Genomic DNA, 57,671 nt, shown 5'->3' on the forward strand with positions numbered 1-57,671 from the left:
GTTACCCCCGGTTTGACATTAAACCGTTGAGAATAAAAAGGTATCTGCTTTTCAAGTTCATCCGTGAAATATTTGCGCTCCGGCCGGGGGCCGACAAGGCTCATGTTTCCGATCAAAACATCCCAAAGCTGGGGAAATTCATCAATCCTGAATTTTCTGATAACCTTTCCAACTTTTGTAATCCGGGTATCATTATTCTGAGCCCAAACAGGCCCTGTTGATTTTTCCGCATTTTTCAGCATAGAACGAAATTTATGCATCATATATTCTTTTTTATCCAGACCCACCCTGTCCTGGGAAAAAAAAACAGGACCCTTTGAATCAAGTTTAATTAGAATAGCAGCAAGAACAAGCAATGGTGAAAAAAAAATAAGCAGTATCAATGACAGGATTATATCTTCAATCCTTTTTAAAATTATTTTAAGCTTTGATTTTCTGAACCCGTCTGAAAAAATCAGCCAGGACGGATTAATCTGGGTCACCAAAACCTTGCCGGTCAGCATTTCGTAAAATGTACTGCCTTCAATCACTTTTATGCCGCTGGTTCTGCACTTGATAAGTTCATCAATCGGGAATGAAGTCCTTTTTTCCTTTAATGCGACAACCACTTTATTAATACCCATTTCAGAAGCAATCCGGTAAAGATTTCCTATCTCATTTTGAACATTTACCGTATCAGGAAGATCAATCAAATACCTCTCGTTTTTTGACTCCGGAATCATTATTGAAACCGTGTACCCACAATCAAGTGTATTAAAAATTTTTTTAAATATATCAGTTGCAAGCCTGCTGGAGCCTAAAATCATTATGTATTCATTAAAAACACCCTTGTTTAAAATTTGAATATATAAAAACCGCCAGCCAATAATAAAGATCAAAAGGAAAAAAATGCTTAAAATAAAAACTTTTTGATCAACAATTGCCAAAGGAAATATATAATAGATAAAAGCCAAGGCGATAGACGTTATTCCGAGCGCCTGTAGAAGACGGATACTCGTTTCAGTCAGACTGGAAGACACATCAAAATCATACAAATCGTTATAGTAAAGGCAAACCTGGCAAATAAATGTAATTAATAATATTCTTAACACGATCAAGAGATTAAATGGATACGAAAATGAAGAAGTCAAAAGGATCGTTGACAGCAGTATAGATCCAAAAATGACAAACCCTTCCAAAATGGAAAAAATAATGTTTCGTATAGGAAAATACTGTTTTAATACTCTTAGCATTTTTTTAAGAAATCCCCAATTATTTTACATGTCCATATTTATGATTTCCATATCCATATTTATAATACCCATATCCGTACCCTGGTCTCTTTTCAGCAAAATTATGAACAACGCCGATAATTTTTTCTTTACCATAAATGCTAATAATATCCTGAACATCTTTCATCCGTGTTTTTCCATGACGAATTATCACGATAATACCATCCACATATCTCGCAAGGGCATTTCCTTCAGATGTGATATAAGGCGGCGGCGTATCAATAATGATATAGCGATCACTGTATCTCAATTTAACCTCATGTATGAGTCGCCTCATATGCTCAGAAGATAACAATTCAGAAGGATTCCGGGGAACGGTTCCACCTGGTAGAATCGTCAGCTTGTTGATAAACGTTTTTAAAAGTAAGGATGACAATGTTATTGCTGTTGACAGGTGATCACTTAAGCCCTTGGTATCGGGCAGGCCGAACAATTTATGGATTGTTGGTGAACGAAGGTCACAATCCATTAAAAGGACATGCTCGTCAATGCTTTGAGCAATGCTGATCGAAAGATTTGCAGCGACAAATGACTTGCCCTCGTCGGGAGAAGGGCTGGTGATCATTATGCTCCGGGGAGGTGTCCCATTTTCCGGAAAGAGAATATTGTTTTTTAAAAGCCTGAATTGTTCTGATTCAATCGAATGGGGAATATGAACCGTAACAAGTGTCGGATCAATATTTTCCGGTATCTCCTCGTAAGGCTCAGCCATGGATATATCACTGTTGGAAACATAAAAATCATTTTTTGGCTCTTCAGAAACATATTCTGTCTCCAAATCAGTTATCAGGCCACGCTCTTCCGATCTTTTTTTTTCAAATGCGCTATAAATTTTACCCAAACCCGTCACTCCCGCATTAAAAATTTAAATTAGATTTTATAAAATCAATTGTCCGATCAAGACCTTTAAAATTGAGTATTACAAAAAAAGACAAAAATAGTGTTGCATAAATTGTAACGCAGGCAAACGCAACCATTTCAACTTTTGTTTTTATTTTATGACCCGGTTTTTTCAAAATTGGGATAGCCGCAAGGATTGTTAAGCCAAGATTTTTTTCGATCTGTTCCTCTCTTCTGATAGAAGTATTAAACGCTTCAAGAAGGAAAATAACACCAAAACCAGTACCAATACCTGAGGCGACAGACAGGAGAAATAACATTGCTACACTAGGCGATATGGGTTTTTCAGGAAGTCTTGCATGATCAATTATCCTGAACTGCTCACCTTTTTGTTTCTTTTCCATGTTGACTGAAAGCTCTGCCTCGAGCCTTCTATCCAGAAGAGAATTAAAAACACTTTGTATACTGGCATAATCCCTTTGTAACGATTGAAGTTCCAGTTCTCTTTTAGGCGTATCTTCAACTCTTTTTTCATATACTTTCATCTGCTGTTCTATTTTAAATATATCAGACTGAATCTTTCTAATTTCATTTTTAATCTGTTTGAGCTGCATTTCCTGCTGTATTGCAGCAAAATTTGGCATTCCGGTTTCCAAATCTTGCTCATCAACAATGTCTTCTATGGCTCCAGTTTCGCCTTCAGAATCTCCAGTCTCCAGTACTTTTTTTTCTTCTTTAATCGTTTTCTCCAACTTCTCAATTATTTTCTTAACTTTTGCCACATCAGGATGTTTTTCCGTATATTTTAATAGAAGATTATCATATTGTTCCTTTGCCAAGGAAAGCTTTTGTTCATTTTCTGATCCTTCAAAAGCTCCTTCTTCAAAATCGAAAGAAGAAAACTTATCATCAAAACTTTGAGATGCCATTTCCTTGGATTGTGCGATTTGAGTTTCAAGAATATTTAATGAATTACGTGTAATTGTCAGTAATTCTTGTTTGCTTTTCAACTGATCCTGGAGCCGGTCAAGGGTTCGCAGGTTAGCGTTAAGTTCATCCGGAAGTCCCCCAATATATTTTGTCCTGTAATCCGCCACTTTTTTTTCACGGTCTTCAAGTTTTTTCCGGGTTTTTTGAAGTTCAGCATCAAGAAATTCACTAGTGCCCACAGCTTGTGCTTCCCTGACCTTTAAATTTTCATCCATAAAAAAACTGGCCAGCGTATTTGCAACTTGCATAACCCTTTGAGGGTCATTGCCTTTAAAAGCAATTGAAAACGCTTCAGCCCCATAGCGGGCTCTTTCAATCTTTACCTGAACCCGTTTTCTCATAATGGCAATTTTATCTTCAAGGTACATCTTTTCCTCATCTTCAAACAAGCCGAATTGGTAGATAATTTTCTCAAGATTGCTCCGGCTTAAGATCTGTTGGGAAATGGTGCTTAGTCTCTGGCTGATGCTTGAAGTAACAACTGATTTAATATAATTTGCCGGAACCCTTTGGGGCTGTACGAGAATCAGTGTAGAGGCTTCATAGGTTTTATCAATAGTAAAGGTTATAAAAAGGCCTAAAGTGAGTGTTATGCAAATCGGTATAATGATAAACCATCTTCTCCTGATGATTATTTCCAGTATCTGATCAGGTTTAATGGGTAGTTGAGGCTGAAAAGAATCTGCCATAATATTTTCCTGTTTTTCTTGTAATTTAATTGTATTTACACAAAGCTTTAAAGCAAACAAAGTGCCAGACAAAAAATTTAACAGTAAAATCTATTTAATATTGAAAACAAATCTTTATTAAAGCCGAAAAAGAAAAAAACATTAACTATTGATTCCGTGATAAAAATTTGTTTAAAGAAAATATGTGAAAAAAATTACATAATTTTACGAAAAAAATGTAACAATAATAGAGATAAATATACCCTGTAACAGAACCGGTTCATAGAGAATATTTTCCTTATTTAATTTGGGATTTTGTGTTAACTTATATGATTCGTATCGAAAAATCAACAATTGAAAACTTTAATTTAGGATTTTATGGTTTCATTATGGAAGAACCAAAGACAATATATCTAAAAGATTATAAACCCGCTGAATTTATCGTAGATCGTGTTGACCTGACTTTTGACATCAAAGATAATCAGACAAAAGTCACCTCTATTTTAAATATCCATAAAAATTTTGATATTGCCGATAAAAACACGTCACTTGTTTTTGATAAAGGCGATTTTGAAATTTCTTCGGTTATTGCAAACGGAATGTTGTTACTGCCGGAAGAATACGAATCCGGTGGCGGCTATTTCAAGCTTGCCCGAACACCGGATATTTTTGATCTGGAAATTATTTCTATTTTAAAACCTGAAGAAAATACAAGCCTTGAAGGATTATATAAATCTGGGGATATCTTCTGCACACAGTGTGAAGCCCAGGGATTCAGAAAGATAACCCCTTTTCCTGACCGTCCTGACATTATGGCTGTGTATTCCTGCACTATTATTGCGGACAAAACCCAATACCCTGTACTGCTATCCAACGGCAACTTGGTTGATTCCGGAGATCTTGACAACAACCGGCACTTTGTCCGGTGGGAAGACCCGTTTAAAAAGCCAAGTTACCTGTTTGCACTTGTTGCAGGCGATCTTGAACATATCCACGATCAGTTTACCACCAAATCCGGGCGAAATGTTGATCTTAAAATTTATTCAGAACGAGAAAATATAGACAAGTGCTATCATGCCATGAAATCTCTCAAGCAGGCCATGGAATGGGATGAAAAGCGATTTGGTCTTGAATATGATCTGGATCTGTATCAGATTGTGGCGATCAATGATTTTAACGCAGGTGCTATGGAAAACAAAGGATTAAATATTTTTAATTCCAAATATGTTCTTGCCAACCCGGAAACCGCAACAGATGAGGATTTTCTTAATATTCAAGGCGTTATAGGCCATGAATACTTTCATAACTGGACCGGGAACCGGGTCACCTTGAAAAACTGGTTTCAATTAAGCTTAAAAGAAGGGCTGACTGTGTTCCGAGATCAGGAATTTTCATCCGACTTAAATTCAAGGGGAGTTAAACGAATTTCATGCGTCAGGAATTTAAGAGGGTCCCAATTCCCGGAAGATGCCGGCCCCATGACCCATCCTGTAAGACCTGATTCCTATATAAAAATGGATAATTTTTATACCATGACAGTGTATGAAAAAGGCTCGGAACTTATCAGGATGATTCATCAATTGATAGGAGAAAAAAAGTTCAGAAAAGCAATTGATCTGTACTTTGAAAAATTTGACGGGATGGCCGTCACCATAGAAGATTTTATTGGCGTGATGGAAGAAGCCGGAGGGTTGGATCTTAACCAGTTTAAATTATGGTATTTTCAATCCGGCACACCCACGGTAAAAGTGGAGCGATCCTATAATCCTGATTTAAAGCAGCTTGCAATAACCTTTGAGCAGCACATTGCACCGGACAGAAATCAATCGAAAAAAAAGCCTTTGCATATTCCTGTTAAGTTCGCAATTATTGATAATAAGGGGAATGATATCACTCCTGAAAGCAAATCCCTGTTAGAGCTGACATCCGGCAGACAAACTTTTGTATTTGGTAATATCCCTGAAAACAGCCTTCCGTCACTGTTCAGACAATTTTCTGCACCGGTGAAAATTAAAACGGATTTTACGAATGAAGAGCTTGCTTTTCTCATGGCCAATGATCCTGATGAATTTAACAGATGGGATGCTGCTCAAACGCTTTTTGTCAATGAACTCAAACGGATTATTACCGCGATTCAGGCTGACAAGGAACTGTCCGTTTCCCCAAATCTGATCAAGGCTTTTAAAAAAGCCTTGCTGAATCAGCATACGGATCATGCATTTTTAGCAAAAGCGCTTTCTTTGCCTATGGAAACCGAAATCAAAAATCATTTTGATCTGGTTGATGTCCATGCCATTCATAGGGGCAGATTGTTTTTAAAACAACAAATAGCAAAACAACTGAAACAGCATTTTATGGATTTGATTGATTATTGCTCCAAATCAGATCCTTTGAGCCTGTCTCATGGGGCAATGGCGGATCGAAGCTTGAAAAATTTATCCTTGTCATACTTAGGCTGCTTAAAAGAAACAGATACAACACAGCTGGTTTTACGCCATTATGCAACAGCTAAAAACATGACGGATGAAATCGCAGCATTTAAAATTCTTTCCGAGATCCATCCGGATATAAAACAAACCGCTGTTAAAAATTTTTATTCCAAATGGCAGCATGACAAGCTTGTGTTGGATAAATGGTTTGCGGTTCAGGCAGGATCATCTCTGCCCAATACCTTGAACATCGTAAAATCCCTTATCAAACATCCTGATTTTTCAATAAAAAATCCCAATAAGGTCAGATCATTAATATATATGTTTGCCATGCAGAACCATATCAATTTTCATCAAAAAAATGGAGACGGATACCGGTTTATTGCGGATCAAATTATTGCCCTGGATAAAATTAATCACCAGATAGCTGCCAGATTGTCTTCGTGCTTTAATCAAATGAAAAGATATGACAACGCCAGAAAAATTATCATAAAAAAAGAGCTGGAACGAATTCTTTGTGTTCCAACTCTTTCAAAAAATGTTTATGAAATTGTATCCAGGGCACTTGAGTAACCCCAATGTCCTATTGGCACAATAAAGACTGAAAGTAGTGAGTTGTGAGAAAAGCAGAGCTGGCAATTTGCACACTACTCATATCTCACTACCTTTTTGTTTACAAACGCCAGAAATTGATTCCCATTTTTTTTGCTTCTTGTGGATCAAACACTGATTTTACATCAATCAAGCAGCCGTCCGGAAGAAGCATCTTTTTCAACTCTGAAAGATTTTTTTTCAAATATTCTTTATGGGGTACTGCAAGGATAAGAGCGGAGAGTTCGTTGAGCTCATCCCATTCGCATTGATTTATATTATAATATGCCAGGGCCTCTTTGGGATCTGAAATTGCATCATGAACCAGGACATTGGTTCCATATAAACAAAGTTCTTCAATGATATCAACTACCCTGGTATTTCTCAGGTCCGGACAGTCTTCCTTAAAGGTAAGCCCCAGAACCCCTATTTTTGAATCCTTGACATTCAATCCCTGGTTGATCATCATTTTAATAGTTTTTTCAACCACAAACCGTCCCATATTGTCATTAATTCTTCGACCCGATAAAATGACCTGTGGATGATAGCCTTCGGATTCCGCCTTAAAGGTCAGATAGTAGGGATCAACCCCAATGCAGTGACCGCCCACAAGCCCTGGCTTGAAAGGAAGAAAATTCCATTTGGAACCGGCCGCTTCCAATACGTTTTTTGTATCAATACCAAATTTATCAAAAATAAGAGCCAGTTCATTCATTAATGCAATATTCAAATCTCTTTGCGTATTTTCAATTACCTTGGCAGCCTCAGCTTCTTTTATGGTTTGAGTTCTGTGAACCCCTGCATCAATAATGGTTTCATAAAGCATTGCCACCCGATCACAGGTTTCTTCATCATCTCCTGAAACAACTTTTACAATCTTTGGCAAGGTGTGTTCCTTGTCTCCCGGATTAATCCGTTCTGGAGAATATCCCACATGAAAATCCTTTTTCCACTCGTATCCGGATACTTTTTCCAGTATAGGAACGCAGATCTCTTCTGTAACACCAGGATAAACAGTGGATTCAAAGATAACAACAGCACCTTTTTTCATATATTTTCCAGCAGTCTGAGATGAACTTTCCATGTACTTCAAATCGGGACGTCGTGCAGTATCTATGGGAGTTGGAACTGCAACAATGATATAATCCGCATCTGAAATTTTGGATGGATCAGATGTCGGAAAAAAATATGCTGCTTTTTCAAACTCGTCCTTTGACACTTCACCTGTGGGATCTTCAAATTTTTTGCAGTTTTCAATAATACTTTCTTTTAGATCAAGACCGATTGTGTGAAATTTTGCAGCAAAATGAACTGCCAGTGGTAATCCAACATAACCCAGACCAATAACCGCAATTTTTGTGTTTTTATCCATTAAAAGCGTTCTCCCAATATCGTTTCATATAAAAGTCTTCAAAAATCAAAACAAAAATTTCATATTTTGTTATTGACAAACCAAAGAGACCAGATTGTTGTAAAAAAATAGCCAGGTCTGCCTTTGGCATTTATTTATAGGCATTTATTTATAGGCATTTATTTATAATAGTCTGTATACCATTTAACAAAATTTTGTATACCCTCTTCTATGGAAGTTGAGGGTTTAAAGCCGGTATCTTTTATCAAATCATTTACATCTGCATAGGTTGCAGGCACATCACCGGCCTGTAACGGCAAATACTCTTTAACGGCTTTTTTGCCAATGGCAGTTTCAATGGCTTCAACAAATTCCATCAGGGCAACCGGTTGATTATTACCTATATTATACAATTTATAGGGCACACAACTGCTGGATGGATTGGGTGTGTCGGAACTCCAGTCAGGATCAGCCTTGGGAACATTATGCATTACCCTGACAACACCCTCTACAATATCATCAATATAGGTAAAATCCCTTTGCATATCCCCGTTATTGAAAACCTTGATGGGTTCATTTTTTAAGATAGCCTTTGTAAAAAGGAAAAGGGCCATATCCGGCCGTCCCCATGGACCGTATACCGTGAAAAATCTAAGTCCGGTTGTGGGAAGGTTGTATAAATAGCTATAAGTATGGGCCATTAATTCATTGGCTTTTTTCGATGCAGCATACAGGCTGATGGGATGATCCACATTATGCCGGACGGAAAACGGCATGTGGGTATTAAGGCCATAGACAGAACTGCTTGAAGCATAAACCAGATGCTTTACCCCGGAATGCCGGCACCCTTCAAGGATATTGCCAAAACCCACAAGGTTGCTGTCGATATAAGATCCCGGATTTTCAATGCTGTAGCGGACCCCGGCCTGGGCTGCAAGATTTACAACATAGTCAAATTGATAAGTTTCAAATAAAATTTTTATTTTTTCTCTGTCAGCAAGGTCACCAAGAATAAATTTAAATTTTGAATCTTTTTCAATAATAGATAACCTGTTTTTTTTAAGATTCACATCATAGTAATCATTTAAATTATCAATACCATAAACGCGGTGCCCCTCTTTGAGCAGACGACAACTCAAATTAAATCCGATAAAACCTGCCACACCTGTTACAAGAATTTTCATAATATTCCTTACCTGATCGTTATTTTGATTTATAAAACGGATAAAATATTTTGATTTTTTAACACAGACAACAGATAAAAAACAATGAGAATCATCATTTTTCTAAGCCATAGGACGGTTAGACGCAAAAATCCGTTGACATGCTCACTGGCATGAAGCCTTGGCAAAGCGGAATATCTAATGATTTAATTTTAAATTATTTTTCAGGCACCTTCATGAAAAATATCATTTAAGCTGCAGTAATTATGGCAAATCAGAATAAATAGGTGAGCTGCACCACTTGCTGATTCTTTCCCAGCCGTATCTGTCTTCCCAGCCTCTTCTACGGCCTTTTGGCTTTGCTCTCTTTTCCCGGCCGGGATACCCCGGCCCCATATCTAATATGCGCCTGTCAACCGGGGATCTGCGATCCACGGGAGAACGTTTCGTGTAAACACTTTTTGCATGATCCATTATATTCTCCTTAAAGCCTTAAATTAAAAATTCAAACTATGCGGAGGGCGGCAAAATGATTGCAAAACGAGTTCTAAATGACAAGTACAATGGGTAAGAATATCAAAGGATTCACATCAGGTTAACAATACAACTGCATAGTCTTTATATTATATAAAATTGTCAAAAATTGTCAAAAGATTTTTACGGAAAAATTAACCTTTCAAGAATAAGCCCATAAAAAATTTTTAATTTTGACGAAAACATCCATCCCAAATGATTTGAACAATAATTACAGCTGCAGATTTGCCAGGAAAACCCCGTGAACCATGAGAACTCATCAGAAGACATTGAGCTTGGCCTGCACCCACCGGCATGAGAAAAACAGCCAATCTCAAACACATAACCGTGAGGATTGGCAAATACATGACTAAACGAACCATTGACTATTATTTGTTTTAAAGGATCTGTGATATAATGATTACAGTATGCACAGACAATAATTTCCTCTTTTTGTGATAATATTTTGCTCTCTTCACCAGATACCCTGTGAGGCGACTGTTTGCAAATCACTTCCATACAAATATCTTTATTTTCATATAAAAAGTTCTTTTAAACCTAATCTTGACTTTTATTTTTGGTTGCAGGCAAATCCGGATGAAAGAACAAATCTGCCCTTGGCAGTTATTTAAATCATTGCCCTTCTTTATCAAGATAATAAAGGGTTGCACCAACCGGTGCAAACGATAAAAATACAATATTCAACCAGGGGATCAGAAAAAGAAGACCAAACCCCACATGAAACAATAGATTCTTTTTTAAAAATCCAAACCGGGTTTTAAATGGAACCATACGTCTGGCAGGAATCAAGTCTGTATTGTCCCATGCCAGAAAAACAGTGGCGGCAATGGATGACATAAAGATTATAACAGGACCCAAAGGTGTTAACAAACCGGTCACCATGATTATCAGGGTAATCAAAACCGGGATAATCGCCCTGGGTATTTCCTGTTTTATAAGGTGTACAAAGAAACCAAACCACGACTCAGGTTCAAAATGTGCCTCTTTTCCCATAACAATTTTTTCTGTTATTCTGGACATATAATCCATGATAAACACACAGAACAACAATTGTGATATCAAGTATGCCATCACCATGGAAATGGCAGCCAAAAAAACGGATAATATCCATGAAACTGCTTTCCATAGATATATCAGCCAGCCGGATTCCGGCATTTTCCATAGCATCATTAAAATCTCATTATGCCAATATAAAACAAGACCGGACAAAAGAACCGTTAACAAAAAAACGACAAAAAATCGCAACACCCCAAGCATCAATAGCTTTGGTGTTTTTAAAGCCAGCGCCACCCCTTTGATATTATATTTTATACCATAATATAAATTCATGTTAAAATTTCTTTCCTTTGCTCATTGTTATGGAATACTTACATGTGTACTATATAAATAGTATTTTTTCAACGTTAAGACCGTCAAAATTCATGAACATACTATCTAAAAATTATCCGAATCAGGGATACATTTGATTACATATGAAATATTTTTTGAAAACTCTTTATATGAAATGTTTTTTTGTTCTTTGATCACATTACCTTTAATTCCAAAAGTTGTTTTATAACAGTTAAAAAAATCCAAATCGTTTAATGTTTCGCTTTTTTTCAGATCATTTCCTATAAAAACAGTTTGCCAGACAATCTTTGTATCTCTTGTAATATGAGCATCTTTTAACAGGTTCATTACATTCTCGCTGATATGAATTCCATCCTGCACACCGGTACTTTCAAGTCGTGATGCCGTATTTACAGCTTTACCTATAGCGGTTACAATTCTTCTTTTTTGGCTACCCAAAGGACCGATCAAAGCAGTCCCCATTTCCATTCCGGCTCTAAAGCTGATATTCGTTTGCGCTTCATCCAATATTTTTTTTACCCTGCCTGACTTATCCATGTCATGCCGGCCTGTTTTCAGCAAATGTATTTCATTAAAAATCGAGGTAATGGCAAAGATGATCAGCATTATTCTTTCATGTGTTCCCATGGGAAAACCAGCTTTTTCATCATCAAAAGGTGATGCGTTTTGCAGAAAAACAGAATCACCAATAAAATTATCCACCCTGCAGGAATAACGATTTGCATTATCGGCGGCAATCTGGTGACAAAGGTTTAATATAAAAAAATAATCCAGGGGATTTATTATTTTCTTCCTCAAGGTGGCTGATCCTATCATATCAATAAACGCATAAACACCATCTGTTATACTGACAGCTTCCATATTGAGCTGATTTTCGTTGACCGCACCCACGGCCTTCAGATAATTTTTCTGCTCATTCAATTCAATTTCTTTATTTTTTAATCGCAATGCGGTCTTTCTAAGCGTTTTTTCTTTACGCCATATGATATGGGCCGCCTGCCTGCCTCTGGCTAACCCGATATATGCAATTGATGCCATTTCAATTGCGGAAATCAACATATTTAATCGTTTTTTTAATTGTAATTTATTTATGAATCCGTCTTTATTTTTTTGCAGCAGATTCTCATCAATCATATTAAAAACAATGGCACCATAATCCGGTATATAAGCACAAATAAAATTTTGTGACTTAAACTGATTGACAATGGCAGTATTCATTTTCAAATCAGACAAGGATTTAAACACATCCCCATCATAAGAAAGAATAGACACCTTTGAAAAATTTTCTTTAGCATCATTTAATACTTCAAACCTTAATGCTTCCGGGCTGGTATCAATAATGAGGATTTTAATGCCCTTTTCATAAAAATCTTGATGTTTTCTAAGAACAAAAGAAATAATACCGTCAGTTTCTTTTGTTTCACCGAATTGAGTCTCCTTATACAGTCTGACAGGTGATAATCCTTTATATTTTACGATCCAGGTGCCAAAATATTTTAAAACCACCCCCTTAAATCCCTTTCCGTCAAACTTATGCATCACCCCCCTGTCCCATTGATCAGGAGGCAAAAATTTCGAGTAGGTCTTGTTGGTACCAAACAAAAGGCCTGCCTGGCTGGCCTGCATTAATTTCAAAGAAAAGGACAAAAGAAGACCCAGGGGATTTTTCTTCTTAAAAACAATTCGTTCAAATTTTTCCATATCAGACGATTCGGGTTTCATTTTTAGCGTACGGGCTTAAAAAGATTTCAGTGCTGTTGTTATCACAATCTGTTTTATAAAAAAGATTTTGAAACAAGGAAATTTCTTTTGTTTTAAAAGAAATCAGTGATCCGATAAAAAAAACATGATAAATGCGATAAATATTATCTGATACAATCTGCTGCAATTTATCTTTGTGTCGTTCCATCATCAGTATCCAATCATTTAATGTCCTCACATAATGAGTTCTGAAATTTTCTGCATTCAGCAGCTCAAACCCGGAAGACGATGCCAGATCCAATAAATCCTGTTCAAGCATTAATTCACCTCCCGGAAACATATATTTGTCCATAAATGAATTTTCAAATCCTTTTTTCCTCCTATTATTGGTGGTAATGGTATGCTGCATAAAAAGGCCGCCTTTTTTAAGACTATTATAAACTGTTTTAAAAAAAACGGACATATTGGATTTTCCCACATGTTCAGACATCCCCACACATGAAATTTTATCAAATATCTGACTGCCAAGATCCCGGTAGTTTAAAATTTTTATATTTATTTTATGGGACAGGCCTTCTTTTTCTATCCAGTTTTCAGCATATTTTTTCTGCTTGGAACTCAAGGTAATTCCGCTTACATTCACACCATAATGTTTTGCTGCATAAACAGCAAAGTTTCCCCATCCACAACCGATATCAAGAAGTTTATCTCCCTTTTTAAGTCTCAATTTCCTACAGATAATATCCATTTTTTCATTTTGAGCATCATCCATTGTTGCTCTTTCACTTGTATAATATCCACAAGTGTATCCCATTGTTTTGCCTAAAAACAATCGATAAAAATCACTGGAAACATTATAATGGTATTCAATATTTTCCTTTTCCTTTTTCTTTGCTTTTACAAAAAAACTGGAAAAAAATGTAACTATACTTTTTCGTTGATCAGTGTTGAGTAATTTATCACAGACAAGTTCATAAAGTTCTTTTATGCTGCCGGATATATCAAAATATCCTTTTACATATGCCTCTCCGAGAGAAAATGCATCCGGGCAAATAAGGGCGTTAAAAAATTTTTGGTCTTTAATAAAAATTTTGTGTTTTATCCCATGAGGTGCTGTTGAATATTTATTCCCTTTTGTATCAATAATTTCAAGGGGAATCTTTTCCTGATTGAGCGTTTGGATAAACTTTTTTAAGAAAAAAGACTCTTTTTTGATGAAAAATTTCATAATTTCGCCTTTCATAGAAGTTTGAGATTTTAAAAAAAACTTTTTATAAAAGATTCAAAAATTTAACTCGATTATATTAAATATCATAAAAAGATAAAGGCTTATCTTAAAAAAATAACAAATTTTATATTAGAATAATGAGTATTAATATTCTCACAACGCATCAAGTTAATACGCTGTTATGACTGATGATCGCTCAGGATATCGCTTTGAGGATATTCCTGGTTTCTAAAAGTGCTTTGGAAATATTATTCCTTTTTCTTCCCAACTGAATTCGAATGCTGTCTTTTTTGACAAATTCATAACGAACCATACCCTTTAAAGCTGTATTTAATTCATCCAGAGGTCTTTTCATATGTTTTTCAGAAAAGGCAAGGGTTAATATGTTGGGTGAAATATCAAGCCTCTGAACACCTGCCTTTATACAATAAACCCTCAGCATGATTTTTAAGAGCATATTTTCAGCTTCTTTGGGCAGTTTCCCATACCGGTCTGTCAGTTCTTTTTTCATATCTGAGATATCTGAAACCATGGTAATCCTTGATAACCGCCTGTATACGGTTAACCGCTGTTCAACAGACTCTATGTAATCATCCGGGAACCCCGATGACATGGACGCATTGATTTCAGGCTCTAAAGGTTCAATGTTGTCTTCCCCTTTCAGATCATGAACAGCCTGATCCAGCAATTTTAAAAACATGTCATACCCAACGGCCGCTATATGTCCTGATTGAGATGCACCAAGGGCCGTTCCAGCACCACGTATCTGCAGATCTTTCATCGCGATTTGAAATCCTGAACCCAAATCTTTGTATTCCATCAAGGCTGCCAACCTTTTCTTTGCATCCTTTGTCAATCTGCTCTCATCTGAAACAAACAGATAGGCATAGGCCTGATGATCCCCTCTTCCGATTCTTCCTCTTAACTGATATATCTGAGAAAGTCCGAAGTGTTCGGCTTTGTTGATAATCATGGTATTGGCCGAAGGAATATCAAGACCGGATTCAATAATGGTTGTGCATACGAGAACATCAATTTCAAGATTCACAAACTTGAGCATCACCTTTTCAAGTTCGGTTTCCGAAAGCCTTCCGTGAGCTACGGCAATCCTGGCTTCAGGAACAAGTTTTTCCAGATTTTGTGAGACCTTGAAAATAGTCTTGATGTTATTATGCACAAAAAATATCTGGCCGTTTCTTGACAATTCTCTTTTAACGGCATCCTTAACAATTGGATCTTCATATTTTGAAATATAGGATATGATCGGCTGCCTGTCTGCAGGGGGAGTTGTGATCACGCTAATATCCCTCATTCCGGTCAAAGACATATGAAGGGTCCTGGGAATGGGTGTAGCGGTCAAGGCAAGGACATCCACGGAACTGCGCTTTTTTTTCAATGCTTCTTTATGCTTTACGCCAAACCGCTGTTCCTCATCAATCACCAAAAGTCCCAGGGATTTAAAATCAATGTCTTTTTGCAGCAGCCTGTGGGTTCCAATAACAATATCCACAAGACCGGAACGAATTGCCTTGATTATTCTTGCCTGCTCTTTTCGAGTTCGAAACCTTGACAGGCATTCAATATGAACAGGATATTGGGCAAACCGCTCCCTGAATGTTGACAGATGCTGTTCTGCCAATATGGTGGTGGGCACCACAACCGCCACTTGTTTAGCATCGTTTACCGCTTTAAACGCTGCCCGGATGGCAACTTCTGTTTTGCCGTACCCCACATCTCCGCAAACCAGCCGGTCCATTGGAATCTCGGACTCCATATCCAAATGCACATCATCAATAGCCTTTAACTGGTCACGGGTCTCTTCATAAGGAAACGCAGCTTCAAAATCATTGTAATAATTATCAGGCCTGGAAAATGAAAATCCGTTATTCACTTTTCTTTTTGCATACAGATTTAAAAGATCAGCAGCCAGTTTTTCAACTTCTTCCTTGGCTTTGGCTTTTGATTTTATCCAGGCTTTGGAACCGATTTTATCCAGAACCGGCGTATACCCGTCCACGCCAATATATTTGCCAATCATTTCAATACGATCAACCGGCAAATATAGCTTATCTTTATCCTGGTAAAGAATGAGAATAAAATCCTGAGAGATACCATTTACGCTTAAACTGCATAATCCCTCGTATTGTCCGACTCCATGCTCAATATGGACAACAATATCTCCATTTTTCAACTCTTCCGGCGTGATAAACTGGGTTTTCAAATCTTGTCTGACCGGCTTTTGCCTGCGAATTCTTTTTTTGCCGAAAATTTCATTTTCAGTTACAAGTGCCAGATCTTCGTGTTTCAGGACAAATCCTGAGGATACATTTCCGAACAAATAATAAATCCCTGGTTTTTGTTTCATTGCCAGGGGAAATGCTTGACACGGTTCGGGTTTTATTCCATAGGGTTGCAATAGCGAAAGCAACCGTTTGGATTGTGACTCTTGACTGAGAACACAAAAAACTTTTCTGTAATTTTCAATATGATCGTTAAACCAGTCTACCAGGGGCCTTAAAGGATTATCTTTGGTACCTTCCCTTTTCAGCATTGAACAAATCTCTGTATTATCCTGGTAATCAAATGAGAATGTTGTTTGACGGGCTTCATTTAAAGGCATAACGGCAGGATCAAACAGCTTAAATGATGTATGCTTTTTTGACTGAATAAGAGACTTTATTTTATCCCATTTCAAGTAAATGGAATCAGGTTCAACACAAAGCCTGCTCTCGGATGCAGTTGTTTTGTAATTGAAAAATGCTTTACTTTCAAAATCCATTGCGCAAAATTCAAGTTCGTCAGGAACATCAAGCAGTAAACGACTGTTTTCAGGAATATAATCAAAAAACGTATCTAAATCATCATAAATAATGGACAGCATGCTTTCAATACCAGGAAATCTTCCAAATTCCCTGGTTTCATTCACATACCCTCTGACTTTTGGTGCATCAAGACCTGCAATATTTCCGGCCTGCCTGAGACGTGCAAGGATATGGGGCAAATTTTCTTTGCTGACGACAGCTTCGGTTGCCGGGATAATGACGGTCTCATAAATTTCTTTAACCCCTCTTTGGGTAAATGGAGAAAAATAGCGGATGGATTCTACCAAATCCCCGAAAAATTCAATTCGAACCGGATATTTTTCTCCCGGAGAAAACACATCCAGAATACCGCCCCGGACGGAATATTCTCCAGGATCTTCCACAAGAGAGGTTTTGGTATAGCCACCGGACTCAAGTTTTAAAATCAATTCATCCCTGTCAATTTCTTCATTGGCAATCACCAATTCTGCAAATTCATTCAGGCTTTTTTTAGGAATCAGCTTTTGCAAAATTGTTTCCACAACCGTTACTATAATTAACGGATGAAAAACCGAATCCATGATTTTTGACAACGCTGCAAGCCGGTTTGTAGATGTTTCTCTATGGTAGGCCAGGGATTTAAACGGCAGGATATGATATCCTGGAAAAAAAACAATATGGTCTTTTTTATCCGGCAAAAAAAAATTCAGTTCATCTAAAAAGCCCAGCGCCTTTTTTGTATCACTTAAAATAACAACAATTGAATCATTTGAGTCATTAAACAATTGAGATATCAAACAAGCCTTATGAGATCCGTCTGTCGGAATGATAACCACATTATTGTCCGTGGCTTGAATTTCTTTGATTATATGATTTGACATCTTTGCCATAACCGATTGGACGGTATACCGTTTTCCTTTAGCCTTAAGGTCACACGTTAACCTAAAAGTAACGCACAACCTGAAGGTCACTCGTAAACTGAAGGTCACACATAAAAATTATGGTCTTGATTTAAAAGAAGTTTTAAAAAGAATCAAGAACAAATCAAGAAAAATTATTTAAACTTGTTTGCCAGATCGTTATCTATCACATAAATACATGCCTCATTGGCCCCTTTGGTTGAATATCCGAATTTTCTGGACATATTGTCCAAAAGGAACTTCACATCTTTTTTAATTCTTTTGTCATGAGCTTTATATTTATCCGTATCAAAATCTTTGATGGCATTCCTGAAATTTTCATTTTCAATAAAAGGCTCAAGCACCCTTTTTTTAAGGTTGTGAACATATCGGTCATATAAAGACTCAAACAGCCTGGTTTCCGTAATATTTTTTCCCTCTATCATGATCTCCTGGGTCAGGGTTCGGGTTGTGTATTCTTTTAACACATCATTTCGGATCTCCTGTCTTCGCTTCTTATCCATATCTTCAGAAAGAAGCCTGTTTTCAATGCTTTCAAGAAAGGCTTCAGTTACATGGATCTCCTCTTTTGTAAAAATACATTTTACAACCGAGTCAAACTCATTGGTCACAGCAGAAATATAATTTTTAATATCTTTGGCAATCTGTTCTTCATTGTAATAGTACAAGGATTCTTTGACCTGCTGAAGAACGCTGTAATCATACATTCTTAATAAAGATTCAAGAAATTGATGGGGAATCATTCTTTTTACCTGATCATTGAGCTTATTGAAAAATGTACACAAATCCGGCATATTAATCAAACGGTCTTCTTTGGCATATTTTGAATAAAACCGATCAAAAATTTTAATGGAATCACGACCGGACAGCCCTTCTTTTCCATATATTTCCGATTCAGCAATAATTTTTTTAAGCATCTTGTTATCAAGGGATTTAATATCATCCTCTTTGAGCCACTTTGGGATGTTACCGGAAAACAATTCCATTTTTAACAGCATCAGCTGTTCATCACAAAAATTTTTATATTTTAACGGATCTTTTATCCATTCAGCCAATGCCAGTGATTTTTTACCAATTCTTGTGCAGATAATAATCCTGGCAAAATTATCAAGTACCATGGGCAGAAAGCTGCCTTCAATATGCCTGCCAAAAATATTATTATAAATTTTAACTTCAGTTTTCACATCAAGAACATAAGGAATATCAATATATTGGATCCTGTCTTCAAATGACGGGAAATCACGAATACTTCGTTTATCCTCAGGATTCATCAAGGCAAAAAACAATGAATCCACTCTTTCTTCAATATCTTCAACTTTATGAAGCCCTTCAGAGATGATATTATGAAGTTCAACCATTCGATCAATATTATGGGATTTAATATCCATGAGCGCATAAATCCCGTTATTGATTTTCGCAAACCTTGAATACAGGTAATTGATAACATTGCTGTCCTGAAAAAGGCTGTTGATCCTGTTTTGAAGCATCTCGTTTGAAAGCGTATTCATTTTCAAAGGCCTGTCACCTGGATTAAAAACACTTATGCCGTTTCCAAGACGACGGTTAAAATAGTAAGGTCTGGCATACAGCATTTTAAACACTTCCGAAGGATTTCCCAATCGTTCCAGCAAAGAATGATAAATCGAAGAACAAATGGTGCAAACTTCTTCTTTAAAAACCCATTCATACTCTTTTTCCGTGAAAAGGCGCCATTTGAATTCATCATTTTTAATGAGTTCATCCAGAACTATCCGCCTTTGTTCTTTGGGTATGGCCAGAAAAGGATTATCATGTGAAATACAGGGTACTTCAATATAGTCGGCATTTTTAGGGATAAATATTTTTTCATTGGAATCCCGTTTCGATCCTGTATCTTCTCCTTTTTCAACATATTGAATCAGTTTTTCAAAGGCTGATATGGACAAAGATTTGTCTTTGTCCTGAAGTTTTTTTATATCCAGGCGCCATACAATTTCATACCTGAGGCCTTCTTCCGTATTGGCATACATTTCAAACTTTTTTAATAAATTATTTAAAAATGTACTTTTTCCGCAACCATGGGGTCCATAAAAGATATATATCCTGTTCTGCTGGGCCCCGTGCCGTAAATACTCCATTTGTTTCATAAATCGGTTGGCAAACAACATGTCCGTGAAATAGGGATTTTCAGAATCTTCAACAAACAGCCGTGAACAATCATAATTTGTAAAGGTCAGCTTATCAACATCCCTTGAGATGGTGTCTTCTGATTCATCAACATAGCACTTGATCATGTCATGGAAGGCCTGAAAAATATTTCTTAAAATATGAGAAGGCTTGGCATTTAAAATGTTTAAAAATTCTTCAAACGGAACAGGCTTCAGCCGTTGGTAATCTGTTATATTTTTATCAAGCAGATCAAGGGTTTGGTCCACAGATGTTTTTTTTGAAGCGTTTATTTCCATATCAAATTATAACTCCCGTTTATGAAGTTTACGGTTTTCCATCACATACACCATTCTTTTCCATTTGATAGGTTCCGTTTTTTTTTCGTCTGGTTGATGAGAAGTAGGATCATAATAATTGGCATAGCCTGCAGCAGGCTGTCCTGATTTAATAGGTTCGCTGGTCTCAAGGTGTACAGGTCCACCCCATAAATATTCTATGCCGACCATTGTATTTTCAATAAAATCCTGTTTTAACGGTTTATTTTCAAATTTATGATTCAAATACAATATTCCATCTTTTGTGCCTGCTCTATCAACAAATATCTCAGGAGGGTGATACAGCGTATCAATGATCATATCCTTGTAATCTTCAGCCTTTTTGGATTTAATATAGTATTTCCAGGACATTCTGGACTGATCAAACCGCTTACCAGCAACGAAAAGGTTATGCTTGGTAACAAATTCCTGATCAATATAGGTATTGATGAACGTAAAATCATTAAAATTTTCACGAACTTTTAATATAAATTCAACTCCTGAATCATTTCTCTTGTTATATTTTTTCTTTTCAAATTCATCTTTTAAAAACATATAATCAAACGAATAGCATCCCCTGTCTTCCATCTCTTCAATATGTTGAAACAATCTCATCCCCAGAGCATAGGGATTTAATCCGACCTTTGGCATGGCGGTTACATTTGCATTTACTTTGGCATAGTCGATTTCATGGCCGCAGATCCTGTCATCTCTCATAAAAAGATATTCATGCCAGTAGCTTGCCCACCCCTCGTTCATGATTTTTGTTCTAATCTGCGGTTGAAAATATAAAGAGGTGTTTTTAACAATTTGAACCACGGATTTAATCCATTGATTTTCATCTTCTTTTAAAAACGATGAATGTCGAAGAATATATTCAACTATATCAAGTTCAGGTTTTAATTTAACGGTCAATTCTTTTTTATATAATTCATCAAATTCAGGATATTGGCTGACAACCTGATCAAAAAATTCTTCATTGATGTTGTCTGTGGCATTAAATCGTGTGATCTCTTTTAAATATTCATGGGTAGAAACCTTTTTATTTTTTTGTAAAAAAATATCAAAATAAAAATCTATTTTACTCAATTTATGTTGGGTTCCATTCATGATCGTATGGTTGAGTTCCTTTTGATACCCTACCAGATTATCAATACCGCGTGAAAATTCAATGGCATAATCAACCCATCTGCCCTTTTCAGATCTGAGCTGGGCAATCAGACGTTTATCCGCCAATGCCTGACCTGTTAAATCAACATCCCATGTGTTTTTATAGAAAAGATTATTTTGAAAAAAATCAATATGCCCGAGAACATGATAAAAAATCATCACATTGAGCCAGTCCGGGTTATTATCATTATAAAATGAAATGGCAGGTCTGGTATTGATGACCGTTTCATATGGATTTGAAGGGTAAGCTTCATACCTCCCCTTTCCGGACAACACCCTCACATCATGCACCCAGTAGTCATAAAGCGTGGGTATCATGACCTTGGGACTGAGTTCAATCATATCGCGATTGGTCACAATATATTCAAGGGTTTCATCATCAAACTTCAACCCTTGATCCCGGGCCCTTAATTTACATTCTTCCATTATGCCTTTGACATGTTGGCTGACAAGTTCCATTGTTATCTCACTTTCAGGTTAAGTGCCAATCAAAAACCATCCGTTTTACCGATTATTGTGTTGATCTGAAATGTTAATCCCCAATGAACAAAAGGGGTATTTTCAAAAAAATTTCAGGTTTTAGTTCAGACACCAGGCAACCCCTTTCTTTTATGAAATAAGCCGTTTTATACCTTGAATTATTCTGGAATCATCCGAATTTTCATCCATTACATCCAGCTTGATCAAGGTACTGTGTTTGGTGAGCAAATTGGATGCTTTTAAATATTTTTCCACCTCAGTCTGCTTTGACCCGACATAAGAATGTTCTACAATGGAAATCCCGATCCTTGAAACATAATTCATCATTTTTTCAATTTCGACAATGGTCTGTTTTCCTTCCTTATCCCAGTCATCTCCGTCTGTACCGTGAAAAACATAAATATTATAATCCCGGGCCAAGTTCTCCCTTTCTACAATATCATTCACCATTTTAAATGCTGTAAACACCTTTGTACCGCCAGCAACTTTATAGGAATAATACTTATAAAAATCCGACACCTCTTTGGCTTCCGTATCGTGAAGGATAAAACGGGTTTCCACCTGTTTTTCGTATTGGTACAACAGCCAGGAATACAGCATCACATGCTGGGAAACAACGGTCTGGGTAACTTTACCCCCCATTGATCCAGAATAGTCCCTCAAAAAAAACACAAGGGCCTGGGACTCATAATCTTTCTCCCTGGATAAAATTCTGTAAATCATGTCCTGTGGTGAGATTATAAATTTTGTAGGATCGATATTTGCCACATCCGGGATATTTCCCAGGGTAATATTGGTTTCAACTATCCTCTTTAATGTTGCTTTTTTATCCAGAATCTGACCTACTCCCCTGTTCTTGTCGGTCAGATCATAGACATATCGTGCCAGAGTTCTTTTCTTCCCTTTGTCTTTTAAATTAGGCAGCTGGAAATCCTGGGATAAAACCTTGCCAAGCTCATATGCGTTGGATTCAAGTTCATGCTCACTACCCTTTCCTTCTCCTGGCCCTTCTCCTGAACCTTCTTCTCCATCTTCTCCTTCTTCAGGACGGACCGGTTGTTCTCCAATGATATCTCCTTCTTCACCCTCACCTGTTCCGCCGGTGGGTTCACCTTCTCCTGGTTCCTGATTCAGGTTTATTTCATCATGAACAAATTTTTCTTCAACCGTTGTCGGGACAATGATGATCTTATCTTTTCCACCTGTCCCAGGCTTGACAATTCTTCCAATACGGATTTTTCGTTTAAACCCGTCTTCTTCTCTTCTTTTGTCTTTTTCAAGAAGTTCATCAAGGGTTATCATCAGTATTTACCTCCTCCCCTGTCTATTTATCATCCTCTTGACTGCAGAAATATTCAATGGTTTTCTGGGCACAAGTTCTGCAATACCCAAGTTTTTCATTCATGGTATAAATCATTCTATCATAAAGTTTTTGATTTTCTTCGTTGGTTCTGTTGGCAAGAGCGCCAATTAATGAACCGGCACCGGCAATATCTGATTTAAGCCTTACATCTGTAATTGCCTTGACCAGTTCCAGGTTGTCCATAAAATCATAGTTTGCATCCACAGACAGTTTCTGTCCATAAATCTTTCTAATAGAATTTCTAAAAGATGCTCTTTGCTCTTCGGTTTTCAAACCAAGCCGCTCTTCAACATTTTTAATATATCTTTCATCTATTTTAAGAGCTTTTAGTTCGCCGGTCTGGGGATCTTTATACTTCCACATCATATCAGGACCAAGATATTCCGCATCAACACCAATGATCATATTTACATAGTTCATCACATCTTTTTTTATTGCCAGCGGTTCATCCATGTAGGCATTGAACATCTCTGTCATAATTCTTTCACGGTACAGCCCTCTTGCAATTTTCAAATCCTCCTTGAACTTTGCACGGTCGGCAGGTTCCTGAACATAATCCAGTACCGTTCTTTCAAGAGCATTGAAAATATCCAGAGCAAACATACATTGGCCTTCATTGGTTTCAGAACTTTCCAACAAAAGCTGTACAGCCCGGCCAAGATTTCGCTGTCCAAGGCCTTTTTGCCCAAATCTTTTGGTGATATCCGTATCCTGGTTTAAAGAATCAATCAGCTCAGCAAGGGTTTTAAGGCTTTTTTCTCCGGCGATCTCTCCTGCTGCCAGCTTCATAATTTCCACTGGAGTTAACTTGTCTGATCTGGGCAATCTAGTCAGGACAACACCAATGGATGCTGCATAATTTAAATTCGGGTCATGATGCAGTATTTTTGAATCAAGGGACCGTTTTGTATCAGTACCAATGGCATACTCTGTCAAGGTTTTCTGAATTTTGTAATCCGTATTATGGGCCACATAACAGATTCTGCAACGGTCGACAATAGGCGCTTCTTCTCTTTCGGAAAGAAACGAATCAAATTCGGAATTATTACTGGTGGCAATAATCAACGTATCAATGGGCCATTTAAATCCGTCCATTTCAATCATCCGGTTTTGGATTACCCCGAGATACACCTGTACCAGATCTTTCTTGTTTTTATAAATTTCATCGCTGAAATGAATGCCGCCGCCTGCGACCCTTGCCAGTGCTCCTCTTCTTAAATCGAACCGATATGGATTATTGGAATCGGAAATATGAAGCAGTCTTTGAATGGATTCTTCCCCCATAAGGTCCACGGCAGATGAGGTAATCTTATCCTTGGCCGGATATTTACCTGTAATCGTTCCAAGGCTTTCAATCAAGGGGACCGGCGTAATTTCAACAAATGACAACATCTTGTTAATATCATTGTCACAATGTTCCCGGATCTGATTTAGGATATAAGCAGAACAGGCTCCCAAAGGACGATATTTATCATACAGGTCATCTATCTGACCGTCAGTAAATTTAAATTTCTTTGCAAAAAGCTCTTTTGACTCGTCCTTTATCTCGCTCAGACTCATGGCCAGGATCATAGGGTCTTCATAGGTCTGGGATTCAATAAAATTAATTTTACCATACCCACCAATCTGATCCAGATTAATATACCTGAATGTATACTTCCTATTTTGAGGAATACTTAAAAATTCCCTGTATCTTGCACAAAGATATTCCACAAAAAAAGTCTTACCATTGCCGGGTTCGCCCACCAGAACAAAGGCCATCTCCCTTGATGATCCGCCTTCCGAGGCATCCTTCACAAATGAAACAAAACTGTTTATTTCATCATACATCCCTACCAGATGCTTTTTCCCCTGACTGAATATATCAAACTGATAAGTTGATTTCCCTTTTACTGTAATTTTTTGAATACCCGCATCAAGGATCATTCTGGAAACACCCTGAAAAGCATCTTCAAATACTCGTTTTCCTTTTTTAACTGCATCAACGTGACTGATTAAAGTTTTCGGATCTGTTTTGCCGACCATTTTACCCTCCCCTGGGCAGCAAGGAGGCTTATGCTGCCATTCAAATTGATTGGAATTTCTTTTTACTTTCTGCCAATGGCAGACAAATAATACTTGGGTAGATATTTATTAACGCTTACCAATATAAATCAAGCAACGCATACTTTATTTTATGATTGTTTTAATCTTATCAAGATAAAAAAACAGAGTCAAATGATTTACTCAATATCACATTACTTTTTATTTTACAGCTATTCGCAACTGTAACAAGTAAAAAATATTTACACTGTTTTTCATTTTTATTCCCCCCCAAAAAAAATAAATCCTCTATCGGACAAGTATACATGCTTTTTAAAAACCTAAAAGCAGTTTTTTTAAATTTTTCTTTTTCACAAGACTTTATTTATTCAAAAAAATTCAATAAACTTAAGCAGGTTGTCGATTCAACCATAGTCAACTAATATTAGTAACAATGAGGATAAAATGACACAAAAAAGATTATTATCAGTTAGTGGCATCATTAACGAACTGAACATAGGTAAAGTTACAACAAAATTTTTACTGAAACGGTTCGGCAAATGGATGCCTTATGACCTCATTGACGGACAGCCTTTTTATCCCATTGAAACGATTAAAAAACTCTTTATGATACAAGAAATGCTGGAAATGGGGATGCTTCCCAGCGATATTGAAAAAAAACTGGTCTCAGCATTTAATTCGGATGACTCTCCCTCCCCTTTTGAAAACCAGCCTCAACAAGAAGATATCCGCTTGAGCATGGACGGATTGACTCTTTTGAAATCCGTTTTCAGTGATATTGGCGAACAACAGAAAAGAATTGCCATAGCCCATGAAAAAAGAGCTGAAGCTGAAGAAAAAAAAGCCGATGCAATGAATAATATTGCCAATGCATTGCAGGAAATAAAAACACTTCTTGAAAACGACCCCGCTATTCAACGGATTATTCATCAGGCAAGCGCTGTCATTACAAGCGATGATCCTGACGACACAGACAAAAAAGCCCCCCCCATTGAAATGGATGATCTGTCATTACTATTGGATGAGGCCGAAGAACAAGATGACCTGTCATTGTTGCTGGATGATACAAAAGAACTCAATGATCAGATGGATGATCTATCAACACTGATTGATGAAGTCGCCTGTCCGGCAAACGAATCTGACCAACTGGATGATTTATCATTACTCCTTGATAAAGTTTCCTCAGAAGAGGATATCAAGACAGATAAGACTTTGGCGCTTGATGATCTGTCCGCCTTAATTGATCAAAACAGCAGTTCAATTAAAACAGAAGCCTCTGTTGAACAACCTGTTGAGCTGGATGATCTTTTAAAACTAATTGATGACCCTCCATACAAATCCCTACCGCCTTCCCAAGACCTGGATGATCTTTCATTATTAATAGAACAAGACCCTGTTTTAAAAAAAGAGACAAATAATACCGTGCAAGATAAAGACTTGAAAATGGATGATTTATCAACACTTCTTGATGATCAGACTAATAATGAACCCCCTTCTTTTGGCAACGAAGAGTCAGAAAATACCCCTGTCATAAAAATTGATATCACACCAGAAGAAAATCTGGAAAGATATAAGGCTGCCGTCATGAAAGTCATAATAGGACTGGAAGCAGACGGTTTAGATGTTGAAGCAGCAACAAACCGACTGAACAAAAATAGAATCAGAACATTGTCCGGAAATCCCAAATGGAATCAAAAAGCAATTTCACAAATCTACAAATTCATCAGATCTGCAAAATAATTTTTTATTATTTTGCACCTGCTTGTCTTGCAAAACCTGTATCAACGAATTTTTCAAGATCAATCAGACTGGTCATGATCTTCATCTCGTCCATCATGTATTTCTGGATTGTATCAAGGTCATCAATAATCGGAAACAGCTCACCTGTCAATATACGATCAGGCGGATCTGTGAGTACTTTTTTGATAACGTCTTTATCCTGGGAAAGAAAATTTCCGCCGATGATAGACGCAGGCTCAGGTTGTGCATCAATAGCAAGACCGGATCTTACAAAACTGTTGCAGATTTCCTGAATAGCTTCAGGATGTTTTTCAATAATTTCATTTCTCATGACAAAAACACAGCAGGGGTGATTGGGCCATAAATCCTTGGAAAGACAAAATTCTTCCCCATGCCCCTTGGCAACAACTTGCGATCCAAAGGGTTCTGCAACAATAAAGCCTCCGATTTCACCCTCTTCGTCCAATTCTATGGCTTCAGGCATCTGAAAGGGTGCAACCACTTCAAGAATAACATCAATGCCTTTTTCAGTTGATCTTCCGGGCTTTAAGCCTTTTTCAGACAAAAGCTTATGAAACAGCATATTATGAACCGAAAGTTGATACGGGATAAGTACTATTTTTCCGGCAAAATCTTCTATCGTTTCAATATGAGCATTTTTACTTTTAACCAGCACACTTCCTGATTTATGGGCAAATAGCAACAATTTCAAATCAACCCCGGCCTTAAACATGTCCATAGCTGTCGGAGCAAGCAAAAAGGCACCATCAAGAGACTTCACAGAAAGCGCATCAGCAACCTCATTCCATCCATTTTTCAGCACAGGTTTAAGCGTACAATGTTCAAACTTTTCCATACCCTTTTTTAATTTAAGGTCTGTTACACCAAGAATAAGATGATCTGTAATTTTAAGATAACCAATCTTTATTTCAGGTTTTTCCGCCATTGTGATACCTCCGGGTTATGTGCTTGGACGAAAATAATCCGCTTTATCATGCTTCACTTAATCTCAAAATCAAAAACAAAGTACTTGACAAACCAGATGCCAATTGTTTGATCGTGCAAAATGTTACATAATTTCTATCTAAAGTAAAGATTTATTTAGCTTAAACGCTTGTTAGCAAAGATTTTCAGAGATTACTTGAAAAACAAAAAAGACATTAATATCCATTACACAATGCTTAACAGATATTTTCCCAAAGCAAGGTCTTCCGGGGTTGTAATTTTAATATTCATCTTAGATCCTTTAACAACAAAAACCTTTTTTCCGAAATGTTCCATCAACGAAGCATCATCTGTACCTGAAAAACAAGTTGCCTCTGCATGCTCAAACGCATCCCATATCAACTCCATTTTAAAAACCTGAGGAGTTTGTGCTTTATACAGATTCTCCCTGTTTAATGTTTTTTCAACAAACAATTCCCCAAAAACCTGTTTTACAGTATCAGTGATTTTAACAGCAGGAATACAGGCACCATATTCAACAGCACTATTGATACACTCTTTAATAATACTTTGATCAACAAAAGGACGAACTCCATCATGAATCAGAACCATGGTTTTTTTTTCATGATTTTTTTTATCTCTAACCTTTTTCAAGCCATTTAAGACGGAATCTTGTCTTTTTTTTCCGCCTCCAACCAAGTGAATTTTTTTTACAAATCCAAAAGGCTCAATAATGTTTTTTTTACAATATGCCATCTCGTCTTGTGGAACAACAAGTACAATCTCATTAAGTTGATCACACCTGTCAAACACCATGATGGTACGGGATAGAATCGGAATTCCCTCCAGACAAAGATACTGTTTTTTTGTCTTTGATCCCATTCGCAAGCCTTTGCCGGCGGCAACAACGATGACAAAACTTTCTAAACTCTGCATATCAGCTCAAATAGGCCAGTTCTTTTGGCAAGGGGATGCCTTTTCCTATGTGATCTTCTCCATAATTCACACCGGCAAGAATCTTCAAATCGTTTAATGCCCTAACATCCCCTTTGAACTGAACGATTTCTATCTCTTCTTTTTTTATCTTCCCTCCGGCCCATTGAATATCCAGAACACTTGCAGCATCAAAACTATCATTATTTACAAGCAGTTTAACTTCACCGCCATAATGCTGAACAATTTTAGCAACCAAAAGGCTTGGCCGACTATGAAACCCACGATCCTTGGGAATTCCGACTTCTATAATCGAAGTCTCCATATTTTCATTCAATATTCTGGATGCCAGGTCTTTTCCTGTGGATAAAAACCTCCAGGCATAAAATAAACAGAAATTAACTGCCCTATCCAGAACAACATCAGGATCAATCAAGTTGGATAAAGATTCACTGACATTCTTATAAACATCCTTAAACCCGATATCATACAGATGCCGTTCGTAAAAATGCAACAAACTGCCTGCGACCTGAAGGATATGAAATACAATGGAAAAATGACTTCTAAGCTGTTCAAGTAACAAGTTTCCTGATGAAGATTTTGTATTGACCACATATGAATCAAACGAAGACTGTATATTATGAATCAACATTTCATATCTTCTGATGATGACCTCATTGAATTGTTCCGGTACAAGATTATTTATTTTTTTTAAATCATACCGCTCATAAAATGCAAATTGATCAAAATCTTTTACAACTTCTAAAAATTCACTGGCAATCCGTGTCAGGTTCTCTCTTTGTTTGTCTTTGGCGTTAAAATCATCAATATTATGGTCCAACTGTTGGACAGATGAAATTCCAGGAAAATAATTCAGGTTATACCCAGTAGCCGGAATATTAATTTTCAAGCGACGGGCTTCTTCTAAAATCACGGGCGCAGCAAGTTTTATGGAATCTTGTAAAATTTTCAGAGTATCAAATGCTTCAAGCTTGAATGTCTCATAACGATTTTCTTGAAAAAAATAAAATTTAAACCGGTTGAGAATATGCCGTTGAGAATAGCAAGCTAATGAAAGATGACGAATAGTTGCCGATAATTCACGATAAAAAACCCATTCTTTATTTTTTTTCGCTCCATGAAAGTCTAAAAAATCTTCAAGAATATGAGAAGTTGTAATCAGCTTTGAGTATAATTTTTTTGTAAAAACATAATCATTATCATCAATTTCTACAACAAACAAAATACATTTCAGATATTCAAAAGAAAAAATATTGGCTTTTTCCCTAAAAGAAATATCGCAAAAATAATTCATGTTCAATAATCCAATACTAAATTAAAAGCTCGGCCTGACCAGTTGATAAGCCGAATTCTGTTACCTGTTCTCGTTACCGTAGAACAGGTCAACGATCATTCATCTGGGATGTACGTTACCGCACACCTCACGCGACCTACCCGAAAACTTGGGCGGACAACCCTCAAGCGTTTCCCTATTTGGCCTTGCACCGGACGGGGTTTACCAAGCTTTTCCAGTCACCTGGAAAACTGGTGCGCTCTTACCGCACCGTTTCACCCTTACCCGGATCAAATTCCATCCGGGCGGTCTACTCTCTGTTGCACTTTCCTTCACGTCACCGCGACTCCACGTTATGGAGCGTCCTGTCCTGTGGTGTTCGGACTTTCCTCCAGGTTTAAAACCCAGCGATCGTTTTGCCTGGTCAGACCGAGCTTTATATATTTATAATTTATGTATTCATATGATATAAAATCCTACTGCATTGCGGACATGAAATCAATGAGTTCCCACGCTGCACTTCAATATATAATTGAGGCGGTACATTCATAAAACACCCCATGCACACTTCGTTTTCCACATTGACTACAGCAAGCCCCCCATTCATTTTTGATATCTTTGCAAACCGGTTCATCAAAGATGGATCAAGACTTTTACCTATTTCTTCCTGTCTGTCAAGATATTCATCAAGCAACTCTCGATCATCTATTGATTTTTTATCAATATCATTTTGTTCAGCATCTATTTGGTCCTTGAGAAGTTTATATTCATTCTCATTTTCCTGAACAATTTTTTCCATTTTTTCTTTTTCATCCAGATGTTCGAGTAATTCAGTTTCCAGAGCGTCTTTGCGTTTTTTGTTATCATCCACTTCTCTTAAAAAAAGCTGATACTCCTTATTGGTCTTCACCATCCTTAATTTTTCATTGCTTTTAACAATACGCTCATCAATGATTTGAATTTCCATTTCAATATCCCGGCAAGCTTTAACAGCACTTGAAAGATTTTCTTTATGATCTTCCAAGGCATTTCCAAACTGTTTTAACCTGATACTTAAATTTTCTTTTTCCTTTTCAACTTTTTCCAGAACAGTTTTCAGCCTGAAAATTTGAGTTTCAGCTTCCTGGAGTTTGACAAGGGTTTCTATATCCGGTTTGGAAATATCATTCATAACAATATCCTTAAACTATAATAAATGGATCTTTCTCTTTTTTGAACTTTTTTATTTGTATATTCAGCCCGGCCATTTGAATAGCATGGTCTAATTTATCGGCAAGCAAATCTACTGCCATATGTTCAGAACCAAAATGCCCCACATCAACCAGTCCTTTTGAATATTCTTCAACACGTCTTGCTTCATGATATTTTATATCTCCGGTGATATAAAGGTCTGCTCCAGATATCAAGAACTCATCAATCAGTGAGCCACCACTGCCTGTACAAACAGCAACAGTTGTTACGGGCATATCCATATTGCCTGTTACACGCAGATGTTTTAAATCAAGTTTTTCTTTTATTTGATGAACAAAATGTTTAAGCATAATCGGAGATTCCAGATATCCAATTCTGCCGATACCTGTCATTTCATCCTTTTGCATAGATGATGACGGATCAACAAGAAAAGCACCGGTTGTCTTGATACCAATCTTTGATGCAAAATAATCATTTAATCCGTCTTGTGCCTTATCAAGATTAGTATGTGCTGATATTATACTGATTTTTTTTCTTGCAGCAATTTCAATCGCTTTGCCCGGCATTCTATTGAAATCAATTGATTTTTCAGGGGAAATCATAAGAGGGTGATGGGTGAGTACAAGGTCTGAATTCCATTTTTCCGCAGCATTCATTAATGGCAGGGACACATCAAGACCGATCATTATTTTTTTTACTTCCCAAATCAAATTTCCCGCCTGAAGCCCTGAATTATCCCAACCTTCAGCAATATCAAAAGGAGCTATGATATTGAGAAATCCCAATATATCCTTTGTTTTAACCATAAACGACCTACTGACAAATAAAAAAAGCGTGGTAGATTACCACGCTTTTTTTTATATCCGGTTGATATTCTTCAGACACATTCATATGCGAACAATATGTCCTTTACAATGTTTTATTACAATCATGCTTTTATTACATCCATAAAATATACCAGTAACATTTCATTGGTGGGCCCACCTGGAATCGAACCAGGGACCGACCGGTTATGAGCCGGTGGCTCTGCCAAACTGAGCTATAGGCCCTTTCATTCGCACAAACTTGGACTATATATACGACTAAGCATTTTATGTCAAGATTTAATTCTCAATAAAGGTCTTAAGTTTTTTACTTCTGGTTGGGTGTCTCAGTTTTCTCAAAGCCTTTGCCTCAATTTGACGAATACGTTCTCTTGTCACGGTAAAATCCTTGCCAACTTCTTCCAGAGTATGATCAGATTTTTCACCAATACCAAACCGCATTCGAAGTACCTTTTCCTCTCGTGGTGTCAAAGTCGCAAGAATTTTCCGGGTCTGCTCTGCAAGGCTGAAATCAATGGCTGCATCCGAAGGAATGGAAAATTTCTTATCTTCTATAAAATCACCCAGATGACTGTCTTCTTCCTCTCCAATGGGAGTCTCAAGAGAAATCGGTTCTTTGGCAATTTTTAATACCCGTCGAACCTTTTCAATGGGGATTTCCATTTTTTCCGCAATTTCTTCCGGCGACGGCTCTTTGCCCATTTCCTGCACAAGGTATCGTGATGTCCGAATAAGTTTATTTATGGTCTCAATCATGTGAACCGGAATCCTGATTGTCCTTGCCTGGTCTGCAATAGCACGGGTAATGGCTTGCCTTATCCACCAGGTGGCATAAGTTGAAAATTTATACCCCCTTCTGTATTCAAATTTATCGACCGCCTTCATCAAACCGATATTACCTTCCTGAATCAAATCAAGGAATTGCAATCCTCTGTTTGTATATTTTTTTGCAATACTGACAACCAGTCTTAAATTTGCTCTCACCAATTCTCTTTTTGAAAAATCGGCATCTCTGCGACCCTTGTCCACACAATCGACAATCTGCTTTAGACTTTTAGAATCACCCTTAACCTCATTTTTCCTCAAAGCAACCTGGGTTAAAATTGAGCATATATCCTGATATAAAATAACAGCTCTATCCTTGGTTATATCAGAATTGGATATGGATGTGGCCCACTGCACAAAGCTTGTTTCATCAGACACCTGATCCAGCATTTTTCGGGTTTTTACATTAAATGTTTTGGCACATTTTTCCAAAAGATCGTCAACTTTATCAAACCATGTAATTGTATTTCTTATACTTTTTTCTATATTATCAATAACATTGGATTCAAACCGCCATTTTTTCAATTCTTCAAATATGATTTCCGTATTGGAGTAAATTTCCTTTGAAACAGTATCGTATTTCTTTGATCTTTTGTTCTCCTGGAGTAAGATATCTCTTTTTTCTTGATTTTCCCTGTGAAGCTCTTTAATTACATTTAAGGAACTTAAAAATTTTTCCTGTTTGGAAACTTCATCTACCACCCCATCCCCTTCATCCACATCTCTTAAAACATGCTTGGGACGCATTGATTTTTTTTCCATTTTTTCACCATACATGAAAATCGTGGACAATGCGATGGGGCAATCCAGCATGGCTCTCAAGACATCACGTTCACCACGCTCAATCTTTTTTGCAATTTCAATCTCTCCCTCGCGACTGAGCAAAGTAACCATCCCCATCTCTTTGAGATACATTTTCACAGGGTCGGTAACAGCACCAAACTCCATATCCGAGCGATCTTTTTTAGCAGAAAACAGGTCTTTATTGGCTTTTTTTCCCCTTTTCTCATCTTTTTCATCATCATCTTTTTCATCATAGTCATCATCATCTTTTTCAGACGTTTTTTTAACTTTATCATTAACAATCTTTCTGGATGATGACTTGACTTTTATTTTTGCAGTGCTTTTTTTTGCGGCCTTTTTTATTGTTTCTTTTTCCGTATCCACAAGCTTGATTCCAAGCTCTTTAAATTGCATTACAATATCTTCAATATGATCCAATGATTTCAAATCATGGGATATTGCATCATTAATTTCGGCAAAAGAGAGAGAACCGGTTTTTTCTCCTTTTTTAATAAGCTTTTGTAATTCTTTCTTAGTCATTATTAAATTCTCTCCAGACTTATTTGTCTTACCTGCCATAAAATGCCTCCCAAAGGCTTAAAGTTATAACCGATTTTGTAATTGCTGAATTTCTGCCTGTTTTTGCTTTAACAAGTCCATCAATTCAGAATCACAGCCCTTTTCCGCACTTATAATTTTACTTGTCAAAGTGTTTTCCTGCTTTTTTCTTACACGAATAATTCGGTTTATTATAAACAGAGCTGTTTGATTGACATCTTGTTCTGAAAACATGTCATTCATAGCATAAGAAGCAATAAGCGATTGATCCTCATCATTTTCCATTTTTGCCATAACATTTGTAATGAAGGCTTTTTTATTCGAATCCACACTTATAATTTTCTTTCCAATGTACTTTAATTTTTCAGAATAAAAATACTCCAACACATCAGTATTTTTAATTTCCTCTATGATTTCGGGATAATTGAGCATCATTGAAATCATTTGTTCTTCTCTTCGATCAGATTCCAGCTTATCTTCATTGTTTTTTTTATTCATCAAAAATGAATCTTTCGTATTCTGTTTCAAATACTGTTCCCTGACTTTTTCCAAAACAGCTTTTTCATCGATATTTAATGTTTCAGCAAGCTCTTTAACATATAAAGATCTCAATGCACTATCCTGAATCAAACTCAAATGCTGTTTCATATCATCTAAAATCCTGATCCGGCCTTCCACGGAAAGCCCATGTGTATCAATGGAAACCTTCAAAAGAAATTGCATAACTGTTTTGGCTTTTAACGCAAGATCATTGAATGCGTCTTGTCCATGCTTTACAATATAAGAATCAGGGTCATTTCCTTCCGGAAGAACAAGCACTCTTGTATCAACACCTTCTTTCATAAAAATTTCAATGCTTCTTTTTGCAGCATTGATGCCGGCTGCATCAGAGTCAAAAACAAGAACCATTTTGGACGCATATCCTTTCAGAATTCTCACATGATCAGAAGTTAATGCAGTACCAAGACTGGCTACCGTATTTTTAATACCGTGTTGATAAAGGGATAAAAAATCAAAATACCCCTCCACAATATAAACAAACCCTTCCTGTCGGCAAAATTGTTTTGCTGCATGCAAGCCATATAGAATACGGCTCTTGATGTAAACAGGTGTTTCAGGGGAATTCATATATTTGGGCATGGCATCATCCATCACCCTGCCCCCGAAACCAGCGACCTGCATATTCACATCAAAAATAGGGAACATGATCCGGTTTCTAAACCGGTCATAATACCCATTATTTTGTTTTCTTTCCAAAACCAAGCCGCATTGGACGGCAACCTTTTTGGGAATTTTCCGTTTTTTTAAAAGATTAACTATCGATTCCCAGTTATCAGGCGAAAACCCAAGTTTGAACTGCTGAATGATATCTTTGGAAATTCCTCTTTTTTCAAGGTATATCCTTGCTTTTTCGCCTTGTTTTGATTGTTTAAGCTCATCAAAATAAAAGCCCATAACAGCTTTGTTTAATCTAAACAGACTCTCTTTAAGGTTGAGTTCATTTCTTGTTACAGGATCAATTTCTTTGGTTTCAATGATAATATTATACTTGCGAGCCAACATTTTTGCAGCTTCTGGAAAAGTGATGCCATGATATTTCATAATAAAAGACAATACATTTCCGCCCGCACTGCAACCAAAACAATGAAAGATCTGTTTACTTGGATTTACAGAAAAAGAGGGAGTTTTTTCAGAATGAAAAGGACATAAACCAAAAAAATTTCTTCCGCTCTTTTTTAAAATAACGGACTCTGAAATAACATCAACAATATCTGAAGTATTTAAAATGTCTGAAATTTTTTCTTCAGGAATATACATCTTTACGACACTGACTCCAAAATTTAACGGTTATGCAAGTAAAATAAGCTAAGTATTTAAAATCACATGTCAATAATTATCTTTACGGATAATTGTTATTTTGAAATCATTTACTTTCACTATATATGTAAAAAAGCTTTTGATCATCTGGTTTGTTTAACAATTTCTATAGCGTTCCCTTGCTGGAAAGGGCACCCAAAATTTTTTCATCAATTCTGGTAGCCATATGCAACGATCGTCCAAACGCCTTAAAAATTGATTCAAGGACATGGTGTTCGTTTACACCATAATAAGAATTAATGTGAAGATTAAAAGCCCCTTGAACGCAAACAGCCTGAAAAAATTCTTTGGCAAGATACGCATCAAATTCACCTTTTGACCTTAGCGTATCCGGGAAATTATAGACAAGATACGGCCTGTTTGACAGGTCTATTGTAACCTTTGACAGGGCTTCATCCATTGGGATACTGGCATCTCCAAACCTGACAATTCGCTGTTTTTTTGCGAGTGCTTTCGAAAGCGCTTGACCAAGAACCAGGCCGACATCCTCAATTGTATGATGAAAATCAACTTCAAGATCTCCTTTGGCATTGATTTCAAGATCAAAAAAACCATGAACGGTAAAAGCGGTAAGCATATGATCAAAAAAAGGAATTCCGGTTAAAACATCAACCTTGCCGGAACCGTCTAAATCAAAACAAATACTAATCTCAGTCTCATTTGTTTTTCGGACAACACTTGCCTTTCGACCCATAAATAACCTTTAAATTGCAGTAACACCAGCAAAAATCAACTCATACACGAGCAAAACTCAACAAAAATGAATCTTTTAATTTACCTAAATCAAAGTTTTTTGTCAAATAATTTTTATTTCGGTAAACTTTCTCTTGCAATGATATTCTTTTTATAAATATACTTTGAATAATGTCAATTTAAGGAACTGGATATCATTCCACCCTGAAGAATAAAACTGAAACAATAAAAAATGAATATCTCAACCAACACATATGATAATTATCAATCCGGTTTCAGCTACCCCTCTGTTCCACACTCAAAAACCTTAAACATTAAACCCCTTGCCGAAAACAACCAGACATTTAATACAGTTTCAAATTCAAATAACAGCACACAAAAAACGATTAACCAAACTTCGGAAACAAATAGCCCCAAACAAGAACACACCGGCCTGAGATCACAAGAAACTGAAGAAACTCAAACAATTGCCAAACCCAAAACAATGAGTGGAGAGGAACAGACATTAACCCGGGCAGAAATCCAACTTGTTGAAGAACTCAAACAAACTGACATCGAGGTAAGACAACATGAAATGGCACACATTGCAGCCGGCGGGAGATATATCACCTCAGGAGCGAATCTCACCTACAAACGTGGGCCGGACGGAAAAGAATATGCTGTTGCAGGTGAAGTCAGCATTGACACGTCTCCTGTACCTGGAAACCCCCAGGCCACAATCCGAAAAATGCGCCAAATCAAAAACGCTGCACTTGCACCTGCAAATCCATCTTCTCAAGACCTGAAAGTGGCATCAAACGCAACATCAACAGCATCCAAAGCCCTTTCAGAGTTAGTGACATTACAGGCAAAAGAACAGGCAATTGCCAATGAAAACAAGGCCTTTGGATCCCCTAAAAAAGCTGCACAGTCATATGAAAAAATAAGCCGCCTGCCTGAAGAAAACAGATCAACCTTCCAAATTGCTGTTTAATCCTCTTCTAAGTGTAATATCAATCCTATGCACTGTAAATAATTAATATTATGAATGAATTCCTTTTACTCGGTGATCAAATTTTATATTCACCCTTATTTGATAAGTTTAACAATCTGCTTAAACTGATCACCCTGTGCCGCCCGCATCAATTCAAAAAATATCATTTCAACACAAGTCACCCGGCAGCCTGACTGAACAAGCCTTTGAATACCAACTTCCTTATTTTCTTTGATTCTGGAAGAAACGCAATCCGAAACGACCTGAACCTCGCAACCTTGATTAATCAAGTCGTATCCTGTCTGAAAAACGCAGATATGAGTTTCAATTCCGGTCAAAAGCACTTGATTTCTTCCGGCTTTTTTGAACTTTTCCATAAATTGCGGTTCCCCACAACAAGAGAATGAGAATTTCTCAATGGGTGTCTCGCCCACCATACATTTTGAAACCGCTTCAGCTGTCGGACCTAAATTCTTTGGGATCTGTTCCATCCAGATAACCGGCACTCCAAGAATTTTCATGCCCTGAATCATAACCTCAAGTGATTTAAACAATTTTTCTTTTTCATGCATTAGCTGAGACAGCTGACCCTGAACATCAATCAACAACATAATGGTGTTATCAATGGTAAACATTATCATCCTCCTTTAGCTATCCATCATTATAAAACACAATTTGTAATCCATGCCGTTTTTTGTTAACCTGATTACAGTAAACAAACAATTCAATCGAATTTAATTGAGGCATTATTTTTAATAAAAATTAATACCCCCTTCAAAAATAAGGGAATTTATTGAGCATTTTGTTCTAAATACTTTTTTAGCACAATTATTGCAATCAACTCTTTAAAAGAATATTTTAAAAAATATTTTTTCAGGAGTCAATTCAATGGTGACATCAATTCAAAGTAACATATCAGCCTTACAGGCATTTTCCAAGCAAATGGCGGTCAGTGCCAATAATGTTGCAAATACCCTTTCCGATGATTTCAAAAAAAGCCGGGCAATAAACACTGAAGGAGAAAACGACCAGGTTAAAACAATCATCACAAAAATAGATACCCCGGGTCCGCTTGTGGTAGATCATTTAAGCGATACCGGAAAATTAAAAGAACTGTCCAACACCGACATAGCAGAAGAACTGTCCAACCAGATAATTATCAAACAAGAATTTGCAGCAAATACAAAAGTTATTCAAACAAACGAAAAAACCACTGGAACTCTTCTCGACCTGATAGGATAATCTTATGATCATAAAAAAATCAAATATCTTACAATATCAACCTTAAACTTGATACAGGCAGTTTACACCCATTAATCAGAGTAACCCAAAGAGGACAGATTTATCTAACAGCTGCCGAGTAATTTTCCGGCATCAGCCATGTTAAGATCGAACCATCATAGACTAAGGATGCAACCAAAAAACCGAAAATCATCTTTATCGACAGTTAACCTGACGCCTTTCTTCATTTAGATGTACTTAAAGCATAATTTATGCCATACTATGGAAAATTTAAATTATAGGCTGTTAAAACGTAAAAATTGAAAGAATATTCAGGATATTATATGTCATTTGATGAACTTGGCCTTCGGGTCGAATTGCTTAAAGCCTCAAAATCCAAGGGTTATACCGCCCCCACACCCATTCAGACCCGGGCCATTCCGGCGATTCTCAACGGACGGGACATTCTTGCACGCGCTCAGACAGGAACGGGAAAAACAGACGCATTTGCCCTCCCACTGATTGAAATCCTGAGCCGTAAAAAAGTCAAACGGCGATACCCAAGGGCCCTTGTCCTGACACCAACCAGAGAGCTTGCACTACAGGTGGGAGAAAGCATCAAGGCCTATGCCAGACGAGTATCCATTCGATGCACCGTGGTTTACGGCGGGGTTAACATAACGCCACAGATTGATCGACTGAAGCGCGGCATTGATATCCTTGTGGCCACACCAGGACGTCTTCTGGATCTTGCCAGCCACAGAGACCTGGATCTTTCCAGAATAGAATTTCTGGTGTTTGACGAGGCCGACAGAATGCTGGATCTTGGATTCAGTGAAGAGATTTCCGAAATCCTTGAGTTTGTTCCGACTGAACGCAGGACCATGCTGTTTTCAGCCACCTATACACAACAGATCCGAAATCTTGCCCAAATAATGCTTCAGGAACCAGACTATATAGAGGTGACACCCAGCAATACCGCAGCAGAATCAATTGTTCAGAAGGTTCACCTGGTGGACAAACCCAATAAACGCGCACTGCTCATACATCTGATCACCACTGGACACTGGACCCAAATACTGGTCTTTGTCCGCACAAAACACGGGGCAAACAAACTCACGGAGAAACTTGTCGCAAAAGGGATCAGTGCTGCTGCCCTGCACGGCAACAAGAGCCAGTCTTTCAGGACACGCACCCTCAAAGAATTCAAAAACGGTGTAATCCGCACCCTCGTGGCAACGGATGTGGCTGCAAGAGGTCTTGACATCAGCAATCTACCCTATGTTGTCAATTACGATATACCGAGTGTACCAGAGGATTATATTCACCGCATCGGACGCACCGGTCGCGCAGGCGTAAGCGGTATTGCTGTCTCACTGGTCAGTCCTGATGAGAGACCTCATCTTAAAGCTATTGAAAAACTGCTGAAGCAAAAGATCCCAAAGGAACCGATTGACCACTACACCATGGATGGCACAGTTCCGGATTTTGTCCTATTGCGCCCCAACAACCCGTCCAGCGAAAAAAAGGCAGACAAACAAATAAAAGAGATTGTCAACAAAAGAAAAGCCTCAAAACAGCGTTCTCAAACACCTGCCGGGAAAGCAAGATCAAAATCCCGATCCGGCAGAAAAAAACACATCACAAAAAAAAGCGGTTTCTAAGACTTTGTATTAACCCAACCATGAACCATAAAGTTGTGGATTACTGTTCTGCAAAGCTGAAGAACCGATTGTTGATCACTTTAGTGCCTGGGAAATAAATAAGGGCACCATATTATGCCCAATGGCACTTGATGGGATTCAAATAGTGTAACTGTTTCTTAACTTCTCAAGCGGAGGCAGCTCAAATATGAATTCCATGACAAGGTTGAGGTCAACAAATTTATAATTTAGTTCCTTCTGAACCAGGTCAAATACTGATTCCGACTTAAAAACGTATTTTTTTGGAACATCAACTTCAAAATCCGATTTTTCAAGATAAAATTTCAGATCTTCCCGTTTGGCAAAACGCCTGAGTGCAGCAAGGCTGATGAATCAGCCCAGTTCCTTTTCAAGCCAGTAGTGGTAATTTTTAATGCTGATTATAAGGGATTTGGGTAACCAGCTCTATTGCCCTGATCAACGACAAATATTTTTTTCCTTCAACGACAATTAAAATTCCCGTTTCTCATTCCTTTATAACCTGCTGATTTTATATTTTTTTTCATTATTGACTTGATATTTTTTGTAACATTGATAATATCCCTCACGCCGGTCTGGAGGATAGGGCAACTGCTGGGAAGCAACCCGAGCGCCGTGACTGGTGACGAAGACATGGGGGGCAGTATGCTGTCCAATGTATTCTGCCCTTCCCCCCATGTTTTTGTCCTTCATGCGTTAAATCCCCGCGCCTTAGCGCGGAACAAATACCCCGTAGGGCCGCCGGAGGCATATTGTTTTTCTTCATTTTTCTGCTTGATACTTGAAACCCGCTTTAATCAATATATCCTCCAAAATTATCCCAACCTCACCTCTTTTTTTGAGCTCATCAAGCATCCACCGCTGGATGCGGGCATTCACATGAACACGCTTTAGATGTGACGGCAATTTCGGTTTTGGTTTTCCTCTATATCCTCCACGCATACCATCTCCTTTTTAAATAAAAAAACCCGAAAGCCTTGCCATTCAAAGATTATAGATAACCGTACAACGCTTTACAAAAAAAATATGTGATTTTCGCATAAAAAAATGGCCGTTTATTATTCATCTGTTTTTAAACAGGATTATTATAAAAACCGGTTCTGCCATGTGTTAGGCCATGTCGTGATAATATACGCCCAATAGTTCTCACAGAAGGTATTGGCTGGATATTCTCATTCTCCATTTCCTCCCTTATAACCCTGGCGCCACAGTGCAGGCCTCTATTGTATAAATGCAGCCGTATCATTTTGACAATTTCTACGAGTTCTTCCCTGGTATATGCTGTTTCCATATCGTGTTCGAACATTATCTTGCCTCCTTTTTGGCCTGCTCCATGCGATAGCTCTCAACATTCAATTCAAAGATAATGCTGTGATGAACAAGCCTGTCGATAGCCGCAGCCGTCGTCATCGGATCTTTAAAAATCTGTTCCCACTTGGAAAAGGGAAGATTGCTGGTGATCATCAGACTGCCTTGCTCATACCGGTCTGCCAGGAAGGTGAACAGCACCTCCATCTCTTCCCGGCTTTGCTGGACATATCCGATATCATCGATAATCACGGCATCAAACCTGGAGAGGCTTTTGAGCTTTTTTGTCAACTCAAGCTCCCTTTTGGCGATCAGCAGCTCCTGAACAAGCTGGCTGCATGAGATGAAAAGGACCTGCTTTCCTTTTGCAATCAATTCATGGCCAATGGCACACAACAGATGGGTTTTCCCGCTTCCCGGATTCCCAAAGGCCAAAATATTTTCAGATCGGCTTAAAAAAGAGCCGTCGATCAGTACATTCAAATGATTAGCGACCTTTATGGGAAGGCGTTTTTTATCAAAATTTTCAAAGGTCTTTGACGGTGGCAGCTTGGATGCCCTCAGGTTCCGTGCTATCCGGTTTTGCCACCGCACTTCACATTCAAGATTCAGCAGCTGTAAAAGATACTGTTCATACCCCCATGACTCCGCCCGGGCCTGATCTGCCATTTCTTCATAGCTGCGGCGCATGGTCGGCATGTGGAGACTCTTGAGATGGTTCATGATCTGGTCATGATCACTCATCATGCTGCCACCTCCTTGAGAAGTTTGTCATAAAGGGTTAAATCAACTGCCGGAATATGGATATCATCTGGTCCGGCAACAGGGGCATTGGATTCCATAAGGCGCTGAACCGCATCTTTGCTGATTTCATGGCTTTCGTTTATTAAAACCGTCAGAGCACTGTCTACAGCCACTTCACTGTCTTTTGCGGCAAGGTATAGAATCTTCAAATATCTTGAGGCAGCGCTTTGAACAGTATAGCGTTCTTTTAAATAGTCATAGGCAATCCGGAAACGGCTGGTGGGAAACATGGCATCACGATAGCGGTAGTTTTCAAACGCCCTCGGCTTTTTGACCAGGCTGTCAATGATATGCCGGTAATTGATTTTGTGCTTCCCCTCACCCCGTAACCGTGGCAAGGTGTCGATCTTTTTCTGTCCGTACCAGATTTCCAGACATTCCATGTAAAGACGAACCTGTATTTTTTCTCCTATGAGCCTGCTGTTCACTGAGTAGACATTGTGATTGACTCGTATGGTACTGCTGGGACCGACTTTTAAATCCAGTTTTTTACATGAGTCGATCCGGCGTTTGGGGAGCCGATGCAGGAGTTCCACTTCTTCTGCAAGGCGGCCTTTTCGGCCGGCATTCAGTTGCCCAAACAACCTGGACAGAAAACTCTCATACTCTTCCCGGTCTTTAAAATCCCGGTGACCTCTCAATAACAGGGCTTGTTCAACGGCTTTTTTGAACCGGTAATTGCGCTGCTCCACATCACCATTTTCATTGGGGCTGGACGGGTTCGTTTTAGAAGGAGTCAGACCGTAATGGTCGACAAGATCCTGATATCTGCGGGTGAACTCTTCCGGGTGGGTCTCCTTGTTGACAGCGGCAGCCAAGCGATCTGTGCGGTGATGATACGGTACACCGCCCAATTCCCATAAAGCATTTTGCAGGCCCTGGCTCAGGCTTTCAAAACTCTCGGAGAAACATATGGTACCGGTTTCCCAGTTGGAATAGGTTAAAACAAAATGATAAATCATGTGATCAAAAGGAACGCCGGATATGGTGATGCCCAGCTCATCCATATGGGTGAAGTCAGACTGGCATAATTCGCCCGGCTTATGAATTTGAGCGAAGAAAATTTCTTTACCCGGTCCTTCTGTTGCCCTCCAATGTTTTATCCTCCGTTGCAAGGTCCTCAACTGCCCATCGGCAAATCGGCTTGGCTGGTTTCTTTGAAGATCCTCAAAAATGGTTTTGGCTTCCAACCCCGGATTTATTGATAACATTCCTTTGATACCATCCCATACGTCTTCAAACGGGTCCTTACGTGTTCTCCAGTTATGCTCCTGTTTAAGTTCGCTTGGCAATTTGCCCATTTTACGGTACTTTCGAGCCGTTTTTTCATCCATACCTGCTTTCATTGCTGCTATCCCGAAATTTTTTTCAGTTTGAATCAACTTGAATAACCTCCTCACTTGCTGGTCCGTTACCATCCAAATCTCTCCTTTCATAAGATTTGGCGGCTTTTACCATTTTTTTGATTTATATTTCAGGAATTTTAATTGTCGTTCGGCGGGTATTATATATGACGCTGATCATTGCCCCCCAATGAACCCGATATTAAATGCGGCAACAACTTCGGTTAAAGTGCCTTTGTTTCCTATGGGTCATTCTGGATAGCCCTGGGAATAATTTTCATGATGAATTATTTTAAAATTTATCATTCCAGCACGACGGATGTAGGATGGTTCCTGGTCGTCTGGACCCTTTACACCTTCATCATGTGGTTTACCGGAATGACCAAAGTCGCAGGTTATGAACTGATGCTGTGTGCCATCTCAGCCTGGTACATGATGGCACATGTCATCTTTGCCCAGTTTTTCGGAAAAGATCAGTTATATCTACAGAGTTCCCAATCAGGATCTTTTCGTAGGAGCAGGTGTCTATGTAAGTGGCATGATGTACTAACCCTCGGGAAACTGTTGTGTAATTAAAAATATCAAACAAGGGAGTGCAAAGCTTAATTTGCACTCCTTTGTTATTTAATAGTGCTTCTAATAAAAACAATTATCGAGAATCGGTCTATTAAATGTTTAGGCTTTTAAGATAACTACCCCCTGCTTGTAACCCAATCCCCCGTTGCCGTGAACGGCCCCATACTGGAAAGGTCCATTTTGAAGCTCCCTGTACATTTGGACTAGGGCATTTAAAGACGGGTTGTTCCATGGCGCTTTGCAAAGGTTCATTCCTCCGGTTACTGTGATTTCGTATTGATTGAGAAGGGCGGGTATATGCTTGTATGAATCGGCAATACCTGTTTTTAAAAGAAAGGCCAGCGGAACCACCGGGTAGCAGGTATAAATTTCAAGCAGTGCGTTTTTATTAAGAAATTCAGCTCCAATATCAACCCCGGCAGCTTTACAGGCGCTCTCATAGGCTTGAACAAGGTGGGCATACTCTGCAATTTTGTGTATGTTTTCCGGCCCATCTTCAGTTGAGGATATTCCCGTTCCTGCTATTTCAATCAAATCCCTCTCCTCAATTCCGCATGCAAAGGCCGTTTTTTTGTTGCAGACAATCAGTTTGCCTTTAAAGTCAATCATAGGATTGGCGCAATCTACCCCCCGAAAAAGATCTGTTATGTACTCAAACCATTTCGCATCCGGGTTGCAGTCACTGTTTTTTCTTGAATAAGTTCTTCTATAATTTTCAAAAAGCTCTCCTGCTATCTGTTTGAAATCATCTTTCGAGGTCTGGTGGGCCTGAATGAATGTTTCTGCCAGTCTGTTATAAAGGTCCACAATGGAAAGACCGTCACCGTAGATCGCCATCATTTTTTGCCTGGTCTCTCTGGGATATGAGGATCGCAAATTGTCTTCCCCTGAAATAACAACGACTTGAGCCGTTTTGTCGATAATCTGCTCAGCGGCTTCATGAACAGCTTCCACCGGGGCGCAACCGCTTCTAAAATGATTTTTCAAAGGTTTAGAATGCCATCCTGCCTTTAAGGGATCAATATAAAAATGAGTTGCAGGTATGTTGTTTTCTTTAAAAGAAAGTTCAATTGATTCATAGTTATCAAACGAACCGTTGCCGTCAATTGAACTCTCAGCCGCTATGATATATGCTTTTTCCATTTCCAGGGGGAATCCCCCCTTTCTCCTTTTTATTAAAATTTCAGCACAATCTGTTTGTCAAATCCTTCCAAGGAAGGGGGGAACAGGTTACTTTAAATTCAACGGAACTTTTCAGCCACAAACTTTTTTTAAGATCAAATAAAGACTTGATTATTGATACCATATTCCTGGCGCTTCCCAAGCTATAAAAACATCATATGATTTTAATATTATAGTATTTTCAAAAAATAAACTTACATCATATTGTGGTGCAAGGCAATTTTATTTTAGGCCGAACTCTCAACAATATAGGCGAAGATATAAAATCAAATTTCCATTACACCCTATACAAAAAATTTATCTAATGTATGGGAAAGGGATTTCTTGAAATAAGGTTATTTTCCAAATAAGAGCCTGTTTAAAAAATACCACAGAGTAGCATGCTGTGAGTTTGAATTTGATAAGAAATGCTAAAAATTCACTGTACAGCAGTGAAAATTAAGAGATAAAAAATGCCAAACTACAATAATGTAATAATTTTTAAACAGATAATATGAGAAGGCTGGTCCCTCCAACGAGCTATGATATAATCACGCTCAATTAGTAACGCAGTCACCCAAGGGGCTGCAAAAAAAGGAGGGGACCAGCCATGAATAACAATATCACAATAGGAATGGATTTGGGAGACAAGTTTCACATAGCGGTTGTATTTGACAGTGATGGCACTGAATTAGAGATTGCCAAGGTGATTAATACTAAAACCGGTATACGCACGTTCTTCAAACAGTACAAATCCGCCACAGTGGCTATAGAGGCAGGCACTCACTCTCCATGGATCAGCCGGTTGTTGACTGAAATGGAGCAGACCGTGTACGTCGGGAACCCTCGTAAATTAAGGTATATCTGGGACAGTATTGATAAATCAGATGCCCGGGACGCACGGATGCTTGGTATGGTTTGCCGATTGGAACCAAGACTTCTGCAACCAATACACCATCGCAGCAGCCAGGCCCAAGTTGATCTGACAACAATCAAATCCCGTGATATGCTGGTTAAGAGCCGCACACAGCTGATCAACCACGTAAGGGGAATCGTCAAAGCCAATGGGGAGCGTCTGCCCAAATGCAGTGCAGCAAGCTTTGCCAATAAATGTAGTTCCGATATCCCAAAAGAGCTTTGGCCTGCTATAGCGCCTTTGTTTGAAGTTATCACGGAGTTGAATTGCCAGATAAAAGAGCTTGAGAGCAAAATTGAACAACTCAGCATAGAAAAGTACCCTGAAACCAGGTTTTTGAGGCAGGTTCCTGGAGTTGGTCCCATAACTGCATTGTCATATATCCTTTACATTGAAGATCCTGCCCGTTTTTCCAAAAGTCGTCAAGTCGGTCCTTTCTTAGGGTTAACACCCAGGAGGGACCAATCGGGTGAAATGGACAAGCAACTTCCCATTACTAAAGCAGGGAATACTTATCTGCGCCAGTTGCTGGTGGGATGTGCCCATTATATTATGGGGCCATTTGGCCCAGAAAATTCCCTGCGCCTCCACGGCCTGGCTATCGCTGCAAGAGGAGGTAAAAATGCCAAGAAACGAGCCGTTGTCGCTGTCGCCCGGAAATTGGCAGTGCTACTGCATCGACTATGGGTGAGCGAAGACACATACCAGCCATTTTATTGCAGAGACAAAAAAGTTGCCTGAAGATGAACCTCATCAATATAAAACAGGATTTATGAGTTGAAGATTTTTAAGGAAGATGACCCGATTTTAAGGGGGCCAGCCGCCCCCTATCCCCCCCCGGGATTTATCGCGCTAGGGACAAAAGCATGAGGGAGGAACAGGTACAGTTGCGGTGTACCTGCCCCCATGCTCTCGTCACCGGCTGCGGCGCTCGGGTCGCTTCCCAGCGTTGCCCTATCCTCCGAGCCGGCAGTAAGATAATATCACTGCCATACAAAATATCAACAGGATGGTGCAGCATGATACAAGTTTCCAACGTCTCATCCAGGAGACTGCGATAAGAGCCTTGCAACAGTCGGTTGCCGCTGACATTAAATGGTTGCGTTAAACAGATAGCAGCTCCTGCCACCGGATATTAACATGCACCGGGACAAATGGCAGTCCCATAAAAGAGTGCGAATGGAAGCGTGATGGTCCGAGACTTGTTGGATTGGGAAAAGGATAATTCGTGAACGAATTTCCTCTTGACATAAGCCTTCTCATGGAAGGCTCTAAGAGATTACTATTACAGACATGGCTTTGCCAGTGGCTTACAACGTTACCGGTGCATGTCCTGCAAAAGAACTTTTAATGCCGTGACGGGTACTCCGCTTGCACGGCTCCGTCATAGAGACAAATGGTTAAGTTACCTCAAGGCTATCAGAGAATACTTAACAGTCAGAAAAGCAGGCACTCTGGTAGGTATCAACCGTAAAACATCTTTTCGTTGGCGACATCGTTTTTTGACATTGATAGCCAGTGATCGTCCCGATTCACTACATGGAATCACAGAAGCAGATGAAACGTATCTTCTTGAATCACATAAAGGATCTTGCCATCTTGTTCGAAAGCCGCGTAAGCGAGGAGGAAAGGCCTCCAGGCGAGGAATTTCGAGAGAACAGGTTTGCATTCTCATTGCACGGGATCGGGCTGGTTGCACCGTTGATTTTGTAACTGGCTTAGGGCCGGTTAGAGCCGCCAGTCTAAAAAGCAATTTAAAGCCTGTGCTTGATATAGATGCTCTGCTTGTAAGCGATGGCCACATTGCCTATAAAACATTTTGCCAAGCTGAAAATATCTCTCATGAGGTCATAAATTTGAGCAAAGGAGAGAGGGTTAGGGGCGCCTTCCACATCCAAAATGCCAATGCCTATCACAGCAGGTTTAAAGTCTGGCTGAAACGGTTTTATGGTGTTGCAACAAAGTATCTATCAAATTATCTTGGGTGGCGGCGTTTATTTGAACAGCACACAAAGATATCACCAGAATTTTTGCTTGGCATTGCGCTGGGACAATTTCAACAATTAAAGGGAACATAGCCTAAAATTATGAAAAATATGCTTTAACAACACTTCCGGTTTTTGGGGGAAGGTGCGCCTTATATTACCCTGAATGTCTTTCAGGCGGCATTTTTGTTTTGATAGCCTTAATTTTAAAGAAAACTGGCCGTTACTATTGCAACCTATTAGTCATTCCCCATAATATTTGCGTTGACAATTAATTGTTATTATAAGAGCAATGCTCTACCAAGTTTAATTAATAATAAAAATTCATTTTCCATTTATTTAGGAGGTATTATCTTATGCCCAGCAACAAGTTTACCCTTTTTTCATGTGCCCTGATGTTTTTTGCCACAACCCTATTCCCTTCCACAACTTTGGCTGCTGAACTAACAGCATTACGTGTTGGAGAACGAACCAAATCCGCATTGCAGGATGAAACAGCGTCAATTTGTAAAGATTGGGAAGAAAACATGGTAAAACAGGGCAAGGGGACAGCACAGCAAGAAATGTCTTCTATGACCAGGCAGAAGGAAAAAGTAAATGGGCACATATCTATTTTAATTTTTTAAGCAACGTTTTCCGGTCGATTTTTAAAATTTCAAGGGCTTTGGCTTTGTTGCCGCCGGTCTGTTCCACCACATCCCTGACATATTTTTTTGACATATCTTCCAGGCTAAGATTGAGGCATTGATCACAGGGTACATTAAACTTCATGATGTCGGGAAAATTGACACTGTCGATAAAATTCGTATCATTCATGATCAGGTTTCGATGAATCAGGTTTTCAAGTTCTCTGACATTGCCGGGCCAGAAATATGTTTTCAAAGCATTGACAGCCTTATCCGTAAATGCGGGTTCTTCTTTTCCCAGCTCTTTGGCATATTTTAAGGCAAAATGCCGGGCCAACAGAAGAATGTCATCCCCACGTCCCCGGAGAGGGGGAATTTCAATATTGATAACATTTAACCGAAAAAACAGATCCTGGCGAAACAGACCCTTTTTAACCAGATCTTCCAAATTTTTATTGGTGGCTGCAATAACTCTGACGTCAATTTTCTTGAGTTTGGTTTCCCCAACCCTGGCAACTTCTTTTTCCTGTAACACCCTGAGAAGTTTTGCCTGAAGTTCAAAAGGCAGTTCACTGATTTCATCTAAAAAAAGACATCCTTTTTCAGCAGCCTGAAAAAAACCTTTCCTGTGTTGCACAGCGCCCGTAAATGCCCCCTTTACATGTCCGAACAATTCACTTTCAAACAAAGTCGCGGGTATGCCCGGACAATTGATGGGAATAAACGGATACACGGATCTGGCCTTGTGATGATAATGAATCGCCCGGGCCACAAGTTCTTTTCCCGTACCGTTTTCTCCGGTTATCAAAACAATTGCATCGCTTTTACAGGCTTTTTCAATCTTTGAATACACCTTGAGCATACTTTTGGATTGACCAATAATACCAAACCTGGACCAGGTATCCGTATAGATTGCTGCCGGATCTATTTTTTTTTCTTTCTGTTTTTGGAGGGTTCTTTGAACGGTATCCAGAAGTTCCTGATCTGTGAACGGTTTGGTAATGTACTCATCTGCTCCTTCTTTCATGGCAGCCACGGCACTGTTAATAGAACCGTATCCGGTCAACATGATGACACCAATATCCTTCAAATGGTCACATACATACCGTATCAATTCAAGGCCAGTATGTTTGGGCATTTTATAATCAGTGATGAGAAGATCAACTTTCCGATGTTTAAGGACCTGGATGGCATCTGGTACACTATGGGTTGCAAACACCTGATAACCGGACATTTTAAGGTTTCGTTGTATCACTTCACATGTAATGATATTATCATCAACAATGAGAATCGCTTCCTTTTCGACTGGATCAGGCATTATTTTTCCTCCAGAGGTAAACAAACTTCGAAAATAGTTCCTTTGCCAGGTTCGCTGCTGACTTTAATGTCCCCATTATGGTTTCTGACAATGCCGTACACAACGGAAAGGCCTAACCCCGTGCCTTCACCAACATCTTTTGTCGTAAAAAAAGGCATGAATGTTTTGCTGATATTTTCACCGGATATCCCGATCCCGGTATCTTCAACAGAAAGAATTACATTTTCATTGTTTTTTCTTGTGGTGAATGTTAATTTCCCGCCATTTTTCATTGCCTGGATGGCATTGATTGTTAAATTCGTTATCACCTGTTTGATCTGGTTGGGATCAGCGGTAATGGTTATGGCTTTTGCATAGTGTTTTACAATTTTTATGCCTTCTTTAACACATCTTGCTTCTAAAAATATGATGCTGCTGTCAATGGCTTCATTGAGATTGATTGTTTTTTTGCACAAGGATGTCTGACGGGAAAATTCCATTAATTTTTTTATGATTTCCCGGGAATATATGACACATTCTTCAATTTTTCCAAGGTCTTTTTTCGCCTGATCCGGCATGTCAGGCAGTTTCAGTGCCAATTGCGCCAGCCCCAGTATATTACCCAATGGTTCGTTGAGTTCATGGGCAACCCCTGCGGAAAGCTGACCTATTGTTGCCAGCCTATCGGCATGAAGAAGTTGATGCTGAATGAGCTTTCTGTTTTCATCATCACGCTGCTTTATCACATAAAAGCTGATGATATTGGCAATCGCCTTGAGCAGGTTTCTTTCTTCAATCAAAAAAGGAATCTTTGATTCCAGACCCAGTCCAGGAGGGTAAAAAACTTCTATTGATCCTACAGCCTTGTTTTCAATTAAAATTTTTTCAGTCTGAAACACACTGGATTCAAAAAAATCCGGGGAAAGATATGTAGTGTCCTTAAAAGTGATACGGGCACAGGATTCTTTTGAATATTGCCATCCATGGGGGATTATACAAACGATTTTATCCAGTGCAACATCCATGTCGGTTTCCGACACCACACACTGGGCAACCCGGCACAGACAATTGAGTTCTCTTATTCTTTCTCCCTCACAACGGTGGCGTTTTTTATAAGCACAATAAAACTGTTCTAATTTTTCATTGCGTTGTTTGAGTTCTTTAATCTGCTGCTGCTGTTTTTCGAACCGAATATCAATGGGTTCCATTTAATTTTTCCCACTTATGATGTCGCTTCCACAGGTTCCATACCGGGAATTCCGGCATGGAACGTTAAGTGAAAAATAATCTATATTCGATAAAAGTCAATAACTGCAACGGGCAGACCTGGTCTTTCGCTCAGATTTGCCCGCAACAAAAAATGAAAGTCACTGTCTGGATTTTTGAAGACTTTCATATAAAAAATCAGGATAATCCCTGATCAAGAATAGCATCTGCCACACGCCGGAACCCGGCAACATTTGCACCAAATATATAATTGCCTTTTTTGTTGAATTCGCAGGATGTTTCATAACACTGGTCATGGATATGCTTCATTACCTGATGAAGTCGATTATCAACTTCCTCTTCCGTCCAATTCATAAAAGTGGCATTCTGTGCCATTTCAAAGCAGGAACAGGCCACCCCTCCTGCATTACATGCCTTTGCAGGTGCATACATGATATCTGATTTTTCCAAAAATTCCATACCCTCCAGGGTCACGGGCAGGTTGGCACCTTCTACAAGGCATTTTACATTGTTTTTAACCAGGGCCTTTGCATCATCAAGATCAAGTTCATTTTGTGTTGCACAGGGAAATGCAATATCACAAGGAATTACCCAGGGCCGCTGATCTTTATAAAAATCCACGTTAAACTTATCTGCATAATCTTTTACAACATCATTTCCGCTCAACCTCAGTTTCAGCATATAATCGACTTTTTCGCCGGTAATACCCTCGGGATCATGGATAAATCCGTCCGGTCCGGAAAGAGTAACCACTTTGCCGCCAAGCTCATTAACCTTTTTAACAACCCCCCACGCAACATTTCCAAAACCGGAAACCGTAACAGTCTTACCCTCAATATCATCTTCTACATTTTTCAGCAGTTCCTCGGCAAAATAAACTATGCCATACCCTGTAGCCTCGGGCCTTAAATAACTGCCGCCCCATGTAATGCCTTTGCCTGTCAAAACACCTTTAAAAGATTTGGTTATCCTGCGGTACATGCCGAAAAGATACCCGATTTCCCGTGTTCCCACACCGATATCACCGGCCGGGACATCAGTTGATGCACCAATATGCCGTGAAAGTTCCAACATGAAACTTTGGCAAAAATTCATGATTTCATTATCTGATTTGCCCCTTGGATTAAAATCAGATCCGCCTTTTCCACCGCCCAATAAAAGACCTGTTAATGCGTTTTTAAAAATCTGCTCAAATCCGAGACATTTGATAATGCTTTGGGTAACGGATGCATGGAATCTAAGGCCCCCCTTATAGGGCCCCAGTACATTGCTAAACTCGACACGATACCCGGTATTGACCTGAATCCGACCCTGGTCATCTTTCCATGGTACTCTGAAACTGATTGTCCGGTCCGGTTCGACCAGTTGTTCAAGAATCCGGTTGTTTTGATACTCCGGATTAGAGTCCAGCACCGGTGCAATGGATTTAAAAACTTCAGCCACAGATTGAATATATTCTTTTTCCCAGGGATATTTTTCCGTAAGCATTGCTAAAACAGACTTTGTATATGCATTCATGAATTTTTCCTATTTGTCTTTTTTAAAATTAATTACATGGTCATCTGTTTTTTTCAGACAACGGGTTTCACCATTTTTACAATATTTATTGCAATTGCAAATTCCATTCCAAACCGGTTTTATTGGATAATCAAACTTTTGAGTATCCTTGTCAATATCGGTTTTTGACTCCAACGGATCAAGACAGGAAAACTCCTCACAAAAAATAACAGGTCTTTTGTGATTCATGCAATAATTGCATTTTTCTGCATTTGAACAATTAATGCAAAGACCTGACAGTTGATTTTTCTCTGTCATAACACCTCCCTAATTTATCTTTAACATAAAAATAGCAATTAATATGCCAGACTCTGAAAAAATCATCAAAACCTCTAATATTACAAACAATTAATCTATAAACAAATCACAATCAATCCCTTTTAATGTATGGAAATTTTCCATAACCGGGAAATTTTCCATACTTTTCTGGCTTGAGGCAATGCTTCATATTTGCATATCATTGACACCCTTTTCCTGATTTAGTAAGTTAGCTGCCAAGTTTCTGGGAATGATACAGGAGATAAAATTTGAAGATTATTATCGTTGGTGCAGGGGAAGTCGGATATAACATTGCCGGCCGGCTTGCGTCTGAAAACAAGCAGGTTATTGTCATTGACAAGAACCCGGACGCTGTTCGGCGACTTTCCGAAAACCTTGATATACAGGTCATAACAGCATCAGGCAGCAATCCCAAAGTTCTCATTGATGCCGGTATCAATGAAACTGATATCCTTCTTGCGGTAACAGACCAGGATGAAACAAACCTTGTGGCCTGTCTGATAACCGACCTGATATCACCCACAACTAAAAAACTGGTAAGGCTCAGGGATGCTGATTTTGATTCCTATCATGAGCGCTTCAAAAAAGAGGCCCCCCATATTGATACTGTGATCAATCCTGAAATTGAGGTGGTCAATACCATCAGAAAGCTGATGGAAGTACCCGGCGCTGTTGATGTTGGTGATTTTGTTGACGGTCAGGTAAAATATATAGGGATCAGACTGGACAAAAATTCTCCTATGGCAGGAATCCGACTGATTGATTTTCCTGCTGAATTTGGTGAAGAAAGACCGTTGATTGCAGCCATCATAAGAGGCAACAAAGTTATCGTACCCAGAGGCGGAAACAAATTAGAACCCGGCGATCTTGTCTATTTTGTCTGTGAGACAATAAAGCTTGAAAAAACACTCAAGCTTTTTGGAAAAAAAATACAGCCCATTCAAAACGCCTTGATTATCGGTGGCGGACGAATCGGTGAACGACTTGCCAAACGTCTTGAACAAGACAATATTAAAACAAAAATCATTGAATCCGATATTAACCGGTGTCATTATCTGTCCGAACAAATGGATAAAACCGTTGTTCTGCATGGGGATGGGTCTGACCAGAAACTCTTTCTTGAAGAAAATGCAGGCCAAAGCGATGTAGTGGTATCTGTTACAGATGATGATGAAACCAATATACTTGTTTCCCTGCTGGCAAAAAACTTAGGTGTTCAAAATACGATCACCAGGATCGGAAAATCAAGTTATTCTCCCCTGCTTGCCACCATTGGCCTGGAAAAAGTTGTCAACCCGAGACTTTCAGCTGTCAGTTCCATCCTGCAGAATGTGAGAAAAGGAAAAGTTTTGTCTGATATTTCCATTTTTGGGGAACGAGGTGAATTTATCGAAGCCATTGCCCTTGAAACCTCGGATATCACGAACAAACCTTTAAAAAAAATATCCTTTCCCAAAGGTGCGCTTCTGGTATGTATCATCAGGGAAGGACAAATCATGATTCCGGCGGGAGACAGTTCTGTCAAGCCTGGCGACCGGATCATCATGTTTGCCGTAAAACATGCCGTAAAAAAACTTGAAAAACTTTTGACTGTTAAACTGGATTTCTTCTGATGCGCTGGCAGTTTATCGCAAGAATTATAGGTATTCTTCTTTTATTTTTGGGATTTTCCATGATCGTCCCGTTACTGGTGAGTTTGTATTATCATGACCTTGCCTTGAACGGTTTTCTTCGATCTATTGCTATTACCGTGGTGGCTGGACTTTTACTGATCCTTCTGTCAAAAAGCCATGCAACCGAGGATTATATAAACCAGAAAGAAGGAATGACCACCGTTGCCCTGGCCTGGACTGCCATCGGCCTTTTCGGTGCCCTGCCCTTTTATTTTAGCCCTGACTTTACAAATTTTACCGATGCCTTTTTCGAATCGGTTTCCGGGTTTACAACAACCGGATCATCGGTCATGATAAATATTGAAGGGGCAACTCAAAGCCTTCTTTTCTGGAGAAGTTTTATTCAATGGCTTGGCGGCATGGGAATTATTGTCCTATCTCTGGCCATACTCCCGTTCCTGGGGGTTGGGGGAATTCAATTGTACAAAGCGGAAGTCCCAAGTCCCGTACCTGACAAACTCACCCCGAGACTGAGTGACTCTGCAAAAATCTTATGGATCGTATATGCAGTCTTCACCTTGATTGAAATTATTTTTCTGCTGGGTGGCGGCATGTCGTTATTCGAGGCTTCCTGCCATGCGTTCACAACCCTTCCGACCGGCGGGTTTTCTCCTAAAAATGCATCCATTGCCCATTATGACAGTGCTTTTTTTGATTATGTCATTGTCATATTTATGGTGCTGGCAGGTATTAATTTTTCTCTTCATTATCAGATGCTCAGGGGTAAAACACTTGCTTTCTGGGAAGATACGGAATGCAGGTTTTTTCTTGGACTCACATTACTGTTAACCCTTTTAATAACCTGGGATATCTACGGCTCCGTCTATACATCCGTTAAAGATGCATTTCGGTTTTCAAGCTTTCAGGTGGTCTCCATCATTACAACAACAGGATTTGCAACAGCGGATTATGAAAAATTCCCGGGATTGAGCCAGGTGCTTTTATTTGTCTGCATGTTTATTGGTGCGTCTGCAGGCTCAACCGGCGGCGGTATGAAGTGCGCCAGGATTATTGCCTGTTTTAAATATTGTTACAGGGAATTGTTCAAGATTATACACCCGCGAAGCATCAGCCATGTAAAAATCAATAATACGGTTATCCCGGATGAAGTGATTCGAAGCATCATGGGATTTTTAGCTCTTTATATCGGTCTTTTTATTTTGTCCAGCATACTTCTTGCCTGCATGGGGATTGACATGATGACAGCATTTGGTGCGGTTGCCGCCTGCATAGGCAATATCGGCCCCGGCTTTGGAACCGTGGGACCAACTGAAAATTTTGCCCACCTGCCGGTAATGGGAAAATGGCTGCTTGCCTGGTGCATGCTGCTGGGCAGGCTGGAAATTTATACCGTTATCATCCTGTTTGTTCCCGAGTTCTGGAGAAAATAACCGAACAAATTCAAAATTATCTTTTTTTACATTTTTTTTACAACTTGTTTACACCACCGTGACAAATGAATAACTCAATGGGGGTATGGTGAACTTAACTCAAAGTTTGAGTGTCAAAATTCACCCGTTAAACAAGGAGAAACCCATGAAACAGATTATCAATAATTATTCCAAATGCATTATTATTGTAGCCATTATGCTCATAGGTTCCATGGCATGGGCAGGCTCACTGAAAAAAACAGAATTGGTTTGCCGCTTGAAAACAGACCGGGATATTTTTATTGCAGGAGAACCCCAGAATATTGTTTTAAAGGTCAGCCTGGATGCCCCGGCTGCACCGGCAGACATTTCGCGTCCTGCAGTGAATCTTGCCCTGGTGCTGGACAGGTCCGGCTCCATGAACGGCACAAAAATCGACCAGGCAAAAGCGGCTGCACTGGAGACCCTTAACCGGCTCGGCATGCAGGATATTTTTTCCCTGGTGACATACGACACCACCATCCAGACCATTGTACCGGCCCGTCATCCAAGCAGTGTGCAGGAAATCATCCATACCATCCGACAAATCAGGACAGGTGGCAGCACAGCCCTTTTTGGCGGCGTCAGCCAGGGAGCTGCGGAAATCCGAAAAAA

Annotated in this window: 43 protein-coding genes, 1 tRNA gene, 1 other RNA gene and 2 pseudogenes (2 of these 47 running past the window's edge); 13 read left to right on the forward strand and 34 right to left on the reverse strand. The window is 38.8% G+C overall.

Annotated features, from left to right (window positions below):
* The 3 genes in view from TOL2_RS12530 to TOL2_RS12540 are tightly spaced (at most 19 nt apart) and all read right to left on the reverse strand, a layout consistent with a single transcriptional unit that may run on beyond the window.
* Nucleotides 1-1,232: the 5' portion of a TIGR03013 family XrtA/PEP-CTERM system glycosyltransferase gene (locus TOL2_RS12530; RefSeq protein WP_014957808.1), read on the reverse strand. It extends 163 nt beyond the left edge of the window; the window shows 1,232 of its 1,395 coding nt (coding positions 1-1,232); the start codon lies at nt 1,230-1,232; its stop codon lies beyond the left edge, outside the window.
* 19 nt (nt 1,233-1,251) lie between these two features.
* Nucleotides 1,252-2,112 carry a polysaccharide biosynthesis tyrosine autokinase gene (locus TOL2_RS12535; RefSeq protein ID WP_014957809.1) on the reverse strand — a complete coding sequence of 287 codons (861 nt, stop codon included), beginning with the start codon at nt 2,110-2,112 and terminating at the stop codon, nt 1,252-1,254.
* 16 nt (nt 2,113-2,128) lie between these two features.
* Nucleotides 2,129-3,790 (reverse strand): GumC family protein, encoded by a 1,662-nt coding sequence (locus TOL2_RS12540; protein WP_014957810.1) that lies wholly within the window; start codon nt 3,788-3,790, stop codon nt 2,129-2,131.
* A 368-nt stretch (nt 3,791-4,158) separates the two neighbouring features.
* Between TOL2_RS12540 and pepN the strand changes: the two genes are divergently transcribed.
* Complete coding sequence (pepN, locus tag TOL2_RS12545) at nt 4,159-6,771, forward strand: aminopeptidase N (RefSeq protein WP_014957811.1); 2,613 nt, start codon at nt 4,159-4,161, stop codon at nt 6,769-6,771.
* A 100-nt stretch (nt 6,772-6,871) separates the two neighbouring features.
* On the opposite strand, the gene TOL2_RS12550 is transcribed toward pepN, so the two are convergent.
* From TOL2_RS12550 to TOL2_RS12605, 11 genes are all read right to left on the reverse strand, one after another.
* Nucleotides 6,872-8,161 (reverse strand): nucleotide sugar dehydrogenase, encoded by a 1,290-nt coding sequence (locus tag TOL2_RS12550; protein WP_014957812.1) that lies wholly within the window; start codon nt 8,159-8,161, stop codon nt 6,872-6,874.
* Nucleotides 8,162-8,319: 158 nt separating this feature from the next.
* Nucleotides 8,320-9,324, reverse strand: coding sequence for an NAD-dependent epimerase (locus tag TOL2_RS12555; protein WP_014957813.1), 1,005 nt, complete (start codon nt 9,322-9,324; stop codon nt 8,320-8,322).
* 243 nt (nt 9,325-9,567) lie between these two features.
* Entirely contained in the window at nt 9,568-9,777 is a 210-nt protein-coding gene (locus TOL2_RS12560) for a hypothetical protein (protein ID WP_041279481.1), read from the reverse strand.
* A gap of 672 nt (nt 9,778-10,449) precedes the next feature.
* The gene (locus tag TOL2_RS12570) at nt 10,450-11,166 is read right to left on the reverse strand and encodes an EI24 domain-containing protein (protein WP_014957815.1); all 717 of its coding nucleotides are present in this window, start codon (nt 11,164-11,166) and stop codon (nt 10,450-10,452) included.
* A 105-nt stretch (nt 11,167-11,271) separates the two neighbouring features.
* On the reverse strand, nt 11,272-12,909 hold the full coding sequence (locus TOL2_RS12575; RefSeq protein WP_014957816.1) for an adenylate/guanylate cyclase domain-containing protein: 1,638 nt from the start codon (nt 12,907-12,909) through the stop codon (nt 11,272-11,274).
* Nucleotides 12,890-14,116: a class I SAM-dependent methyltransferase gene (locus TOL2_RS12580; protein ID WP_014957817.1), complete on the reverse strand. Its 1,227-nt coding sequence runs from the start codon at nt 14,114-14,116 to the stop codon at nt 12,890-12,892. Before TOL2_RS12580 ends, TOL2_RS12575 begins: the two co-directional genes overlap by 20 nt.
* A 196-nt stretch (nt 14,117-14,312) precedes the next feature.
* Nucleotides 14,313-17,798, reverse strand: a complete 3,486-nt coding sequence (gene mfd, locus TOL2_RS12585; RefSeq protein ID WP_041279996.1) for a transcription-repair coupling factor — start codon at nt 17,796-17,798, stop codon at nt 14,313-14,315.
* Between the two features lie 173 nt (nt 17,799-17,971).
* A complete protein-coding gene (locus tag TOL2_RS12590; RefSeq protein WP_014957819.1) occupies nt 17,972-20,281 on the reverse strand; it encodes a serine protein kinase PrkA in 2,310 nt (769 codons plus the stop codon).
* A gap of 6 nt (nt 20,282-20,287) precedes the next feature.
* Nucleotides 20,288-21,928, reverse strand: coding sequence for a SpoVR family protein (locus TOL2_RS12595; RefSeq protein ID WP_014957820.1), 1,641 nt, complete (start codon nt 21,926-21,928; stop codon nt 20,288-20,290).
* A 150-nt stretch (nt 21,929-22,078) separates the two neighbouring features.
* On the reverse strand, nt 22,079-23,251 hold the full coding sequence (locus TOL2_RS12600; RefSeq protein WP_014957821.1) for a DUF444 family protein: 1,173 nt from the start codon (nt 23,249-23,251) through the stop codon (nt 22,079-22,081).
* Nucleotides 23,252-23,273: 22 nt separating this feature from the next.
* Nucleotides 23,274-25,337, reverse strand: coding sequence for a serine protein kinase PrkA (locus tag TOL2_RS12605; RefSeq protein WP_014957822.1), 2,064 nt, complete (start codon nt 25,335-25,337; stop codon nt 23,274-23,276).
* A gap of 462 nt (nt 25,338-25,799) precedes the next feature.
* Here TOL2_RS12605 and TOL2_RS12610 point away from each other — a divergent pair, with 462 nt between their 5' ends.
* Nucleotides 25,800-27,095 carry a hypothetical protein gene (locus TOL2_RS12610; RefSeq protein ID WP_014957823.1) on the forward strand — a complete coding sequence of 432 codons (1,296 nt, stop codon included), beginning with the start codon at nt 25,800-25,802 and terminating at the stop codon, nt 27,093-27,095.
* A 7-nt stretch (nt 27,096-27,102) separates the two neighbouring features.
* Here the strand turns inward: TOL2_RS12610 and TOL2_RS12615 are convergent, their stop codons facing one another.
* The 10 genes from TOL2_RS12615 to hisB form a co-directional block, all read right to left on the reverse strand.
* Complete coding sequence (locus tag TOL2_RS12615; protein WP_014957824.1) at nt 27,103-28,041, reverse strand: ABC transporter substrate-binding protein; 939 nt, start codon at nt 28,039-28,041, stop codon at nt 27,103-27,105.
* Nucleotides 28,042-28,265: 224 nt separating this feature from the next.
* Complete coding sequence (gene ispD / locus TOL2_RS12620; protein WP_014957825.1) at nt 28,266-28,976, reverse strand: 2-C-methyl-D-erythritol 4-phosphate cytidylyltransferase; 711 nt, start codon at nt 28,974-28,976, stop codon at nt 28,266-28,268.
* A 1-nt stretch (nt 28,977) separates the two neighbouring features.
* Nucleotides 28,978-30,288 (reverse strand): HPr family phosphocarrier protein, encoded by a 1,311-nt coding sequence (locus TOL2_RS12625; protein WP_014957826.1) that lies wholly within the window; start codon nt 30,286-30,288, stop codon nt 28,978-28,980.
* Between the two features lie 30 nt (nt 30,289-30,318).
* Nucleotides 30,319-30,695: RNase P RNA component class A (gene rnpB / locus TOL2_RS23960), an RNA gene on the reverse strand.
* A 23-nt stretch (nt 30,696-30,718) separates the two neighbouring features.
* On the reverse strand, nt 30,719-31,438 hold the full coding sequence (locus tag TOL2_RS12630) for a zinc ribbon domain-containing protein (protein ID WP_014957827.1): 720 nt from the start codon (nt 31,436-31,438) through the stop codon (nt 30,719-30,721).
* Nucleotides 31,439-31,448: 10 nt separating this feature from the next.
* Nucleotides 31,449-32,264, reverse strand: a complete 816-nt coding sequence (locus TOL2_RS12635) for a Nif3-like dinuclear metal center hexameric protein (RefSeq protein WP_014957828.1) — start codon at nt 32,262-32,264, stop codon at nt 31,449-31,451.
* 166 nt (nt 32,265-32,430) lie between these two features.
* Nucleotides 32,431-32,507, reverse strand: a tRNA-Ile gene (locus TOL2_RS12640).
* A 54-nt stretch (nt 32,508-32,561) separates the two neighbouring features.
* Nucleotides 32,562-34,469 carry an RNA polymerase sigma factor RpoD gene (rpoD, locus tag TOL2_RS12645; protein WP_014957829.1) on the reverse strand — a complete coding sequence of 636 codons (1,908 nt, stop codon included), beginning with the start codon at nt 34,467-34,469 and terminating at the stop codon, nt 32,562-32,564.
* Nucleotides 34,470-34,493: 24 nt separating this feature from the next.
* Nucleotides 34,494-36,266 (reverse strand): DNA primase, encoded by a 1,773-nt coding sequence (gene dnaG, locus TOL2_RS12650; RefSeq protein WP_014957830.1) that lies wholly within the window; start codon nt 36,264-36,266, stop codon nt 34,494-34,496.
* A 166-nt stretch (nt 36,267-36,432) separates the two neighbouring features.
* Entirely contained in the window at nt 36,433-37,020 is a 588-nt protein-coding gene (hisB, locus tag TOL2_RS12655) for an imidazoleglycerol-phosphate dehydratase HisB (protein WP_014957831.1), read from the reverse strand.
* 231 nt (nt 37,021-37,251) lie between these two features.
* On the opposite strand from hisB, the gene TOL2_RS23650 reads away from it, so the two are divergent.
* Nucleotides 37,252-37,992: a putative metalloprotease CJM1_0395 family protein gene (locus tag TOL2_RS23650; protein ID WP_014957832.1), complete on the forward strand. Its 741-nt coding sequence runs from the start codon at nt 37,252-37,254 to the stop codon at nt 37,990-37,992.
* 95 nt (nt 37,993-38,087) lie between these two features.
* Here the strand turns inward: TOL2_RS23650 and TOL2_RS12665 are convergent, their stop codons facing one another.
* Complete coding sequence (locus tag TOL2_RS12665) at nt 38,088-38,627, reverse strand: isochorismatase family protein (RefSeq protein WP_014957833.1); 540 nt, start codon at nt 38,625-38,627, stop codon at nt 38,088-38,090.
* Nucleotides 38,628-38,880: 253 nt separating this feature from the next.
* Between TOL2_RS12665 and TOL2_RS12670 the strand changes: the two genes are divergently transcribed.
* The 3 genes from TOL2_RS12670 to TOL2_RS24895 all read left to right on the forward strand — a co-directional run bounded on the left by TOL2_RS12670 (nt 38,881) and on the right by TOL2_RS24895 (nt 41,789).
* Nucleotides 38,881-39,234, forward strand: a complete 354-nt coding sequence (locus TOL2_RS12670) for a flagellar basal body rod C-terminal domain-containing protein (RefSeq protein WP_014957834.1) — start codon at nt 38,881-38,883, stop codon at nt 39,232-39,234.
* Between the two features lie 323 nt (nt 39,235-39,557).
* Complete coding sequence (locus TOL2_RS12675) at nt 39,558-40,877, forward strand: DEAD/DEAH box helicase (RefSeq protein ID WP_014957835.1); 1,320 nt, start codon at nt 39,558-39,560, stop codon at nt 40,875-40,877.
* A 570-nt stretch (nt 40,878-41,447) separates the two neighbouring features.
* Nucleotides 41,448-41,789 carry a hypothetical protein gene (locus tag TOL2_RS24895; protein ID WP_158406074.1) on the forward strand — a complete coding sequence of 114 codons (342 nt, stop codon included), beginning with the start codon at nt 41,448-41,450 and terminating at the stop codon, nt 41,787-41,789.
* 178 nt (nt 41,790-41,967) lie between these two features.
* Here the strand turns inward: TOL2_RS24895 and TOL2_RS12690 are convergent, their stop codons facing one another.
* Genes TOL2_RS12690 through istA form a run of 3 tightly spaced genes read right to left on the reverse strand, consistent with a single transcriptional unit; the run spans nt 41,968 to nt 44,386 of the window.
* On the reverse strand, nt 41,968-42,201 hold the full coding sequence (locus tag TOL2_RS12690) for a hypothetical protein (RefSeq protein WP_041279361.1): 234 nt from the start codon (nt 42,199-42,201) through the stop codon (nt 41,968-41,970).
* The gene (gene istB / locus TOL2_RS12695; protein ID WP_014956934.1) at nt 42,201-42,950 is read right to left on the reverse strand and encodes an IS21-like element helper ATPase IstB; all 750 of its coding nucleotides are present in this window, start codon (nt 42,948-42,950) and stop codon (nt 42,201-42,203) included. Before istB ends, TOL2_RS12690 begins: the two co-directional genes overlap by 1 nt.
* Entirely contained in the window at nt 42,947-44,386 is a 1,440-nt protein-coding gene (gene istA / locus TOL2_RS12700; protein ID WP_083863884.1) for an IS21 family transposase, read from the reverse strand. Before istA ends, istB begins: the two co-directional genes overlap by 4 nt.
* Before the next feature lie 243 nt (nt 44,387-44,629).
* On the opposite strand from istA, the gene TOL2_RS12705 reads away from it, so the two are divergent.
* On the forward strand, nt 44,630-44,926 hold the full coding sequence (locus TOL2_RS12705) for an acetate uptake transporter family protein (protein ID WP_051012377.1): 297 nt from the start codon (nt 44,630-44,632) through the stop codon (nt 44,924-44,926).
* A 99-nt stretch (nt 44,927-45,025) separates the two neighbouring features.
* On the opposite strand, the gene TOL2_RS12710 is transcribed toward TOL2_RS12705, so the two are convergent.
* Nucleotides 45,026-46,069 (reverse strand): hypothetical protein, encoded by a 1,044-nt coding sequence (locus TOL2_RS12710; protein WP_014957836.1) that lies wholly within the window; start codon nt 46,067-46,069, stop codon nt 45,026-45,028.
* A 628-nt stretch (nt 46,070-46,697) separates the two neighbouring features.
* Here TOL2_RS12710 and TOL2_RS12715 point away from each other — a divergent pair.
* The 3 genes and pseudogenes from TOL2_RS12715 (at nt 46,698) to TOL2_RS12725 (ending at nt 49,614) form a co-directional block, all read left to right on the forward strand.
* On the forward strand, nt 46,698-47,744 hold the full coding sequence (locus tag TOL2_RS12715; protein WP_014957011.1) for an IS110 family RNA-guided transposase: 1,047 nt from the start codon (nt 46,698-46,700) through the stop codon (nt 47,742-47,744).
* Between the two features lie 545 nt (nt 47,745-48,289).
* Nucleotides 48,290-49,081: pseudogene (locus TOL2_RS12720) on the forward strand (IS1595 family transposase); the annotation flags it as partial.
* A 263-nt stretch (nt 49,082-49,344) separates the two neighbouring features.
* Nucleotides 49,345-49,614 carry a hypothetical protein gene (locus tag TOL2_RS12725; protein ID WP_041279484.1) on the forward strand — a complete coding sequence of 90 codons (270 nt, stop codon included), beginning with the start codon at nt 49,345-49,347 and terminating at the stop codon, nt 49,612-49,614.
* On the opposite strand, the gene TOL2_RS26165 is transcribed toward TOL2_RS12725, so the two are convergent.
* From TOL2_RS26165 to TOL2_RS12745, 5 genes and pseudogenes are all read right to left on the reverse strand, one after another.
* A complete protein-coding gene (locus TOL2_RS26165; protein ID WP_456297557.1) occupies nt 49,598-49,951 on the reverse strand; it encodes an AAA-type ATPase lid domain-containing protein in 354 nt (117 codons plus the stop codon). The two genes, TOL2_RS12725 and TOL2_RS26165, sit on opposite strands and share 17 nt — an antisense overlap.
* A gap of 87 nt (nt 49,952-50,038) precedes the next feature.
* Nucleotides 50,039-50,932: pseudogene (locus TOL2_RS12730) on the reverse strand (sigma-54-dependent transcriptional regulator); the annotation flags it as partial.
* Complete coding sequence (locus TOL2_RS12735) at nt 50,932-52,119, reverse strand: sensor histidine kinase (protein ID WP_014957839.1); 1,188 nt, start codon at nt 52,117-52,119, stop codon at nt 50,932-50,934. The gene TOL2_RS12735 and the pseudogene TOL2_RS12730, both read right to left, overlap by 1 nt.
* Nucleotides 52,120-52,315: 196 nt before the next feature.
* Nucleotides 52,316-53,656 carry an NADP-specific glutamate dehydrogenase gene (gene gdhA / locus TOL2_RS12740; protein ID WP_014957840.1) on the reverse strand — a complete coding sequence of 447 codons (1,341 nt, stop codon included), beginning with the start codon at nt 53,654-53,656 and terminating at the stop codon, nt 52,316-52,318.
* A 9-nt stretch (nt 53,657-53,665) separates the two neighbouring features.
* On the reverse strand, nt 53,666-53,953 hold the full coding sequence (locus tag TOL2_RS12745; protein ID WP_014957841.1) for a hypothetical protein: 288 nt from the start codon (nt 53,951-53,953) through the stop codon (nt 53,666-53,668).
* A gap of 269 nt (nt 53,954-54,222) precedes the next feature.
* On the opposite strand from TOL2_RS12745, the gene trkA reads away from it, so the two are divergent.
* The 3 genes from trkA to TOL2_RS12760 form a co-directional block, all read left to right on the forward strand.
* Nucleotides 54,223-55,587, forward strand: a complete 1,365-nt coding sequence (gene trkA / locus TOL2_RS12750) for a Trk system potassium transporter TrkA (protein WP_014957842.1) — start codon at nt 54,223-54,225, stop codon at nt 55,585-55,587.
* Nucleotides 55,587-57,038 carry a TrkH family potassium uptake protein gene (locus tag TOL2_RS12755; RefSeq protein WP_014957843.1) on the forward strand — a complete coding sequence of 484 codons (1,452 nt, stop codon included), beginning with the start codon at nt 55,587-55,589 and terminating at the stop codon, nt 57,036-57,038. The genes trkA and TOL2_RS12755 overlap by 1 nt, the downstream gene beginning before the upstream one ends.
* 145 nt (nt 57,039-57,183) lie before the next feature.
* Nucleotides 57,184-57,671, forward strand: partial view of a vWA domain-containing protein gene (locus tag TOL2_RS12760; RefSeq protein ID WP_014957844.1) — the start only. It continues 868 nt past the right edge of the window; the window shows 488 of its 1,356 coding nt (coding positions 1-488); the start codon lies at nt 57,184-57,186; its stop codon lies beyond the right edge, outside the window.

The sequence above is a fragment of the Desulfobacula toluolica Tol2 genome, from assembly GCF_000307105.1.
GTDB lineage: Bacteria > Desulfobacterota > Desulfobacteria > Desulfobacterales > Desulfobacteraceae > Desulfobacula > Desulfobacula toluolica.

What these genes read in the sequence shown, in the direction of transcription:
- TOL2_RS12675 (WP_014957835.1), top strand. Translation starts at nt 39,558, where the DNA reads ATGTCATTTGATGAACTTGGCCTTCGGGTCGAATTGCTTAAAGCCTCA.
- TOL2_RS12575 (WP_014957816.1), bottom strand. Translation starts at nt 12,909, where the DNA reads ATGAAACCCGAATCGTCTGATATGGAAAAATTTGAACGAATTGTTTTT.
- rpoD (WP_014957829.1), bottom strand. Translation starts at nt 34,469, where the DNA reads ATGGCAGGTAAGACAAATAAGTCTGGAGAGAATTTAATAATGACTAAG.
- hisB (WP_014957831.1), bottom strand. Translation starts at nt 37,020, where the DNA reads ATGGGTCGAAAGGCAAGTGTTGTCCGAAAAACAAATGAGACTGAGATT.
- TOL2_RS12610 (WP_014957823.1), top strand. Translation starts at nt 25,800, where the DNA reads ATGACACAAAAAAGATTATTATCAGTTAGTGGCATCATTAACGAACTG.
- TOL2_RS12560 (WP_041279481.1), bottom strand. Translation starts at nt 9,777, where the DNA reads ATGGATCATGCAAAAAGTGTTTACACGAAACGTTCTCCCGTGGATCGC.
- TOL2_RS12690 (WP_041279361.1), bottom strand. Translation starts at nt 42,201, where the DNA reads ATGTTCGAACACGATATGGAAACAGCATATACCAGGGAAGAACTCGTA.
- TOL2_RS12745 (WP_014957841.1), bottom strand. Translation starts at nt 53,953, where the DNA reads ATGACAGAGAAAAATCAACTGTCAGGTCTTTGCATTAATTGTTCAAAT.
- TOL2_RS12605 (WP_014957822.1), bottom strand. Translation starts at nt 25,337, where the DNA reads ATGGTCGGCAAAACAGATCCGAAAACTTTAATCAGTCACGTTGATGCA.
- TOL2_RS12715 (WP_014957011.1), top strand. Translation starts at nt 46,698, where the DNA reads ATGAATAACAATATCACAATAGGAATGGATTTGGGAGACAAGTTTCAC.
- TOL2_RS12595 (WP_014957820.1), bottom strand. Translation starts at nt 21,928, where the DNA reads ATGGAACTTGTCAGCCAACATGTCAAAGGCATAATGGAAGAATGTAAA.
- gdhA (WP_014957840.1), bottom strand. Translation starts at nt 53,656, where the DNA reads ATGAATGCATATACAAAGTCTGTTTTAGCAATGCTTACGGAAAAATAT.
- ispD (WP_014957825.1), bottom strand. Translation starts at nt 28,976, where the DNA reads ATGCAGAGTTTAGAAAGTTTTGTCATCGTTGTTGCCGCCGGCAAAGGC.
- TOL2_RS12710 (WP_014957836.1), bottom strand. Translation starts at nt 46,069, where the DNA reads ATGGAAAAAGCATATATCATAGCGGCTGAGAGTTCAATTGACGGCAAC.
- TOL2_RS12555 (WP_014957813.1), bottom strand. Translation starts at nt 9,324, where the DNA reads ATGAAAATTCTTGTAACAGGTGTGGCAGGTTTTATCGGATTTAATTTG.
- TOL2_RS12625 (WP_014957826.1), bottom strand. Translation starts at nt 30,288, where the DNA reads ATGAATTATTTTTGCGATATTTCTTTTAGGGAAAAAGCCAATATTTTT.
- TOL2_RS12570 (WP_014957815.1), bottom strand. Translation starts at nt 11,166, where the DNA reads ATGAATTTATATTATGGTATAAAATATAATATCAAAGGGGTGGCGCTG.
- dnaG (WP_014957830.1), bottom strand. Translation starts at nt 36,266, where the DNA reads ATGTATATTCCTGAAGAAAAAATTTCAGACATTTTAAATACTTCAGAT.
- istB (WP_014956934.1), bottom strand. Translation starts at nt 42,950, where the DNA reads ATGATGAGTGATCATGACCAGATCATGAACCATCTCAAGAGTCTCCAC.
- TOL2_RS12615 (WP_014957824.1), bottom strand. Translation starts at nt 28,041, where the DNA reads ATGGCGGAAAAACCTGAAATAAAGATTGGTTATCTTAAAATTACAGAT.
- TOL2_RS23650 (WP_014957832.1), top strand. Translation starts at nt 37,252, where the DNA reads ATGAATATCTCAACCAACACATATGATAATTATCAATCCGGTTTCAGC.
- pepN (WP_014957811.1), top strand. Translation starts at nt 4,159, where the DNA reads ATGGAAGAACCAAAGACAATATATCTAAAAGATTATAAACCCGCTGAA.
- TOL2_RS12635 (WP_014957828.1), bottom strand. Translation starts at nt 32,264, where the DNA reads ATGGTTAAAACAAAGGATATATTGGGATTTCTCAATATCATAGCTCCT.
- TOL2_RS12755 (WP_014957843.1), top strand. Translation starts at nt 55,587, where the DNA reads ATGCGCTGGCAGTTTATCGCAAGAATTATAGGTATTCTTCTTTTATTT.
- TOL2_RS12670 (WP_014957834.1), top strand. Translation starts at nt 38,881, where the DNA reads ATGGTGACATCAATTCAAAGTAACATATCAGCCTTACAGGCATTTTCC.
- TOL2_RS12735 (WP_014957839.1), bottom strand. Translation starts at nt 52,119, where the DNA reads ATGGAACCCATTGATATTCGGTTCGAAAAACAGCAGCAGCAGATTAAA.
- TOL2_RS12540 (WP_014957810.1), bottom strand. Translation starts at nt 3,790, where the DNA reads ATGGCAGATTCTTTTCAGCCTCAACTACCCATTAAACCTGATCAGATA.
- TOL2_RS12550 (WP_014957812.1), bottom strand. Translation starts at nt 8,161, where the DNA reads ATGGATAAAAACACAAAAATTGCGGTTATTGGTCTGGGTTATGTTGGA.
- TOL2_RS12725 (WP_041279484.1), top strand. Translation starts at nt 49,345, where the DNA reads ATGCCCAGCAACAAGTTTACCCTTTTTTCATGTGCCCTGATGTTTTTT.
- TOL2_RS12600 (WP_014957821.1), bottom strand. Translation starts at nt 23,251, where the DNA reads ATGATAACCCTTGATGAACTTCTTGAAAAAGACAAAAGAAGAGAAGAA.
- mfd (WP_041279996.1), bottom strand. Translation starts at nt 17,798, where the DNA reads ATGTCAAATCATATAATCAAAGAAATTCAAGCCACGGACAATAATGTG.
- TOL2_RS12580 (WP_014957817.1), bottom strand. Translation starts at nt 14,116, where the DNA reads ATGAAATTTTTCATCAAAAAAGAGTCTTTTTTCTTAAAAAAGTTTATC.
- TOL2_RS12665 (WP_014957833.1), bottom strand. Translation starts at nt 38,627, where the DNA reads ATGTTTACCATTGATAACACCATTATGTTGTTGATTGATGTTCAGGGT.
- TOL2_RS12630 (WP_014957827.1), bottom strand. Translation starts at nt 31,438, where the DNA reads ATGAATGATATTTCCAAACCGGATATAGAAACCCTTGTCAAACTCCAG.
- TOL2_RS12705 (WP_051012377.1), top strand. Translation starts at nt 44,630, where the DNA reads ATGATGAATTATTTTAAAATTTATCATTCCAGCACGACGGATGTAGGA.
- TOL2_RS12590 (WP_014957819.1), bottom strand. Translation starts at nt 20,281, where the DNA reads ATGGAAATAAACGCTTCAAAAAAAACATCTGTGGACCAAACCCTTGAT.